This window comes from Bradyrhizobium sp. 147 (genome assembly GCF_023073935.1).
Lineage (GTDB): Bacteria > Pseudomonadota > Alphaproteobacteria > Rhizobiales > Xanthobacteraceae > Bradyrhizobium.
Genome location: NZ_JADPKL010000087.1, coordinates 1 through 55,354, shown reverse-complemented (window position 1 = coordinate 55,354; position 55,354 = coordinate 1). Strand labels below are relative to the sequence as shown.

Annotated in this window: 55 protein-coding genes and 6 pseudogenes; 33 read left to right on the top strand and 28 right to left on the bottom strand. The window is 63.1% G+C overall.

All coding sequences use genetic code 11. The features are described from left to right. Nucleotides 1-205: 205 nt before the first annotated feature. Both IVA87_RS20050 and IVA87_RS20045 read left to right on the top strand, forming a co-directional pair. Nucleotides 206-649, top strand: a complete 444-nt coding sequence (locus IVA87_RS20050) for a DUF1810 domain-containing protein (RefSeq protein WP_247297258.1) — start codon at nt 206-208, stop codon at nt 647-649. Between the two features lie 93 nt (nt 650-742). Beyond that, nucleotides 743-2,824 (top strand): methyl-accepting chemotaxis protein, encoded by a 2,082-nt coding sequence (locus IVA87_RS20045; protein WP_247334683.1) that lies wholly within the window; start codon nt 743-745, stop codon nt 2,822-2,824. Nucleotides 2,825-2,830: 6 nt separating this feature from the next. Here the strand turns inward: IVA87_RS20045 and IVA87_RS20040 are convergent, their stop codons facing one another. The 3 genes from IVA87_RS20040 to IVA87_RS20030 all read right to left on the bottom strand — a co-directional run bounded on the left by IVA87_RS20040 (nt 2,831) and on the right by IVA87_RS20030 (nt 4,108). Next, nucleotides 2,831-3,421 carry an NAD(P)H-dependent oxidoreductase gene (locus IVA87_RS20040; protein ID WP_247297262.1) on the bottom strand — a complete coding sequence of 197 codons (591 nt, stop codon included), beginning with the start codon at nt 3,419-3,421 and terminating at the stop codon, nt 2,831-2,833. A gap of 107 nt (nt 3,422-3,528) precedes the next feature. Then, nucleotides 3,529-3,687: a hypothetical protein gene (locus tag IVA87_RS20035; protein WP_247297264.1), complete on the bottom strand. Its 159-nt coding sequence runs from the start codon at nt 3,685-3,687 to the stop codon at nt 3,529-3,531. A 178-nt stretch (nt 3,688-3,865) separates the two neighbouring features. Next, nucleotides 3,866-4,108, bottom strand: coding sequence for a hypothetical protein (locus tag IVA87_RS20030; RefSeq protein ID WP_247297266.1), 243 nt, complete (start codon nt 4,106-4,108; stop codon nt 3,866-3,868). Between IVA87_RS20030 and IVA87_RS20025 the strand changes: the two genes are divergently transcribed. Continuing rightward, nucleotides 4,107-5,069: an alpha/beta hydrolase gene (locus IVA87_RS20025; RefSeq protein ID WP_247297268.1), complete on the top strand. Its 963-nt coding sequence runs from the start codon at nt 4,107-4,109 to the stop codon at nt 5,067-5,069. The two genes, IVA87_RS20030 and IVA87_RS20025, sit on opposite strands and share 2 nt — an antisense overlap. 5 nt (nt 5,070-5,074) lie before the next feature. Here IVA87_RS20025 and IVA87_RS20020 read toward each other — a convergent pair whose 3' ends face one another. Then, nucleotides 5,075-5,539 (bottom strand): cupin domain-containing protein, encoded by a 465-nt coding sequence (locus tag IVA87_RS20020; RefSeq protein ID WP_247297274.1) that lies wholly within the window; start codon nt 5,537-5,539, stop codon nt 5,075-5,077. Between the two features lie 200 nt (nt 5,540-5,739). On the opposite strand from IVA87_RS20020, the gene IVA87_RS20015 reads away from it, so the two are divergent. Then, nucleotides 5,740-5,988 carry a hypothetical protein gene (locus tag IVA87_RS20015; RefSeq protein WP_247277308.1) on the top strand — a complete coding sequence of 83 codons (249 nt, stop codon included), beginning with the start codon at nt 5,740-5,742 and terminating at the stop codon, nt 5,986-5,988. Between the two features lie 42 nt (nt 5,989-6,030). Here IVA87_RS20015 and IVA87_RS20010 read toward each other — a convergent pair whose 3' ends face one another. Further along, nucleotides 6,031-6,906, bottom strand: a complete 876-nt coding sequence (locus IVA87_RS20010; protein ID WP_247334678.1) for an MBL fold metallo-hydrolase — start codon at nt 6,904-6,906, stop codon at nt 6,031-6,033. Between the two features lie 142 nt (nt 6,907-7,048). Here IVA87_RS20010 and IVA87_RS20005 point away from each other — a divergent pair. Next, nucleotides 7,049-8,030 (top strand): annotated as a pseudogene (locus IVA87_RS20005) (glycerophosphodiester phosphodiesterase family protein). Here IVA87_RS20005 and IVA87_RS20000 read toward each other — a convergent pair. Then, nucleotides 8,027-9,649 (bottom strand): ABC-F family ATP-binding cassette domain-containing protein, encoded by a 1,623-nt coding sequence (locus tag IVA87_RS20000; RefSeq protein ID WP_247297277.1) that lies wholly within the window; start codon nt 9,647-9,649, stop codon nt 8,027-8,029. The pseudogene IVA87_RS20005 and the gene IVA87_RS20000 overlap by 4 nt on opposite strands. Before the next feature lie 380 nt (nt 9,650-10,029). Between IVA87_RS20000 and IVA87_RS19995 the strand changes: the two genes are divergently transcribed. Further along, nucleotides 10,030-10,548, top strand: a complete 519-nt coding sequence (locus tag IVA87_RS19995) for a DUF992 domain-containing protein (RefSeq protein WP_247297278.1) — start codon at nt 10,030-10,032, stop codon at nt 10,546-10,548. A 171-nt stretch (nt 10,549-10,719) separates the two neighbouring features. Here IVA87_RS19995 and IVA87_RS19990 read toward each other — a convergent pair whose 3' ends face one another. Further along, on the bottom strand, nt 10,720-11,661 hold the full coding sequence (locus IVA87_RS19990) for an alpha/beta hydrolase (protein WP_247334676.1): 942 nt from the start codon (nt 11,659-11,661) through the stop codon (nt 10,720-10,722). 237 nt (nt 11,662-11,898) lie between these two features. On the opposite strand from IVA87_RS19990, the gene IVA87_RS19985 reads away from it, so the two are divergent. After that, a complete protein-coding gene (locus IVA87_RS19985; protein WP_247297280.1) occupies nt 11,899-12,495 on the top strand; it encodes a phasin family protein in 597 nt (198 codons plus the stop codon). Between the two features lie 644 nt (nt 12,496-13,139). Further along, a complete protein-coding gene (locus tag IVA87_RS19980; RefSeq protein ID WP_247334673.1) occupies nt 13,140-13,829 on the top strand; it encodes a hypothetical protein in 690 nt (229 codons plus the stop codon). 620 nt (nt 13,830-14,449) lie between these two features. On the opposite strand, the gene IVA87_RS19975 is transcribed toward IVA87_RS19980, so the two are convergent. Beyond that, nucleotides 14,450-14,743 carry a hypothetical protein gene (locus IVA87_RS19975; RefSeq protein ID WP_247334670.1) on the bottom strand — a complete coding sequence of 98 codons (294 nt, stop codon included), beginning with the start codon at nt 14,741-14,743 and terminating at the stop codon, nt 14,450-14,452. A 282-nt stretch (nt 14,744-15,025) separates the two neighbouring features. After that, entirely contained in the window at nt 15,026-15,364 is a 339-nt protein-coding gene (locus IVA87_RS19970) for a hypothetical protein (protein WP_247334667.1), read from the bottom strand. A 513-nt stretch (nt 15,365-15,877) separates the two neighbouring features. On the opposite strand from IVA87_RS19970, the gene IVA87_RS19965 reads away from it, so the two are divergent. Both IVA87_RS19965 and IVA87_RS19960 read left to right on the top strand, forming a co-directional pair. Then, on the top strand, nt 15,878-16,120 hold the full coding sequence (locus IVA87_RS19965) for a hypothetical protein (protein WP_051056887.1): 243 nt from the start codon (nt 15,878-15,880) through the stop codon (nt 16,118-16,120). An 806-nt stretch (nt 16,121-16,926) separates the two neighbouring features. Further along, nucleotides 16,927-17,409: an SgcJ/EcaC family oxidoreductase gene (locus IVA87_RS19960; RefSeq protein ID WP_247303505.1), complete on the top strand. Its 483-nt coding sequence runs from the start codon at nt 16,927-16,929 to the stop codon at nt 17,407-17,409. A gap of 126 nt (nt 17,410-17,535) precedes the next feature. Here the strand turns inward: IVA87_RS19960 and IVA87_RS19955 are convergent, their stop codons facing one another. The 6 genes from IVA87_RS19955 to IVA87_RS19930 all read right to left on the bottom strand — a co-directional run bounded on the left by IVA87_RS19955 (nt 17,536) and on the right by IVA87_RS19930 (nt 22,321). Beyond that, on the bottom strand, nt 17,536-18,240 hold the full coding sequence (locus tag IVA87_RS19955) for a GrlR family regulatory protein (RefSeq protein WP_247334665.1): 705 nt from the start codon (nt 18,238-18,240) through the stop codon (nt 17,536-17,538). Between the two features lie 257 nt (nt 18,241-18,497). Next, the gene (locus tag IVA87_RS19950; RefSeq protein WP_007609497.1) at nt 18,498-18,647 is read right to left on the bottom strand and encodes a hypothetical protein; all 150 of its coding nucleotides are present in this window, start codon (nt 18,645-18,647) and stop codon (nt 18,498-18,500) included. Nucleotides 18,648-18,831: 184 nt separating this feature from the next. Next, the gene (locus tag IVA87_RS19945; RefSeq protein ID WP_247303510.1) at nt 18,832-19,653 is read right to left on the bottom strand and encodes a tetratricopeptide repeat protein; all 822 of its coding nucleotides are present in this window, start codon (nt 19,651-19,653) and stop codon (nt 18,832-18,834) included. A 32-nt stretch (nt 19,654-19,685) separates the two neighbouring features. Further along, complete coding sequence (locus IVA87_RS19940) at nt 19,686-20,372, bottom strand: substrate-binding domain-containing protein (RefSeq protein ID WP_247303512.1); 687 nt, start codon at nt 20,370-20,372, stop codon at nt 19,686-19,688. A gap of 18 nt (nt 20,373-20,390) precedes the next feature. Next, nucleotides 20,391-21,092, bottom strand: coding sequence for a GrlR family regulatory protein (locus IVA87_RS19935; RefSeq protein WP_247303514.1), 702 nt, complete (start codon nt 21,090-21,092; stop codon nt 20,391-20,393). Between the two features lie 194 nt (nt 21,093-21,286). Next, the gene (locus IVA87_RS19930) at nt 21,287-22,321 is read right to left on the bottom strand and encodes a glutamine synthetase beta-grasp domain-containing protein (RefSeq protein WP_247334663.1); all 1,035 of its coding nucleotides are present in this window, start codon (nt 22,319-22,321) and stop codon (nt 21,287-21,289) included. Between the two features lie 380 nt (nt 22,322-22,701). Here IVA87_RS19930 and IVA87_RS19925 point away from each other — a divergent pair, with 380 nt between their 5' ends. The 6 genes and pseudogenes from IVA87_RS19925 to IVA87_RS19900 all read left to right on the top strand — a co-directional run bounded on the left by IVA87_RS19925 (nt 22,702) and on the right by IVA87_RS19900 (nt 25,979). Continuing rightward, complete coding sequence (locus IVA87_RS19925) at nt 22,702-22,845, top strand: hypothetical protein (protein WP_247303519.1); 144 nt, start codon at nt 22,702-22,704, stop codon at nt 22,843-22,845. 16 nt (nt 22,846-22,861) lie between these two features. Continuing rightward, complete coding sequence (locus tag IVA87_RS19920; protein WP_247303565.1) at nt 22,862-23,065, top strand: DUF2735 domain-containing protein; 204 nt, start codon at nt 22,862-22,864, stop codon at nt 23,063-23,065. 278 nt (nt 23,066-23,343) lie between these two features. Continuing rightward, nucleotides 23,344-24,087 (top strand): tyrosine-protein phosphatase, encoded by a 744-nt coding sequence (locus IVA87_RS19915; RefSeq protein ID WP_247303521.1) that lies wholly within the window; start codon nt 23,344-23,346, stop codon nt 24,085-24,087. 22 nt (nt 24,088-24,109) lie between these two features. Continuing rightward, a pseudogene (locus IVA87_RS19910) lies at nt 24,110-24,789 on the top strand (SDR family oxidoreductase). A 112-nt stretch (nt 24,790-24,901) separates the two neighbouring features. Beyond that, the gene (locus IVA87_RS19905) at nt 24,902-25,588 is read left to right on the top strand and encodes a DUF2161 family putative PD-(D/E)XK-type phosphodiesterase (RefSeq protein ID WP_247303524.1); all 687 of its coding nucleotides are present in this window, start codon (nt 24,902-24,904) and stop codon (nt 25,586-25,588) included. Nucleotides 25,589-25,673: 85 nt separating this feature from the next. After that, nucleotides 25,674-25,979, top strand: coding sequence for a hypothetical protein (locus tag IVA87_RS19900; RefSeq protein ID WP_015686575.1), 306 nt, complete (start codon nt 25,674-25,676; stop codon nt 25,977-25,979). Nucleotides 25,980-26,039: 60 nt separating this feature from the next. On the opposite strand, the gene IVA87_RS19895 is transcribed toward IVA87_RS19900, so the two are convergent. Together IVA87_RS19895 and IVA87_RS19890 are read right to left on the bottom strand one after the other, a co-directional pair. Then, entirely contained in the window at nt 26,040-26,645 is a 606-nt protein-coding gene (locus IVA87_RS19895) for a GNAT family N-acetyltransferase (RefSeq protein ID WP_247303525.1), read from the bottom strand. A gap of 150 nt (nt 26,646-26,795) precedes the next feature. Then, the gene (locus IVA87_RS19890; RefSeq protein WP_247303527.1) at nt 26,796-27,197 is read right to left on the bottom strand and encodes a PaaI family thioesterase; all 402 of its coding nucleotides are present in this window, start codon (nt 27,195-27,197) and stop codon (nt 26,796-26,798) included. Between the two features lie 118 nt (nt 27,198-27,315). On the opposite strand from IVA87_RS19890, the gene IVA87_RS19885 reads away from it, so the two are divergent. Continuing rightward, nucleotides 27,316-28,098, top strand: coding sequence for a cobalamin-binding protein (locus IVA87_RS19885; RefSeq protein WP_247303529.1), 783 nt, complete (start codon nt 27,316-27,318; stop codon nt 28,096-28,098). A gap of 151 nt (nt 28,099-28,249) precedes the next feature. Here IVA87_RS19885 and kynU read toward each other — a convergent pair whose 3' ends face one another. From kynU to IVA87_RS19860, 5 genes are all read right to left on the bottom strand, one after another. Then, on the bottom strand, nt 28,250-29,452 hold the full coding sequence (gene kynU, locus IVA87_RS19880) for a kynureninase (protein WP_247334661.1): 1,203 nt from the start codon (nt 29,450-29,452) through the stop codon (nt 28,250-28,252). An 8-nt stretch (nt 29,453-29,460) separates the two neighbouring features. Further along, on the bottom strand, nt 29,461-30,300 hold the full coding sequence (kynA, locus tag IVA87_RS19875; protein ID WP_247303531.1) for a tryptophan 2,3-dioxygenase: 840 nt from the start codon (nt 30,298-30,300) through the stop codon (nt 29,461-29,463). 34 nt (nt 30,301-30,334) lie between these two features. Continuing rightward, the gene (locus IVA87_RS19870; RefSeq protein ID WP_247303533.1) at nt 30,335-31,144 is read right to left on the bottom strand and encodes an alpha/beta hydrolase; all 810 of its coding nucleotides are present in this window, start codon (nt 31,142-31,144) and stop codon (nt 30,335-30,337) included. Nucleotides 31,145-31,423: 279 nt separating this feature from the next. Beyond that, nucleotides 31,424-32,701, bottom strand: coding sequence for an ArgE/DapE family deacylase (locus IVA87_RS19865; protein ID WP_247303535.1), 1,278 nt, complete (start codon nt 32,699-32,701; stop codon nt 31,424-31,426). Nucleotides 32,702-32,755: 54 nt separating this feature from the next. Then, on the bottom strand, nt 32,756-33,481 hold the full coding sequence (locus tag IVA87_RS19860; protein WP_247303536.1) for a pyridoxamine 5'-phosphate oxidase family protein: 726 nt from the start codon (nt 33,479-33,481) through the stop codon (nt 32,756-32,758). A 72-nt stretch (nt 33,482-33,553) separates the two neighbouring features. Between IVA87_RS19860 and IVA87_RS19855 the strand changes: the two genes are divergently transcribed. Further along, nucleotides 33,554-35,020, top strand: coding sequence for a PLP-dependent aminotransferase family protein (locus IVA87_RS19855; protein ID WP_247334660.1), 1,467 nt, complete (start codon nt 33,554-33,556; stop codon nt 35,018-35,020). Nucleotides 35,021-35,086: 66 nt separating this feature from the next. After that, on the top strand, nt 35,087-35,332 hold the full coding sequence (locus IVA87_RS19850) for a DUF6719 family protein (protein ID WP_247281560.1): 246 nt from the start codon (nt 35,087-35,089) through the stop codon (nt 35,330-35,332). A gap of 8 nt (nt 35,333-35,340) precedes the next feature. On the opposite strand, the gene IVA87_RS19845 is transcribed toward IVA87_RS19850, so the two are convergent. From IVA87_RS19845 to IVA87_RS19835, 3 genes are read right to left on the bottom strand one after another with little or no spacing between them, the layout of a single operon-like run. Beyond that, complete coding sequence (locus tag IVA87_RS19845) at nt 35,341-35,703, bottom strand: hypothetical protein (RefSeq protein ID WP_247303540.1); 363 nt, start codon at nt 35,701-35,703, stop codon at nt 35,341-35,343. 34 nt (nt 35,704-35,737) lie between these two features. Next, nucleotides 35,738-36,046 carry a hypothetical protein gene (locus IVA87_RS19840; protein ID WP_247334659.1) on the bottom strand — a complete coding sequence of 103 codons (309 nt, stop codon included), beginning with the start codon at nt 36,044-36,046 and terminating at the stop codon, nt 35,738-35,740. A gap of 59 nt (nt 36,047-36,105) precedes the next feature. Beyond that, on the bottom strand, nt 36,106-36,654 hold the full coding sequence (locus tag IVA87_RS19835; RefSeq protein ID WP_247303542.1) for a CreA family protein: 549 nt from the start codon (nt 36,652-36,654) through the stop codon (nt 36,106-36,108). Nucleotides 36,655-36,862: 208 nt separating this feature from the next. On the opposite strand from IVA87_RS19835, the gene IVA87_RS19830 reads away from it, so the two are divergent. The 6 genes from IVA87_RS19830 (at nt 36,863) to IVA87_RS19805 (ending at nt 42,166) form a co-directional block, all read left to right on the top strand. Next, entirely contained in the window at nt 36,863-38,467 is a 1,605-nt protein-coding gene (locus IVA87_RS19830) for a L,D-transpeptidase (protein WP_247334658.1), read from the top strand. Between the two features lie 164 nt (nt 38,468-38,631). Further along, complete coding sequence (locus tag IVA87_RS19825) at nt 38,632-39,198, top strand: glutathione peroxidase (RefSeq protein ID WP_247303546.1); 567 nt, start codon at nt 38,632-38,634, stop codon at nt 39,196-39,198. A gap of 162 nt (nt 39,199-39,360) precedes the next feature. Beyond that, nucleotides 39,361-40,377 carry a polysaccharide deacetylase family protein gene (locus IVA87_RS19820; protein WP_247334657.1) on the top strand — a complete coding sequence of 339 codons (1,017 nt, stop codon included), beginning with the start codon at nt 39,361-39,363 and terminating at the stop codon, nt 40,375-40,377. Between the two features lie 7 nt (nt 40,378-40,384). After that, nucleotides 40,385-40,936, top strand: coding sequence for a dihydrofolate reductase (locus tag IVA87_RS19815; protein WP_247303550.1), 552 nt, complete (start codon nt 40,385-40,387; stop codon nt 40,934-40,936). A gap of 390 nt (nt 40,937-41,326) precedes the next feature. Beyond that, nucleotides 41,327-41,872, top strand: a complete 546-nt coding sequence (locus IVA87_RS19810; protein WP_247303552.1) for a hypothetical protein — start codon at nt 41,327-41,329, stop codon at nt 41,870-41,872. A 39-nt stretch (nt 41,873-41,911) separates the two neighbouring features. Beyond that, on the top strand, nt 41,912-42,166 hold the full coding sequence (locus IVA87_RS19805; RefSeq protein ID WP_247303554.1) for a hypothetical protein: 255 nt from the start codon (nt 41,912-41,914) through the stop codon (nt 42,164-42,166). A 167-nt stretch (nt 42,167-42,333) separates the two neighbouring features. Here the strand turns inward: IVA87_RS19805 and IVA87_RS19800 are convergent, their stop codons facing one another. The 3 genes from IVA87_RS19800 to aspS form a co-directional block, all read right to left on the bottom strand. Then, a complete protein-coding gene (locus IVA87_RS19800; protein ID WP_247281570.1) occupies nt 42,334-42,786 on the bottom strand; it encodes a DoxX family membrane protein in 453 nt (150 codons plus the stop codon). A 174-nt stretch (nt 42,787-42,960) separates the two neighbouring features. Then, nucleotides 42,961-45,270: an NADP-dependent malic enzyme gene (locus tag IVA87_RS19795; RefSeq protein ID WP_247303556.1), complete on the bottom strand. Its 2,310-nt coding sequence runs from the start codon at nt 45,268-45,270 to the stop codon at nt 42,961-42,963. Between the two features lie 260 nt (nt 45,271-45,530). Beyond that, on the bottom strand, nt 45,531-47,303 hold the full coding sequence (gene aspS / locus IVA87_RS19790; protein ID WP_247334656.1) for an aspartate--tRNA ligase: 1,773 nt from the start codon (nt 47,301-47,303) through the stop codon (nt 45,531-45,533). A 196-nt stretch (nt 47,304-47,499) separates the two neighbouring features. On the opposite strand from aspS, the gene IVA87_RS19785 reads away from it, so the two are divergent. The 8 genes and pseudogenes from IVA87_RS19785 to IVA87_RS19750 form a co-directional block, all read left to right on the top strand. Beyond that, the gene (locus tag IVA87_RS19785; RefSeq protein ID WP_247303567.1) at nt 47,500-48,972 is read left to right on the top strand and encodes a protein adenylyltransferase SelO; all 1,473 of its coding nucleotides are present in this window, start codon (nt 47,500-47,502) and stop codon (nt 48,970-48,972) included. A gap of 199 nt (nt 48,973-49,171) precedes the next feature. Next, a pseudogene (locus IVA87_RS19780) lies at nt 49,172-49,618 on the top strand (metallophosphoesterase); the annotation flags it as partial. Between the two features lie 49 nt (nt 49,619-49,667). Further along, nucleotides 49,668-50,021: a hypothetical protein gene (locus tag IVA87_RS19775; protein ID WP_247303570.1), complete on the top strand. Its 354-nt coding sequence runs from the start codon at nt 49,668-49,670 to the stop codon at nt 50,019-50,021. 1 nt (nt 50,022) lies between these two features. Further along, nucleotides 50,023-50,972, top strand: a pseudogene (locus IVA87_RS19770) (sugar ABC transporter permease). Further along, a pseudogene (locus tag IVA87_RS19765) lies at nt 50,969-51,837 on the top strand (carbohydrate ABC transporter permease). The pseudogenes IVA87_RS19770 and IVA87_RS19765 overlap by 4 nt, the downstream one beginning before the upstream one ends. A gap of 11 nt (nt 51,838-51,848) precedes the next feature. Then, nucleotides 51,849-53,183 carry an ABC transporter substrate-binding protein gene (locus tag IVA87_RS19760; RefSeq protein ID WP_247334653.1) on the top strand — a complete coding sequence of 445 codons (1,335 nt, stop codon included), beginning with the start codon at nt 51,849-51,851 and terminating at the stop codon, nt 53,181-53,183. A 415-nt stretch (nt 53,184-53,598) separates the two neighbouring features. Next, nucleotides 53,599-54,747: a ribonuclease D gene (rnd, locus tag IVA87_RS19755; RefSeq protein WP_247334652.1), complete on the top strand. Its 1,149-nt coding sequence runs from the start codon at nt 53,599-53,601 to the stop codon at nt 54,745-54,747. 169 nt (nt 54,748-54,916) lie between these two features. Continuing rightward, a pseudogene (locus IVA87_RS19750) lies at nt 54,917-55,354 on the top strand (IS110 family transposase); the annotation flags it as partial.

The following is a 55,354-nucleotide window of genomic DNA, read 5'->3' as shown; positions in this document are numbered from 1 at the left end:
TCGGCTCGCCCGACACGGCGGCGCGACAACAGCCTCCCGGCATGTGCTGCGTCGGAAACCATCAGATCCCCAAATCGACCCCGGGGGTGCCCAACCCCCACCCGGAGACTCTATACCAGCTACCACATTGGGAGCCAAAAGTTAGGCATAATCGCGGCCGGCAAGGGCTGGCAACGGGTCCGGCAAGGCTTTCCCAAGGTATCCAATGACCGATCCTTTCGATCTCGAGCGCTTTATCCGGGCCCAGGACCCGGTCTATCGCGACGTGCAGGGCGAGCTGGCCCGGGGCCGGAAGCAGACTCACTGGATGTGGTTCATCTTCCCGCAGGTCGCCGGCCTCGGCGTCAGCGCCATGTCGCAGCGCTACGCGATCGGCTCCCGCGCGGAGGCCCAGGCCTATCTCGCCCATCCCGTCCTCGGGGCGCGCCTGATCGAATGTACCAGGCTCGTGCTCGCCGTTCAGGGGCGGACCATCAACGCGATCCTGGGCGCGCCGGATGATACGAAATTCCGCTCGTCGATGACGCTGTTCGGTGCGGTTTCCAATGAGCCTATTTTCGGCGAGGCCCTCGCCCGCTACTTCGCCGGCGAACGCGATCGCGCCACGCTGGAGATCCTGGCGAAGCTCGACGGACGGGCATCCGGCTGAGTTGACGCGAGCGGCAGCGTAAACCCGAGATTAATACCGGCTGCCTATCTTCCGAGCAAAATAATTCTCCCCGCGCCAATTGCCGGACAGATCATGAAAATCGGTACGCTCCTGACCACCGCCATCGTCTCGCTCTCGACCGTCGGCGGCGGCCTCGCCGTCTACGTCGCCGTGACCAAATACCAGATGATGGAGCGGATCGGCGAGGCGCAAGGCCGCCTGGCGATCGTCCGAGCGGCCAGCGACATCCCGCGCTATCTCAACCCGGAGCGCGGCTTTTCCACCAACATTCTCTACGGCCCCGCCACGATCGACCCTGCGCTGCTTGCCGAACAGGACAAGCTGCGCAAGCAGACCGACGGTGCTCGCGACAGGATGAACGCGCTGCGCAAAGAGCTGCCCGGCTCCTTCGAGGACGGCAGCACCATCGGCAGCAACATCGACGGCATCAATGCGAAATTCACGGCGCTGCGCGAGGCCATCGATAAGGCGCTCGCAGGGCCGGCAGAGGCCCGCAAGGACGCGGCCAAGAAGATCGTCGCCGACAATGCCGTGCTCAACAGCGGCGTGACCGCGCTGCTCAACGAGCAGGTCCGCCGCATGGCGATTCTCAACGGCGACGCCTACCGGCAGGCCAGCTACGCCAACATCGCGATGACGCTGCGTGACATCGGCGGCTTCAATTCCAGCCTGCACAAGAATCTCGTCGGCGGCAAGAAACCGGCGACCGACGCCGAGAAGGCCGAGATCAGCCGCTCGCAGGGCCGCAACGATCAGATCGTGATGACGCTACAGGAACTGCGCGGCAATCCGGCGACTCCAAGGAACGTCGCCGCTGCGCTGGAGAAGTTCAACGCGGTCTATGTCGAGGAGTTCGGCCGCGAGCTCAAGCTGGTGAAGGACGGCGCGGTCAGCGGCAAGTACGAACACGACGTGGACACCTATTACGCCGCCACGCAGCGCGGCCTCGGCACCATCATCGACGTTCGCGACGCCTTCTATGATAACGCCGAGCAGATCCTTGCCGGCGCCTCCTCGGCCGCACGCACCAGCTTCACCTTCGCCCTCGTCGGCCTCCTTGCCGTGCTGGTCGCCAGCGTCGGCCTCATTGTGGTGGTTCGCCGCCGCGTCTGCGCCCCGATCGTCAGCCTGACGAGGCGGATGTCGCGGCTTGCCGATGGCGAGGTTGCCGACGGCATCCCCGGTGCCGAGCGCTCCGACGAGATCGGCGCGATGGCCGCGGCGGTTCAGGTGTTCAAGGACAACATGATCCGGGCCGACCGGCTCGCCGCCGAGAAGCAGGCCGAGAACGACGGCAAGATGCGCCGTGCCCAGGCGCTTGACGACCTCACCCGCGCCTTCGAGGCCAAGGTCACCGAGCTGGTCGGCGGCCTGTCCCGGGCCTCCGCGACGATGGAAAGCACGGCACAGTCGATGACCTCGACCGCGGCCCAGACCAACAGCCAGGCCGCAATCGTCGCCGCCGCCTCCGAACAGACCTCGACCAACGTGCAGACGGTTGCCAGCGCCACCGAGGAGCTGACCTCGTCGATCGCTGAGATCGGCCGTCAGGTCGCGCAATCCACCGAGATCGCCGCCCGCGCCGTCGACAATGCCCGCCGCACCGGCGATACCGCGCGCACGCTCGCCGAGGGCGCGCAGAAGATCGGCGACGTCGTCACGCTGATCCAGAGCATCGCCGAGCAGACCAACCTGCTGGCGCTGAACGCGACCATCGAGGCCGCCCGCGCCGGCGATGCCGGCCGCGGCTTTGCGGTGGTTGCTTCCGAAGTGAAGTCGCTGGCCGGCCAGACTGCCAAGGCCACCACCGAAATCTCCGAGCAGATCACCGCGATCCAGAGCGCGAGCGACGAGACCGTTGCCGCGATCCGCAACGTCGCCGACGTCATCGCCGAGATCGACCAGATTGGCGCTGCGATTGCCGCCGCGATCGAGGAGCAGGGCTCGGCCACCAAGGAGATCGCCCGCAGCGTCCAGGAGGCCGCCCGCGGCACCCAGGAAGTCAACAGCAACATCTCCGGCGTGCAACGCGCCGCGGATGACTCGGGAGCCGCCGCCCGGGAGGTGCTAGGCGCCGCCGAGCAGCTCTCGACCCAGTCGCGCGATCTCGCCGGACAGTTCGACCGCTTCCTTGGCGAGGTCAGGGCGGCGTAAGACGTCTCAATAAGGCGGCGCCTTGCGCGCCCGCTGCGCCTTGGCCGCCTCGATCCACCACGCAAGATCGTCGGCAAAGCGCGGGAACGAGCGTTCCAGCGCCTTGCCGCCGTCGCCGATCGGCTCTCCGTCGTCCGACAGCGTCTGCGCGATCGGGCCGACGCCGATCGTGCTCGACACCACCACCATGCCCATCTCCGACAGCGTGCCGTGCCAGGCGGTCGCGGCGCGCGCGCCCGAGAGCCGGCCGGCCGAGTAGCTCGCGATCGCAGCCGGACGCCAGAACCATTCTTCGAGGAAATGGTCGGTGAGGTTTTTCAGGCCGGGCTGGATGCCCCAATTGTATTCGCCGGTGACAAAGACAAAACCGTCGGCGCCGCGGATCTGTCCGGCCAGCCTTTCCAGCGCCTCCGGCGCGGTGCCTTTGGGATATTCCTTGTACATGCGGTCCAGCATCGGCAGGCCGATCGTCTTGGCGTCGATGAATTCGACCTCCTGGCCGCGACCGCGCAGACGATTGATGACGAAGTTCGCAAGGCGGATGCCCATGCGGTCGGAACGATAGGAACCGTAGAGGACGAGGATGCGATTGCTCATGATGGGCCGCATCCTAGCATGTCGCTGAGGCGCGGAGCGATTCTCTTTGTCGCGGCGCTTGAGTGTCGCGATACTTGAGCGTCGCGATGCTCGAGCGTCGCGGCGCTTCAGTGCGTCGCGCGATATCTGGCGCGGTGCGGAATGGACCGGCAGGCCAGGCCGTCGGCCAGCAGCTTCATGTCCTCGTGCTTGCCACTGCGGATCAGCCGGCCGAGCTCCTCGGGTGTGAAAGGAAGACTTGGATCGTCATCGATCGGGCGCCGCATTCGCGGACCAAATAAACGTCGAACCAGGCTAGCCAGCCGCCGCATGTCAATTCCCTCGCGCCAGCAACAAACCTCTTAGTCTGCATATTGTTCCTCCCGCACCTTCGAGATTGCAAGAGGCCGCTAACGACTCCGCGCCAAAAAAATTCCGCCGGAGAATAATCTCCTTCACGTCGTGCTATTCGGCAAAACCCACGTAGCGCACGAACTCGTCGTTATGTTCGCGGTCCGAGCGAACTGCATTCGCGGCAAAGCTGTCGTCGGGATAGCTCAGCGCAACGCAGGTCATGATCACCTCGTCCTCCGGAATCTCCCTGCCCGTTCGACCGGTGTTGCGGCAGAGCGCCGGTTGCCGATGCGGCGCGCAAAATCTATGCTGACCCGCAAGCAAGACCAAGAACCCCGCGAGGAGATACGCCATGGCCGCGCCGCTAGATCCCGTCATCGCCCAGATCATTCCGCTCATGCCGATGCGCGATCCCGCCACGATGACGCCACAGAGCGCCCGCGACTCCTTGCGCGCACTGGCTGCCTCGCGTGCGGCCATCCCGCCACCGCGCGTTGATAGCGTGCGGGATATCAAGGTGAAAGGCGGCGCTGGCCCGCTCGACGCACGCGTCTATCGGATCGGCTCGACACCTGCACCCACGGTGGTGTTCTTCCATGGCGGCGGCTGGGTTGCGGGCGATCTCGAAACCCACGACCGGCAGGCGCGCAACCTCGCGATCGAGACCGGCGCGGTCGTCGTCTCCGTCGACTATCGCCGTCCGCCCGAGACGCGCTTTCCCGGCGCCTTCGAGGATGCCTTCGCCGCCGTCAGTGACATCTTCAACCGCGTCGCGGAATTTGGCGGCGATGCGAAGCGCGTCGGCGTGGCCGGCGACAGCGCCGGCGGCAATCTCGCGGCGACCACCGCGATCGCTTGCCGCGATGCCGGCATCAAGCTTGCCGCGCAATTGTTGGTCTATCCCGTAACCGACGTCCTCGGTGCTTATGCCGATGCGCGCGAGAACGCGCGCTATCCCTCGCGCGCCGAGAATGCCGATGGTTATTTCCTGACGCGTGCCACGATGGAATGGTTTTGCGGCCATTATCTCGCCGATCCCCGCCTTGCTTCGGACTGGAGGGTCTCACCCCTGCGCGCGGCATCTCTCGCCGGTGTCGCACCCGCGGTCGTGACCACCGCCTGGTTCGATCCCCTGCGCGACGAGGGCGCGGCCTATGCGCGGGCACTGGAGGCGGCCGGCGTCCGCGTCAAGCACCATGAGGGTCCCGGCCTGATCCATGGCTATTTCGGCATGGGCGATGCCTCGGACGTCGCGCGCGCCGAGGCGCAGCGTGCACGCGCCGACTTCAAGGCCCTGCTCATGCGCGGCGTCTGACAGCGCTAGATGCTCCGCGCCCGCTGCTCGCCAGTGTGCCCCCAGGTTTCGTCCCAATCCTGGCCGGCAGCGTCGACGACGCGGCCGTCGGCTTCGAAGAACTTGTTCGGCACCTGGAAGATCGCCAGGATCAGGGCGCCCTCCGGGCACCAGGCGGCGTGCCGGCTGCCTGCCTCGCGCCAGATGAATTCGCCGGCTTTGCAGGCGATCCCCTTGGCCGGCCCCTCCTTGTCGACGAGCGCGCCTTCGATGACGTAGCTCTGCTCGATGCCGACATGCTCATGATCGGGCAGCACCGATCCCGGGGCAAAGCGCATCAAGGCGGTCATCAGACCGCTGCTGCGGTCGAACAGCAGCGTCTTGGCTTCGCAGCCCGGAAAGCGTGTCTTTTGCCAATCCATGTCTTGGGGACGAACCAGATGAGAATGCCGATCCGCGGCTGCCTGGTCTTCGGGGCTCACGGCGTCCATCACGATGCTCCCTCTCTCTCAACTGTTCGAAGCTAGCAGGATCGCCCCGCCCGGTCAGCGAGCAGTGCAACAAGTGGGGGCGTTTGCCGATCGCGCCCGAAAAATTGGCAGGCCGACCGGACGGCGCCCGCTCATCCTGCTTGATTGCGCCATGATTCCCGGCTCCAATCTTCCCGCCATTCTGGTTTAGGGAGACACCCATGATGAAGCGGATTTTGCTCGCAGCGGTCGTTGCCACCTTTGCAGCGGGTTCGGCCTTCGCCGAGGACACCTGCGAGAGCAAGGCGGTCGGCAAGGACGGCAAACCGCTGGCCGGCGCCGCCAAGACCTCGTTCCTGAAAAAGTGCAAGGCCGACGCCTGTGCACCCAAGGCCGTCGGCTCCGACGGCAAGCCGCTCGCCGGTGCCGCCAAGAACAGTTTTATGAAGAAGTGCGAGGTCGGCGCGTAACCGCGCGCTGCCTCTCCTCCTTCGCCCCTCTGAATCAGAGCTTCACCCCCGCTTGAAGCGATAATCAAACGCGCCGTCCAGCGGCTTGATCCATCCCGCCGTCGGCGCCGGAAAATGCACCGGCAGAATCAGCGTGTCGGTGTCCGCAACCGACGCGAAGAATTTTCGCCGCGACACTGCCGACTGCTTCGGATCCCAGTCCGGCTTCGCCGACCATTCCGGCTCGCGGCACTGGATCTGGTGATGCATGAGGTCGCCCGCGACCACCGCGCGCTGGCCCTTGGAGACAATGTTCACGCAGCAATGGCAGGGCGAATGCCCAGGCGTCGGCGTCAGCGTCACAGTGTCATCGAGCGCGTAGTCATCATCCACCAGCAGCGCCTGCCCGGCCTCGACGATCGGCAGGCAATTGTCGCGAAACACGGTGCCGGGCGGGTTGCTGCCCTTGGCATGCTCGGCCTCCCAGGCCGCATACTCGCCCTTGTGAAAGACGTATTTCGCGTTCGGAAAGGTCGGCACCCAGCGCCCGTCGCGCAAGGTCGTATTCCAGCCGGTGTGGTCGATGTGCAGATGCGTGCAGAAGACGTAGTCGATCTGCTCGAAGCCGATGCCGAGCGCGAACAGTTCGTTGCGCCAGCGCTCCTTGCCCGGAAAATCGAACGGCGGCGGATGGCCCTTGTCCTCGCCGGTGCAGGTGTCGACCAGAATGGTGTAGCGCGGCGTGCGCACCACGAACGTCTGGTAGGTGATCACCATCATGCCGCGCTCGGCGTCGAACACTTCGGGCTCCATGGTCGGCAGATGGCGCTTGAACACGCCCTCGTCATAAGCCGGGAAAAAGTCCTGCGGCCGCGGCCACGGCCCTTCCCGCTCGATCACCGCATCGATGGTGATGTCGCCGATCCGGAGTTGCTTCATGGTTGTTTCGCTCCCCTTTTTGAGAAAGCGTAACGCACGAACTCGATGCCTTCAACCCGGCTGCGCATAGGTCTCCCATGCCTGGATCGCCGCAAATCAACCCCAAACCCCGCGGATCATGATCACGGAATAGGAATACCTCGTGGGCAGGAAACTGAAATTCGCGACGGCGGCCATGATTGCCGTCGCTGCTAGCCTCTACATCAACAACACCAGTCTTCTGGCGCCCCATCGCGACGGCAAGCCGGTATTGCTTGCCCATCGTGGCATGGCGCAACGCTTCGACGAGCGCGACCTGAAGAGCGACACCTGCACCGCCGCGCGAATGTTGCGGACGACGCACGACTATCTGGAAAACACGCTGCGCTCGATGCGCGCGAGCTTCGAGGACGGTGCCGATGTCGTCGAACTCGACGTGCACCCGACCACCGACGGCGAATTCGCCGTATTCCATGATTGGACGCTCGACTGCCGCACCGATGGCCACGGCGTCACGCGCGAGCAGAGCATGGCGAGGCTGAAAACGCTCGATGTCGGCTACGGCTACACCGCCGACGGCGGCAAGACATTCCCGTTTCGCGGCAAGGCGTCGGAATGATGCCAACGCTCTACGATGTGTTTGCCGCCTTCCCCGACCGGCAGTTCCTCATCAACGTGAAGAGCCGCGACGCAAGTGAAGGCGAGAAACTTGCCACCGTACTGAACGCGCTGCCGGCCGAGCGCCGCCGAACGATCATGGTCTATGGCGGCGACGAGCCGATCGACGCGATCCGGCGCCTCAGCCCCGACGTCCGCACGATTTCACGCGCCGCCATCCGAACCTGTCTGATCCGCTATATCGGTTATGGCTGGACCGGCCTGGTGCCTGCGGCTTGCCGCAACGCCATGGTGCTGGTGCCGATCAACGCTGCACCTTGGCTATGGGGCTGGCCCGATCGCTTCCTTGCACGGATGAACGAGGTCAACAGCGCGGTATTCGTGCTCGGTCCCTACAGCAGCGGCGAGTTCTCCACCGGCATCGATACGCCGGAAAGTTCGCGCGGCTGCCGCAAGGCTATTCCGGCGGCATCTGGACCAACGAGATCGAGACAATCGCCAAGCTCGCGGGCAAGAGCAAAGATTAGCTCCGCAATCCCGGGGCCTCCTGCCCGGTGCGTGCGACGTATTCCGTGTAGCCACCGCCATATTGGTGGATGCCCTCCGGCGTCAGCTCCAGCACGCGGTTGGATAGCGTCGCCAAAAAATGCCGGTCGTGCGAAACGAACAGCATGGTGCCTTCGAAATCCGACAGCGCCGTGATCAGCATCTCCTTAGTGGCGAGGTCGAGATGGTTGGTCGGCTCGTCCAGCACCAAAAAGTTCGGCGGATCGAACAGCATCTTGGCCATCACCAGGCGCGCCTTCTCGCCGCCGGACAACACCCGGCAGCGCTTCTCGACGTCATCGCCGGAGAAGCCGAAGCAGCCGGCGAGCGCGCGCAAGGAGCCCTGCCCCGCGGTTGGAAACGCGTCCTCCAGCGACTGGAACACGGTGCGCTCGCCGTCGAGCAAATCCATCGCATGCTGGGCGAAATAGCCCATCTTGACGCTGCCCCCGAGCGCCACCGTGCCTTTGTCCGGCTCGCTCGCGCCGGCAACCAGCTTGAGCAGCGTCGACTTGCCGGCGCCGTTGACGCCCATCACGCACCACCGCTCGCGGCGGCGGATCATGAAATCGAGACCATCATAGATGCGCTTGTTGCCATAGCCCTTGTGCACGTTCTTGAGCGCAACGACGTCCTCGCCCGAGCGCGGCGCCGGCGGGAAGTCGAACGCAACGCTCTGGCGGCGGCGCGGCGGCTCGACGCGTTCGATCTTGTCGAGCTTCTTGACCCGGCTCTGCACCTGGGCGGCATGCGAGGCGCGCGCCTTGAAGCGCTCGATGAACTTGATCTCCTTGGCGAGCATGGCCTGCTGGCGTTCGAACTGCGCCTGCTGCTGCTTCTCGTTCTGCGCCCGCTGTTGCTCGTAGAATTCGTAATCGCCGGCGTAGGTGGTGAGCAAGCCGGAATCGATCTCGATCACCTTGGAGATCACGCGGTTGATGAACTCGCGGTCATGCGAGGTCATCAGCAGCGTGCCTTCGTAATCGTGCAGGAATGTTTCCAGCCAGATCAGGCTTTCCAGATCGAGATGGTTGCTCGGCTCGTCGAGCAGCATCACGTCGGGACGCATCAAAAGGATGCGCGCCAGCGCCACGCGCATCTTCCAGCCACCGGAGAGCTTGCCGACGTCACCATCCATCATCTCCTGGCTGAAGCCGAGGCCGGAGAGCGCCTCGCGGGCGCGACCGTCGAGCGCATAGCCGTCGAGCTCCTCGAAGCGGTGCTGCACCTCGCCATAGCGGGCGATGATCTCGTCCATCGCGTCGGCCTTGTCAGGATCGGCCATCGCAGCCTCGAGCTCGCGCAGCTCGGCCGCGACCTCGCTGACGGGACCTGCGCCATTCATGACTTCGGCCACGGCGCTGCGGCCGCTCATCTCGCCGACATCCTGGCTGAAATAGCCGATGGTAATGCCGCGATCGGTCGAGACCTGGCCCTCATCGGGCAGTTCCTCGCCGGCAATCATGCGGAACAAGGTGGTCTTACCGGCGCCGTTCGGACCGACGAGGCCGATCTTCTCGCCTTTGTTGAGAGCGGCGGAGGCTTCGATGAACAGGATCTGGTGGCCGGCTTGCTTGCTGACGTTGTCGAGGCGGATCATGCTTGTCTTTGGGGGAATTTTTGCGTTGCAGCGTCATAGGCCATGCCGGCCGCCAGGGGAAGCCCGGCGGGGCTCGAATCCTGGCGCGTCGGCTAAGGCGCGTCCATCTCATTCGCCGCCGCTGCAAATCACTTGGCGATTTTGTGTCCACCTTGGAGACACCTCGGCACCCGAAATAATCGTCCTCGGTGCTGGTCGCATGAGCGTCAGAACGGAGCCACACGTCGCGTCCGGCGCTGGTTCGACAGATCAGAGATTTGTCCTGTGATTTTGTCCTGTGATATTGAGATTCGCTTTCCCGACACCAGGAACATCGCAGGGCCGGCGCGTATTGAAGGACCATCAGAATACGCTCGACGGAGGCCCTCATGATTGGGACAATGCTGAACGAAACAAGGCTGACCAATTTGGCGACAGCGTGCGCGGCCCTGGCCCTCGTGCTCGCCACGGTTCCGGCAACGGCGCAGGAGGCCGGACGACCGAGAGTCGGCACACTCACGTGCAACATATCGCCCGGAGTCGGCATGATTGTTGCCGGACAACGGCAGTTGAGCTGCATCTATGCATCGGCGAGAGGCAGGGCGCGCGAGGCTTATGAAGGCACCGTCAGCACGCTTGGTCTCGATATAGGGGCCACGTCCGGCGGTCAGCTCGTTTGGGCCGTTTATGCACCGACCGCGGTTCGCCACGCCGCGTTGGCCGGAACCTATGCGGGCGCGACCGCCGGCGGCACTGTTGGCGCCGGAGTTGGTGCCAACCTCCTTGTGGGCGGGTCGGATCGCACGATCGCCTTGCAACCGGTATCCGTTCAGGCGCAAACAGGTGTGAACATCGCGGCAGGCATATCGCGAATGGAATTGCGGCCGGCCGCTGCGCCAGTGCGCCGCAGGGTGCAGTGACGCCGTCGCAGGCGAGTTGAAGCAGCAGTGGCGCCTTATCGGTGAGTCCGGGTCTGCCATGGCCACCGGTGCTCTCAGGACGTCACTGCTGGCTCATCGCAAAGATGCCGGAAAGTTCGCTTCGCGCAAGCAGAGTGCTCTCCTTCCGGCGAGGTCCCACAAGCCACCAGCTTAGGAATTTGCCATTGAATTGACGGCTTGCACAATGGCGGCGGGATCTGCGTACGTGACCATATGCCCGGCATTCGGAATGAGGTGAAGATCGGACCGAAGCAGCGCCTGATGTAAATCTTGCGCTTGTTTGTGTTCGATCACCTGGTCCTCTGTTCCATGGAATATTTGCACTTGATGGGCCATGGTCGAATAATAGGATTGGAATTGTGTCGCAGTTGGAATGAGGAGTGCACTTTCCTCCGCAGCCGCCCTCAACTGTGTGGGTCTGAGAACGAGAGACGCTGGAAATTCATTCTTGAACGTCTGCGGGACAGAACGGGGCGCGAAGATCTTACGGAGAGCTCCCGGCAAGACGGCCCACGAAATGATCGGCGCGACAGTGTAACTGACCAAGTCGCCCAGGACCGGTATGGCTGGACCGGACATCAGCCACACGTCCAACCGGACGGTCGGGAAGTAATACCCGGACGCAAGCACAAGACCCCGGATCGGATAATCCTTCCGCACGCCGAGAGCGATAGCGACAAAGGCGCCCCAAGAATGGCCCAGCACCACAGGATCACGGATCCCGAGTTGATTGAGCGCCTTCACCAATAGAGCTGCTTGAGCTGCTGCGGTCCATATTCGGAGCCGCGGCCGCTGACTATAACCAAAGCCCGGACGGTCGAAGCACACCACGCGATTGCTGCGAGCAAGAAGATCGACCAGGCCACTGATCGTGAAGTCCTGAATCATGGATCCGTTGCCATGGAGCAGCACAACACAAGGAGCCGCGGGATCGCCCCGATCGATATAGTGGAGTACCACGCCGTCGCACTCGAGGAACTTGCCGATTGGTGGATTCCTCCACGCGGCCAGTTTGGAGAAGCCGACGTTGCCGATGATGAGAAGTGCTAATAACAAGGCGACGATGAGCCATACGGTTTCGGCGGTGGTCATTATAGAGCCTTGATGATCGATGGGTCAGAACACGAGACCCGCAGTGCCGAGCAGATCAACCAATCCATCAAATAATTGGAAGTTGAAGCGCTCGTTCCTGCGCGCAACGGCGGAGGATTGATTAAAACTTGCTCGCCCCGGAACGGTCCAGAAATGCCCACGTTTGCTCGCGTAGGATCGCACCTGTGACGGAGAGCATAGGATCCGACCTCACCAACAACAACGATGGAGCAACAAATGGCCAATCCACGCCAGGAGGAAAAGTCTACCCAAAGCCCCGAGGACACAATCCGCCGCGCCGCCGAGAGGACCGCGGAGCAGACCAGACGGATCGGCTTAGCTACCGCTGAGGCCGGCGAGGAGGTGGCCCAAGCCAGCAGCCACCTGCTGCGACAAAATGCCGAGATGCTGCAAAACACTTGGCGCTTCGGCGTCGACATGGCCACCGCGATGATGGGCCGTTCGACTGATCAGCTTGGTCGCACGTTCGGTTTGACGGGCAATGAAGCGCAGCGGGCAACGGAACGCTCGGTCCGCAACGCCGAAGCAATCATGTACTCGACGACCGCAGTCGCCAAAGGAATGAATGGCGTCTCACGCGAGTACTTTGATTTCGTCCGACAGCAGATCGAAAGGACTATGGACCGCATGAATGACCTCTGGCGCTGCCGAACTCCTCACGACTTGGCGGCCGTGCAGACTGATCTGATGCGCGACACGATCAGTAGCGCCTTGGATACCAGCCGCCGGATGGCGGACATGTCTCTGAAGGTGGCTGACGACGCCGGAAACCATATAACCCAGACTATCGAACGCATGCGGCAGGCTGCCTAGCACGCCGGCATAATCATGGCGCACGTGCGCGGCTGAACCTCAGCCGCTCATGTGCCTTGCTGGAACTGCGGCCTCACCGCTCCAGATTCCTCAACGCACTGCATCAGCGCGGAGTAGACGACCACGTCAGCGGCTAAATCGCCGCTAGTCGCCTTTGAATCCGTTGCTCGGTCAAACTGCCTCCGAGCGGCCAGACGAACCACGTCGCTCCTAGCACTTTGCCGCGGACTTGTGAGCCGTAGTCTAGGAGGATGTCCGATTTGGGAGCACGCGCCGCTGTCCAGGCACCGCAGCCCGCATCCCGTTGACCGTCAACAGCCGATATCGCAATAGCCTCAGTTTAGTTCGGCTTGGGGCCGTAAGCTGCCATTGAAGCCGAAGGCACATTGACTCGATCCTGACCGGCTTTCTTCCCGATGTCCTAAAGTCTATCTTGGTTGAAAGGCACGAGGGGCAGCGAAATGCTACCAGCACCCATCACTTATTGCTTCTACCGTTGTCGCGGGCTCTGCCTTCACACTTGGGTCGTCGCGACTTTCGCAATCATGATGGCCTCCGCTCCACTGCAGGCTTCAACAGCACCAAGAACCTCAGCGTGCGGATACCTCACTGGTCTAATTGATAAGGCACCGCCATCAGGGCCGTTGTTCCTGCCCAGCTATCCGACCGTCGAAACGGGGCCTCTGCATGGCGCCGCCTACCTCTATGACAATGCGGTAGCCGCCATCGCATTGGTCGGTTGCGGTGAGCAAGACAAAGCGTATCGGATTGGCTCGGCGATTCTCTGGGCCATCGATAACGACCGCACCTGGCATGATGGACGGCTCAGGAACGCTTACGCCGCGGGTTTGGTGGCGAATGGGCCCGTAAAACTTCCAGGTTGGTGGGACAATACTCAGAACAAATGGCTAGAGGATCGATATCAGGTGGGCAGCGATGTTGGTAACATGGCATGGGCCATGTTGGCGTTGCTGTCGATTGATGTGAACACCGGCTCTCGATTCCGCGATGGTGCCGCACGGCTTGGCGCCTGGGTCGCGCAATGGGCCGATACGCGCGGTACTGGCGGTTTCACGGGCGGTACGTTTGGGCACGAGCCGACGCCGGAAGTGCGGACATGGAAATCGACTGAACATAATACTGACCTCGCTGCCGCGTTTGGCCTTCTTGCCATCCGTACAGGCGATTCGCGCTGGCGCGATAAGGCGATGGTTGCTGAGTACTTCGTAAATACGATGTGGGATCCGGGGTGCGCCTGTTTCGCCGCAGGACTGCTGAAGACGGTGTCACGCATAATCCGATTTTGGCTCTGGATGCCCAGATCTGGCCTTTAACAGCGCTTCACGGAGCGGCCGGGAAATTTGCATCGGCAATAACTACCGCCGAACAGCGAATGAGTGTTGGCGGAGGCTTCTCTTACGGTGAAGACCGGGACGGTGTGTGGACCGAAGGGACGGGCCAAATGGCTCTCTTGATGAAATTGCTCGGCAGGACTGAGAGGGCAGAATCGTTGATCGCTATCATCGAATCCCAGAGGTCGCCCGATGGTGGGTTCTATGCGACGACTGTCCGCGCGTTACCGACGGGGTTCGTGTTGGACACCGACCCGACCAAGCCACGACATTATTTCCGATTGTCACATCTTGGCGCAGCTTCGTGGGCTGCCCTCGCGGGATGTGGGTTCAATCCCTTACGATGACGAAAGGACTTCCCTAGCTGAGCCGCAGTGCTTCTCGTCTCGGCCGTTTTGGTCTGTTTTGATTTCGATATGTCCGCAAACGGTCAAAGACGGCCTTGGCCAGCTTGCATGATCCTGTTCGGGTCACCTTCAGGAAGCAGACCTCGCGGCGCTCTGAGCTAAGGGCCCGGACACCAACAGGACGATGTCAAAGACATGACAGCTTGTCGTTGTCATAGTCCGGCGCGTTTTAGCCTTGCATTGATCCCCGCTACTTCAATCCATCCCGCCAATGACGCCAAGAAACGAACCGCCGAAGAAAGAGGCAACAAGCATCATGAGATAGGTCGTCGCGGTGGGAGCAAGTTCTGGCTCGTGTTGAAAATGATGAAATCCGAGCAGCCCCAGCAGACAAAACCCCGCGCAGATTGTCGGCCAAAACGCCCGCCGCCGTGCTGCGAGCCGCTGGGCCGGGCTAGCCCACTGAGGCTGTGATAGATTTCTGGACCGACGACGCGATACCGCGGCACTCACGACTACCACGACCAGACAGGCAGTGAGGAAGTACATCAGACATGTCCTCAACGCCAACCGTGGGCATCTTTGAAGACCATAGGCTGAGCCTATAGCGTGAATTAATTGCCACAACCCTAAAGCGATCGAGAAAAACGTCAGGCGCGTCGGATTGCTATAGCTGGCGAACTATGAAACAAGCCGTGTGTAGACTTCTTGACGCGCCGCTTTGGCCAATCTCTGCCGTGGGATCACCGCCCGGCAATGGTCTGTCGTCCCTCCGGTACCCGACATTCAGCTCTCGTTGCCGAACGTCAGCCTCGGGCCAAATGCAGACGCTTAACGTTTGCTGGCAAAGAGCTTGCGCTGCGCGAGATTTACGTAGGAATCGGGCCAGTCGACCTCTCTCTTGGATGCCGGAAGATATCGCTTCCGGTCCGCGTACTCGTAGTACAGCGTTCCGTGGATACCTTGCGCTTCGCGCTTCAAAATAGGGCGCTCCCATACGGGCGACAATATTCGCAAAGCCTGCTCTTCCCCTACGCGTTCGGTAAAGTCCTCGACCAACTCTATGTCTTGGCCCGCGCCGGAAAAGATGGCAGCGAACTCATCATCAGTCGCTTGAAACAAGCTGAACGTCGCGTTCACCGCGCGATCTATGATCTGAATGTTCTTCAAGCTCCGCTCCCCGGAATCCGCAACCATAGGCTCTCTAGTACCGATCTCCCAAAGTCCGCAATGGGTCAGAAGCACCCGTCAACGCAACCATCGTACAACGTCCGGTTTCCCGCAGACAGCCGACATGGGGCGGCCCTTTCGTTGTTCAACTGAGGGCCAACAGCGGAAGTCGCGCACATTCGATCAGCGTTGCCGCAGATAAGTCCTTGGCTCCGATTTCATTTCGGCAGCCCGGGGCAATGTGCCAGCATGCCGGTTGATGGAAACGCTGTTCGGGGATGAAAAAAAGGAGCTTCCGATTTCGGCGCAGCGGAGTTGATATCCCACGGGATCACCACGTGGTGCCCTGACCTTCCGCCGCCACTGTGGGGCCAAGTCGCTCGGGCGGTGGTCGCATGGTGGTCGGCGCACGAGACGGAAAGTTCCACTCCGGCGGCCTGCCTGTGACTGCGCCCGTACAGGCAAATCGCGGAGCGACGCTCCGACGTCGGCTTTTCGGGGAGCACAAGCATCATGGATGAAATCCTGCGTTGGGTGGCGACAGTCGGCACGATCGGCGCCGGGCTGATCCTAGCTGCCCGGGCGCGGCCACTCATTACCGGCTGGGCCTTCGTCGTGCTGAGCGGTGCATCGGTGATCTGGATCGTCGTCGGCTATCTAACAGCGGAATATGCGCTGATGGTGCAAAACGTGGTGGTGACACTTATCAACGTGTTCGGCGTCTACCGATGGCTGATCTGGAAAGGAAATGTGTGAAAACGGTCTGCCTGCGCGCTCTGCCGCCCTCGCGCGCACAGGTCAAGCTTAGCTCGGCGGCCTCTGTCCGGTCTACCTCGCACAGCCGACACGGCGACGGCTCACCCGGTGTTTCGGCTCGGGGCCACAAGCGGAGCTCATATGAGTGTCAACCTGATGGCAACCATAGGCAAGAGAGTATGCGAGTACAAACAGGTTGACAATCATAGATTGCCACCCCGTCTCGCGATAAGCTTGCCTCTAAAAAGGGATCTCAATGAGCAGCAGTCGCATCGCTGCGCTACTTCTGATGACAATCGCTTTGCTGGTGGTCGCAATGATGCTCGAGTCCTATTGGGATTGTCGCCTTCAGAAACGGCGATCCATGACAGAATGCATGCCCGGCCGCCCAGGACCGACAGGACTTTATTGACTAGACGGATTAGACCAGCGTGAATGCATTGACGGATGGTAGTCTCCACAACAGACCTGCACGTCTCGGCCAAAGTTTGATCGTCGCAGATGACCGCCCGCAATGGATGATGACATCGACGATAGTGGATGGCGATTAGCCAGTTCTGGCTTCCTCAGAGAAGAGTGACGCCGCTCGGGCCGGTGCAGCGCAAGCCTGCTTTGGGTCAAAAGCGCCGGTCGAGGCAAGCATGGCGCGGCGTCCGGTTTACCGCCCATAGCCGACATTACAACAGGATCAGCATGGCTCGGCTAAGGCCCAACACGGATGCCGAACAGGTTGCCGACTTGGCTGCGCCAAATTGCAGGTTACGATTGAACGCTTTTCAAGCCACCAAATGCTCGGAGGTTGCCCAATGACACGACAACTTGCTTTTTTGATGCTTTCAACAATTTTGGTCTCGGCTTCTGTAAATGCTCAGGACGGGCAGCGAGAAGCGGCCATTCGCGCAATCGTCTCAGATCAATCAGCCTCATGGAATGCTGGTAACGCCGCAGAGTTTTGCCAATCGGCCGCTCCTGATATCTCAGCGTTCAATACGTCGGGAGCGGACATGTCCGGCAAAGCGCGTTTTTGCCAACGGCAACAGCAAATTTTGACTGGCATTTTCAAAGGCACCACGAAGAAGCAAACAATTCGGCGGCTACGCTTCATCACGGACGACGTGGCAATTGTAGACATTGATAATGAAATACATGGTCTGATGACCACACCAAGCGGTGCGCCAGTGACAGGCGATGGTGTAAGTAAGACACTCTTGATGGAAGTCTTTGTTAAACGGGACGGTCGCTGGTTGATGGAGGCATTTCACAACGTCGACGTTGCGGCACCAAAATAAGCGCGGCGGTTGGTCACAAACAGACTGATTTTTCCGCCTTGGGTCACTTGCTGACATCGCTGGGAACGACACGTAAAGCTCGCTTCACCCGAGCAAACGGACATCCGATATTTGTGAGTAGACCCCCTACGCGCGCCGCATCAGCTTCAGCGAGGCGGCAAGGCGCAGGCTGCGCTTGCCGGCGAGCGCGATGCCTTCGAGCTCGCCGCTGTCTTCCGTGCAGGTCCCCGAGAAGCCGATCCCCACCTCCAGGCCGCCAAACACGGGATTGTCGTCTTTCGCCGGCGTATGCTCCTGGTTCAGCATCTCGCCCTTCCAGCGGCCATCCGCCGAGGAGTAGGAGCCGAGATAGTAGAAGAACGCATCGCCTCCGAGGATACGCCCGTCCATCAGCAGCATCACGCCGGAGAGGCCGGCCTCGACGCCGTCGAGCGCGCGAAGGTGAATGGAGTACAGCCCGTTGACGATACCGCCGGGACCGACGGTGCCGCGCGGCGGCAGCGCCCCATCATCGAGCGGCGCGAGGTTGGCCCAGAACACGCTGCCCGGCATCGGATCGGCCTTGCCCTCGAACAGGATCGTCGATCCCTCCGTCCTGCCGCGGACCTTGATCGCGGCGATATCAGCGCCCATCAGCGGCTTGTCATTGGGATCGTCGTTGTGGCGCTCGGTGATGACATTGGCTTCGATCGCGCCATCCCTGACGTCATAGGTCCCAAGATGCGCAAAGGCGGAATTGCCGCCCAGCAGCTTGCCGTCATGCATGCACATGATGCTGCGGCCGAAGGCACCGTTGATGCCGTATTCAACCTTGTAGAGCCCGTTGAGCAACGTCTTGAACCCAAAAACCGAAAAAGATTTACAGGCTAGCTAGCATCGTCGCCGCATTGAAGTCATCGGCTTTTCCGCGCAGGCCCGTCCGCGACCGACCGCCGTCATGATGCCATTATGCACCTGTTTTGCCCGACGGAGCAAGTCGCCTTCGGAGTAGCCGAAATTCCACAAGCTTTTCAACCCCATCGCTACTGTGCATGGGGTTGTTTTCGCATGTTTTGTCTTGCCGGCTCCTGGACGGCATTCGCCGGCCATCAATGCCGCTTGAAGTATTGCACCTCGCGCTCGTGCTTCTCGGCCGCCGCGCGGCTCTTGAAGGTGCCGAGATTACGCCGCTTGCCGGTCTTCGGGTTCACCTTGCGCGAATAGAGGCGATATTCACCGGATGCCAGTTTGCGGATCATGGTTGCATCTCCCAGTCTGCCCATGGCAACGACCGGCGCATGGTCCAGTTCCCGGGCACCCGGCTGTCTCGAGACCGCCTGTCACGACGCCCGCAACGATCTCGCCGACCACTTGAATGAGCCGAGCCCCCTAATCACATCGCGGTCCGCCGGAGCGCTCGAATCTTCCGAAGGGAGAGGCAAATTAGAAGCACAGTGTGGTGACGAGCTTGCCCTGCTTGTCCTTGATCGCATAGGGACAGCGCAGCCGCTCCAGCGCCTTCTTGGCGTCATCGTCGCCGAGGGCTGCGGCGCGTTCGTAATAGGCCTTTGCGGCGTCGTTGTCCTTCGGCCCGCCGCGGCCTTCCTGGGCGAAGGCGCCCATTCGCTCCAGCGCGCCGGGATGATTTTGCGCGGCCGCCTTCTCGAACATTGCGCGCGCAGCGACATCGTCCCTCTCCCCGCCATTGCCGCTCGCCAGCATCAGACCGAGTTGGTACTGCGCCTCCGCATTGCTTTCGGCGGCCTTGCCCAGCAGCGCACGCGCCCGCGCAGGATCGGCGGGCGCGCCGCCACTTGCGCCGCCGAGCGCGGCGAGATTGCTGACGCCGCGAGGATTGCCGGCCTGCGCCGCCCTCTCGAACAGTTTGCGCGCTTGTGCTTCGTCCTTCGCGACGCCAGAGCCTGTCCCGTAGGCGACGCCGAGTTCGACCATCGCTGCGCTCGATCCCTTGTCGGCGGCCTTGCGCAAGGCAGTGATCGCCTCGCTCGTCTGCCCGTTGGCCGCATAGGCGCGGCCGAGCGCGAACATGGCGCGGCGCGAGGAGGATGCGGCCTGCTTGCAGAACTTGATGGCCGTCCCGACGTCGGAGGAAGCGATCTCCGTCACGCCCTTCACGTCGGCCGGCTTGTCGGGATCACTGGGATCGGCCGCCACCCGGTCGCACAGCACGAGATCGGCCGACTGCGCCTGTGCCGCCAGCGGCACGGCGAGCGTCAGGAGAGTTGCGAGGAGATAAGCGCGCATGGCCACTACGTTGCGTCCCCGCGCCGGCACATTCAAGGCTCCAGCCCCGATTGGCGGAGGACAGGAACGGCCTCGGGCGATGCCAGATAGCGCAGCAGCCTATCGGCAGCTTCGGCATGTGTCGCATTCGTCATGCGGCCGGCGGAGAACACCGCCGGCGTCTGCAAATCATGAGGGATCGGGCCGACCACCTCGATGCCGCCAACCTGCTTCAGTTCGCTGATCTGCTGCACGGCGAGATCGGCCTCGCCACTGACGAGCCGCTCCGCTGTAAAGCCCTGCTGCACGATAATGGCTTTGGCGTTGATCTCCGGCGCGATGCCCAGCCGCTGGATCAACTGCGCAAAGTAGATTCCGCTGGCGCCAAGCCGCGAGTAGGCGACGCACTGCGCCGCAAGCAGCGTCTTGCGCAGCGCGGCTTCGGTCGCGATATCGGGATGCCTCTGTCCTGCGCGGACGGCGATGCCGACATAGGAACGCGCGAGGTCAGCCGCGCTATCGGCGACCACGCGGCCCTCAGCGATCGCTGCGTCGAGCCCCTCGCGGGTGAGGATGACGAGATCGGCGGCCTCGCCGTCGCGGAGCCGCTTCAGCAGCGCCTGGGTCGGCGCGAAGTCGGCGTCGATGCGGACGCCCGTCGCAGTCTCATACGCAGACGACAGGCTGCGCATCGCGCCCATCAGGCCCAGCGTCGAGAGCAGGCGAACGAAATTGTCCATGTGCTTATCCCGTGGCGCTCAGGCGCGGTGCATCAGCTTGAGCGCGGCGGTCAGGCGCAGGCTGCGCTTGCCGGCGAGCGCCGTTGCCTCCAGCACCGCCTCTTCCGCATGGTAGCGGCCGGAGAAACCAATGCCGACTTCGTGGCCGCCGAAGATCGGATCGTCCTTGGCCTGCGTGTGTTCCTGATTGAGGATCTGGCCCTTCCAGCGGCCGTTCGCGGCGGTGTAGCTGCCGAGATAATAGAACGCCGCATCGCCGCCGAGGATGCGACCCTTGTTGAGTAGCATCACGCCGGTGAGGCCGCCATCGAGACCGTCGAGCATGCGCAGATGCATCGAATAAAGACCATCGATGATGCCGGCTTCGCCGACGCCGCCGGCGACCGGCACCTCGTCTGCGGTGATCGGCGTCATGACCGACTGGAAGGGTACGCCCGGGAGCTCTTTCAGCTCGCCCTTGAAGCGATAGAGATTGCCGTCGGCCCAGCCCTTCGCGATCAGGGTCGCATCGTCGGTGCCGGCCATGGCGCGATAGTTCGGATCGGGGTTGTGGCGGACGGTCTTGATGACGACGTCGACGCCGCCATCGGTCTTGTCGTAGGTGCCGATATGGGCGAAGGCCGAATTGCCGCCGAGCATCTTGCCATTGCCCGCGTGCATCACGCTCCGGCCGACCGCGTCGCCGAGCTGAAATCTCACCTTGTAGAAGCCTTCAAACACCAGCCGTGTCCCCGGCTCTGCGCATCCGGGCGCACTCTCCCGCATTCCAACGCGATCGACAAGCTTGACGCAGGAAGCGGCCGGCAGGCCACAGGAGAGCTGTCATCAAAAATGCAGAAATCCGCCGGAGCCCTGCAGCTCCGGCGGATTTGAGACCAACCCGGGCCAGCCCCCTAGCCCGGGGCGGAAGGATCTTAGGCCGCGGCCTTCTTGTTGGTCGGCACGGATGAGATCGTCTTCAGGATCTGTGAAGCGATCTGGTAGGGGTCGCCTTGCGAATTCGGACGACGGTCTTCCAGATAGCCCTTGTAGCCGTTGTTGACGAAGGAGTGCGGAACGCGGATCGAGGCGCCGCGGTCGGCCACGCCGTAGCTGAACTTGTTCCAGGGCGCGGTCTCGTGCTTGCCGGTCAGACGCTTGTCGTTGTCCGGGCCGTAAACGGCGATGTGGTCCATCAGGTTCTTCTCGAACGCCGCCATTAGCGCCTCGAAATACTCCTTGCCGCCGACTTCGCGCATATAGGCGGTCGAGAAGTTGGCGTGCATGCCCGAGCCGTTCCAGTCGGTGTCGCCGAGCGGCTTGCAGTGGAACTCGATGTCGATGCCGTACTTCTCGGTGAGACGCAGCATCAGGTAGCGGGCCATCCACATCTGGTCGGCAGCGGTCTTGGAGCCCTTGCCGAAGATCTGGAATTCCCACTGGCCCTTGGCGACTTCCGCGTTGATGCCTTCATGGTTGATTCCGGCAGCGAGGCAGAGGTCGAGATGCTCTTCGACGATCTTGCGGGCGACGTCGCCAACGTTCGAGTAGCCGACGCCGGTGTAATACGGACCCTGCGGGGCCGGATAGCCCGAGGACGGGAAGCCGAGCGGACGACCGTCCTTGTAGAAAAAGTACTCCTGCTCGAAGCCGAACCAGGCGCCGGGATCGTCGAGGATGGTGGCGCGCTTGTTGGATGGATGGGGGGTCTTGCCATCGGGCATCATGACTTCGCACATCACGAGCACGCCGTTGGTGCGCGCGGCGTCCGGGAAGACGGCGACCGGCTTCAGCACGCAATCGGAGCTATGACCTTCGGCCTGCTGGGTCGAGGAGCCATCGAAGCCCCAGAGCGGAAGCTGCTCGAGCGTCGGGAACGACGCGAATTCCTTGATCTGAGTTTTGCCGCGCAAATTCGGAGTCGGCGTATATCCGTCGAGCCAGATGTACTCGAGCTTGTACTTGGTCATTGAGCCTCTCTGTAGATGATGCGAAAGGTTGGGGGCCCTGGGGGTCCCCGCACGTTTGTACCCGGCCACCATCGGCCGGCCCCTTACAAGCATTTTACGTGCCAAAAGGCCGCACTGCGGCGTATTTTCCAGCGCGGTCGGCGCCGGCTTGGAGCTGACAGACCGGCCCCAACAATCTGCGTCATAGCCGCGCACCTTAGCGTGAAGCTGCACCGCAAAAATCCCGGCAAAAGCGCCCGATTCTGAAGCAGGCGCCACAATGCTGAACGCTGCCGATGAAACGCGCATCAAGGCCCAGCAACTTTCGTAAAGTCCTACCCCACTGCCTAGCAACCTTTGGAATAGCCCAGCCGTTGGTCAGCGACGCCGTGCCTTAGGAGATGCAGCAGACCATCTGCCTAGAAATTGGGCGGCAACTGATTTCCTTTTCAGCACTTTCCAATTCGGGGGGCGCCGCCGATATGGAGATTTCAGTAACCACAATCGAACGAGTCGGGCGCACCATGGAGGCCAAGGCGCTTTGACCAAGGAGAAATCGCAATGATGAACAATGGTCTGAGTCACGGAACTGCGAAGATCTACCAATTCCCTGCCGGGGGCCGCGCAGCTCTTGGGGGACGCCGCTATGGCGAGACCCGTCTTCCCGCGGATCATGCTTCGCTTCCCACCAACGTCTCGATATGCAGCGACAGTTGGTATCACCAGGACGCGGTGGACGAAGCCAAGCCGAAATGGGATCGCTGACGATACCGTCGCGCTCTCGCAAACGCCGGCGGCAGTTCAAAAATGGGTCGAAGCCACGGTGTTTCGGCCCTTTTTGATTCCTGCAGATACAAGGCCGTTCAGATCACCGCGCAGGCCGTGACCGGCCGCTTCAGATGTCTGATCGTCATGGCCCCGGTCCTGGCCGACAGCATGGCGATGGCCAAAACAATGGCCTTGTGTCGGCCCATGATCGGCCTCTGTAGTATCCTCAAGGCCGCCGCAGCGCGTCCGGTGGAACCACAACCCAAGCTGATCTCATGTCCGACTCCCCTGCCCGCCACCTCGCCCTGCAAGGCGCCAGCAATTTTCGCGATCTCGGCGGCTATCCGACCACCGACGGCCGCATCACGCGCTGGCGGCAGATCTTCCGCTCCAACCATCTCGGCGACCTCACTGCAGCCGACATCGAGATCGTCCGAGCGCTGGGGGTGCGAAGCGCCTTCGATTTCCGTGGGCTGGAGGAGCGCGCGGCCGGCGTCTGCGTCGTGAACGAGATCACCGTGCACTCACTGCCGATCGAGCCGACCGTCGTCGCTGCGCTGCGCGCCGAACTCGCTCGGGGCACGCTGACGGCACCGGTCGCGCTGGAGATCATGCGCGAATCCTATCGCAACTACGTTCGTCACAACACGCACAGCTTTCGCAACCTGTTCGGCCATCTCCTGGAAGATCGCGCGCCGCTCGTGATTCATTGCACGGCGGGCAAGGACCGCACCGGGTTTGCCAGCGCGCTGATCCTGCATGCCCTCGGCGTACCCGATGACGTCATTGCCGAGGACTACCTGCTCACCAACCAGCACTACAAGCGCGATGCGACAGCTGCGATCGATCTGCCTGAGGACGTACGCAATGCCATCGGCAGCGTCGAAGCCTCTTACCTTGCTGCAGCGTTCGAAGCCGTCGGCCAGGAATATGGCGATATCGAAACCTATTTGCGCGACGGGCTCAAACTCGGCGCGGCCGAACGGACTGCACTGAAGGCGCGTTATCTGCAATCGTAGGCGGCGTGCCGGGAGAACGATGATGCAAGGCAGGGTTCTGATCGTGACTGGCGCGCGCGGCGCGCTCGGCAAGGTCGTTGCGGAGATTGCGCAGTCGCGCGGCGCGCGCACGGCCCGGATCGATCACGCGGCTTCACAAGGCTCCGCAACGCCTGAAAGCATCGAGATCGGCGGCGTCGACCTGACCGATGCGACACAGGCGAAGACGGCGATCGAGGCGGCGGCAAAGCACTTCGGCAAGCTCGATGCGCTGATCAACATCGCCGGCGGCTTCGCCTTCGAGACCGTCGGCGACGGCGATGTTGCGACCTGGCAACGCATGCATGCGCTGAATGTCCTGACCACGCTCAACACCTCGCGCGCGGCGCTGCCGCATCTCGCCGCCTCCAAGGCCGGCCGCATCGTCAACATCGGGGCGATGGGTGCGCTCCAGGCAGGCTCCGGCATGGCCCCTATGCGGCCTCGAAAGCAGGCGTGCATCGCCTCACCGAGGCACTCGCCAATGAGTTGAAAGGCAGGGTCACCGTGAATGCGGTGTTGCCGTCGATCATCGACACCAATGCCAACCGCGCCGACATGCCGAAAGCCGACTTCTCCAAATGGGTGACGCCGCAGGAGCTCGCCGAAGTCATCCTGTTTCTCGCCAGCGACGCCGCGAGCGGCGTCACCGGCGCGCTGATTCCGGTGGCTGGGCGGGTGTAGGCGGATCGCGTTCCGAGGCTCTGCCAGATGGCAATGATTCAATCGGAGCCGAGAAGGCTCTAAACTGCCTGCAAGTGATTCTCCGATCGGACGTCACACACGGAACTTGTCTTTGGAAACCGCGCTCTATCTGCCCGTCAAACGCTTCCTCGAAGAGCTCGGCTTCACCGTGAAGGGGGAGATCGGCGGCTGCGATCTCGTGGGCCTCAGCGCCGGCGATCCACCTGTCGTGGTGATCGGCGAGCTCAAGCTCGCCTTCAATCTCGAGCTGATCCTTCAGGCGGTCGACCGCGCGCCGGCCGGCGACGAGATCTGGATCGCCGGCAAAATGTCGGCCCGCGGCAAAGGGCGCGAGAGCGATGCGCGCTACCGCAACCTGTGCCGCCGGCTCGGCTTCGGCATGCTCGGGGTCACCGATCGCGGCCAGGTCGAGGTGCTGGTGAAGCCGCCGACGGCGGCGCCGCGCCGCGAGCCGAAAGTGCGCTCGCGCCTTGTCGCCGAACATCAGCGCCGGCAGGGCGATCCCGTGCTCGGCGGCAGCACTCGTGCCCCGATCATGACGGCCTACCGGCAGCAGGCGCTGGCCTGCGCCTCCGCCCTCGCCGAAGGCCCCCGGCGAGTGAGCGAGTTGCGCGAACGCTGTCCCGATGCCGGCAAGATCTTGCTTAACAATGTGTATGGCTGGTTCGCACGTGCTGAACGGGGAATCTACGGGCTCACCGAAGCTGGGCACGCGGCGCTGAAACGCTGGCCACAGCAAGGGATTGAACTCGGTGCAGGTATCGCGTCACCGCCCTGACGTGCATAGCTGAGATGCCACACCGATTCCATATTGCAATGCAACATTCGCGGCACTAGGTATCCCGGCATCAAACGAGGCCGTTATGAGCGCAGACTGGAACACCAAATATGGCACGCGGCGCGTGCGTCACGATCCGCCCACCCTGGACGAGGCGATCTTCGCCGCCGTCGGCATCACCGACGACCAGGAGCAGCAGGCCGAGATCGCAGCAGCGCTGATGGGCATGCCGCTCGATGTCGTGCAGGCCGAGGTCAAGAAGCAGGCCCGCACCAACAGCCGCATCACCGCAACCCGCGTGATCGCCGGTGAACAGGGCGCGCAACGTTCCGTGGTGGTCGAGCGCCGCGTCGTCCGCCGTTTCGGCAACGACAAGCGCACCGGCACCTGAGCGCTCGTTTCCTACCCAGACTGTGAAAAGCGGACCGGCCTTGCCGGTCCGCTTTCTGTCTTATGCGGCGCGACTGCCGTACATGCTGGAGATGATCTTCCAGCAGGTCGAGTTGAAGCTGAGCAAGGCCCGGCCGGCTGTGAAGGGCGAAGCCGCGAGATCGGCAAGCTCGGCCTCGGTTGTCTTCGTGAGGTCGATCGTCCCAGTCGATTCGCCGTGGCGGAAAGCCAGATGCGCACCGAACTTCCTGGCGAGCGCCCGCATGGCGTGGTTCTCGGCGCCGGTGGTGATGCGCAGGCGCTTATAGCCCTTCCAGCGCGCTTCCGCGATCAGACGGCGGAACAGTACGGTGCCGACGCCCTGACGGCGCGCGGAAGCCTCCACGCTGAAGGCGACCTCAGGCAGCGAATCATCCTCCGGCGGATGCAGCTCGGCCGCACCGCGGACCATGCCATCGACAATGTAGGCGACGATCACGGTGCCGTCGTCGGCGCAGCGGGCGGCATAACGCTCGATGAAGCTGTCGTCGAGAAAACCGTTGAAACGGTCGTGCCGGCTTGCGGGATCCAGTCTCAGCAGATGGTCGCGCAGGAGCGGCAATTCTTCCTGCTGGATCAAGGTCCGCACATAGCCCGGAGCGGTGCGGACGGTCTCTTCAAGTACCACGTCAAAACTCCTCTTGGTGTCCCTCGAGGAGGCGTTCGAATCCCTAGGCCGCCTATATTGTGCATCGCAACAAGCTTTTCAAGATGCGAAACTGCCCAAGTAAGTGGCACCGGATGCGACTATTTCGTTAACAAAATCAAGGCCCCCCATTCATAGGAGGATGAGCTGCGTCTGGGTCACGATGGCCACAAGCTTGCCGTCCTCGGTTTCCAGCCGGGTGGTCCAGACCTGGGTCCGCCGGCCTCGGTGGACCGGGGTGGCGGTCGCGATCACCGTGGTTCCCTCCCTGGCCCCACCGATGAAGTTGGTCTTGCTTTCCAGCGTCGTGGTGCCTTTGGCGTCGTCCGGCAGGTTGATCACGGTCGCAGCCGCACCGACGGAATCCGCCAGCGCCATCACCGCGCCGCCATGAATGGTGTGATGAAGCGTGCAGAGGTCGGGCCTGACCGTCATCCGCGCCACCACGCGGTCCTTGTCGGCCTCGACGAACTCGACGCCTTTGAGCTCGGCGAACGGCATCTTCATGACTTTAAGTTTCTCGAGCGGCGTCATCGGATCTCCTTCCAATTCCTTGTTGTCTCAACGTGAATTGCTTCGTGCGGCAAAGCAATGACGTCCAAGGTAATGGGCGGGCTGACATCGGCGCCGACATTGTGCATAGGCTGCTCGCATGCGCCACTTCCCCCCGCACCGCATCGTCTGCCTGACCGAGGAGACGGTCGAAACACTCTACCTGCTCGGCGAGCAGGACCGCATCGTCGGCGTCTCCGGACATGCCGGGCGCCCGCCCCAGGTGCGACGGGAGAAGCCACGGGTGTCGGCGTTCGTCTCGGCCGACATCCCAAAGATCCTGGCGCTGGAGCCAGAGCTGGTGCTGGCCTTCTCCGATCTGCAGGCCGGCATCGTCGCAGATCTCGTCCGCGCCGGTGTCGACGTCCACGTCTTCAACCAGCGTGACGTCGCCGGAATCTTGGCGATGGTCCGCACGCTTGGTGCGCTTGTCGGTGCGGCCGAGCGCGCGGAGAACCTCGCGCAAGGTTTTGAGCGACGCCTCGCCGCGATCGCGGCAACGCCCCGGCCCTCGGCGCGGCCGAGAGTCTATTTCGAGGAGTGGGACGATCCGCTGATCTCGGGCATCGGTTGGGTCTCCGAGCTGATCGAAATCGCCGGCGGCGCGGATGTGTTCCCGGAGCTGCGATCGCGGCAGGCGGCGAAGGACCGCATCGTATCGGCGGAGATGGTGCGCGAGGCAGCGCCCGATGTGATCCTCGCCTCGTGGTGCGGCAAGAAGGTCGTCCCTGCCCGTATCCGCGCGCGCGACGGCTGGGGTGAGATTCCGGCGCTGCGCAACAGCCGCATCGTAGAAATCAAGTCGCCGATCATCTTGCAGCCGGGACCGGCAGCGCTGACGGATGGGCTCGATGCGATCGTGATGGCATTGTGGGGGACGTGATCCCTCCGCCGTCATTGCGAGCCAACGGGTCCGCGCGCAGCGCGGCCCGATGACAGGCTCCGCGAAGCAATTCAGGCTGCCTCTGTGGAAGGATTCTGGAATGCTTCGTCGCAAGGGCTCCTCGCGATGACGCCTGTGGAGGCGCCTTTCCTCACGTCACCGCATTGACGACCTGATATTCCGGCCGGCGCCACACTTCGCCTACGATCACCTCCTCGATGATCTCGGCGGCTCGGACGATCTCGTCCTCTCCGACATAAAGCGGCGTGATCCCGAACCTCATGATATCTGGTGCGCGGAAATCACCGATGACGCCTCGGGCAATCAGCGCCTGCATGGCGGCGTAGCCGCCGTCGAAGACAAAGGAGATTTGCGAGCCGCGGCGCTCGTGCGCGCGCGGGGTCACCAATTTCAGAGATGGGCAGCGACGCTCAACTTCGGCGATCAGGAGATCACCGAGCGCCAGCGAACGCGCACGGACCTCACGGATGTCAATCCGATCCCAGATGTCGAGTGAGGCCTCCAACGCCGCCATCGCCAGCACCGGCGGCGTTCCGACACGCATGCGCTCGACGCCGCCGGCCGCCGCATAGGCAAGCTCGAACCCAAACGGTTTGGCATGGCCCATCCATCCCGACAGAGCGGCGCGGACATTGTCGGCGTGGCGCGGCGCAACGTAGAGGAAGGCCGGCGCGCCGGGACCGGCGTTGAGATATTTGTAAGTGCAGCCCGCGGCAAAATCCGCGCCGCAGCCGGAGAGATCGACCGGCAGCGCGCCGGCGGAATGGGCGAGATCCCAGACGGTGACGACGCCGAGCGCACGCGCTTTCGCAGTGAGCTTCGCCATGTCGTGGCGGCGGCCGGTGCGGTAGTCGACCTCGGTGATGTAGAGGACGGCGACCTCCTCCGACAGCGCGGCCTCGATCTCCTCCGGCGCCACCAGACGTAATCGATGGCCGCGCCCAAGCGTTTCGATCAGGCCTTCGGCCATGTAGAGGTCGGTCGGGAAATTGCCGGTGTCCGACAGGATCACCTTGCGCGACGCGTTCATATCGAGCGCAGCCGCGAGTGCCTGGTAGACCTTGAGCGAGAGCGTGTCTCCGACCATCACGGAGCCAGCCTCGGCGCCGATCAGTCGCGCAATGCGATCGCCGACATGACGCGGTTGGGCATACCAGCCTGCGGTGTTCCAGGCACGGATCAGCTCATTGCCCCATTCGGCCGTGATGACGCGATTGACGCGCTCGGCAACGCCGAGCGGCAGCGCGCCGAGCGAATTGCCGTCAAGATAGATCACACCGTCGGGCAGATGGAACAAAGCCTTGGTGTCGTCGTAGACGCGTAGCTTGGTCATGGCCATCTCTACAAAATCGTACGCACGCGCCAGAGCTCGGGGAATAGCTCGATCTCCAGCATCCGTTTGAGATAGCTGACGCCGCCGGTACCACCGGTGCCGCGCTTGAAGCCGATCACGCGCTCGACCGTTGTCACGTGGTTGAAGCGCCAGCGGCGGAAATAGTCCTCGAAATCGACCAGCTTCTCGGCAAGCTCATAAAGCATCCAGTGCGTCTCCGGCGCCTCGTAGACGATACGCCAGGCCTGGAGTACGCCTTCATTGAAGCTGTGGGTTTCGCGGACGTCGCGGGCCAGCACGGCCGCAGGCATCTTGAGCCCACTACGGTCGGCAAGCCGCAGCACCTCGTCATAGAGGCTTGGGGTCGCGAGCTCGGCTTCGAGCAGCTTCGTCGTTTCCGCATCGTGCGCGTGCGGCTTGAGCATGGCGTGGTTGCGGTTGCCGAGCAGGAATTCGATCAGCCTGTATTGACGTGACTGGAAGCCCGAGGACTGCCCGAGCTGCGAGCGGAAGCGCGTATACTCGCTCGGCGTCATCGTCCGCAGCACGTCCCAGGCGCCATTGAGCTGCTCGAAGATGCGCGACACCCGCGCCAGCATCTTCATCGCGGGCTGCACCTCATCCCCGGCGATGGCGCGGCGGGCGGCGCTGAGCTCGTGGATGGCAAGGCGCATCCACAGCTCCGTGGTCTGATGCTGGATGATGAACAGCATCTCGTCATGGGCTTCCGAGAGCGGATGCTGCGCGCCGAGAATCGCATCCAGCGCCAGGTAGTCGCCGTAGGACATGCGCCGGGCGAAATCCGTCTCCGCGCCTTCGCTTGCAGGATCGTAATCGCTGGACGTCATGATAAGTCCTCTCGATCCATCTTCCCTCGCCTCGTCAGTCGAGGCCGATCAGACGCGCGGTGATCGGCGACGACGGATCCTTAAGCCCGTCGATCACGGTAAAATGGTTGAGCCCGGGATCGATGACGAGGTGCGTCGGCACGTCGAAACCGGTCCAGACGTTGGCCATCAGGTCGGATTGGCGGATGAATTCAGGGCGCTCGTTACCGCCGACCCAGGCCGTCACAGGCGACTGCCCCCGCGGCAGATGCAGCGCCGCGCTCTCGAGCGTCGCCTCCTGCATGGTCATGCGCAGCGTCTCGTTCATCCTTGTCTTCAAAAGCGGCCGCAGATCGTGCAGGCCGCTGATCGAGAGCGTGCCGGCAATACGATCGTAGACGGCGGGCTCGAGCCGGCTGTCGTCGCACAGCATGCGCGTGACGAGATGGCCGCCGGCGGAATGGCCGGCGAGCCGGATCGGCCCTGGCACCAGCGAGGCCGCCTTTGCGACCGCGGCGGTGATCTCGGCAGTGATGTCGGAGATGCGTGCGGCCGGTGTCAGCGTGTAGCTCGGCAGCGCCACGGCCCAGCCATGATGCCTTGCGCCTTCGGCAAGATCGGTCCAGGCTGATTTATCAAAGCGCATCCAGTAGCCGCCATGCACGAACACGACGAGGCCCTTGCTGTCGCCGTCGGGCAGGATCAGGTCGAGGCGCTGCCGCTCACCGGCGCCGTAGGCGACGTCGGGACGAAAATCCCTCAATCCCGCACGGTAAGCCGCCGCCCGCTCCGCCCACAGCGCCGGCATTTTGTCCGAGCCGGGGATATGGGTCGAATTGGCATAAGCATCATCCCAATCGCGCATCGTAATTTCCTCGGCGGATTTAAGGCCCCTGCAACGGACCCCAGTCTGCCACCGGCAAGGCCGCCATCCTAGCCTTTATTTTAAGCTTAAAGGATTGATCCGCGCCCGTGTCTCGGACAGCGGACCGCATCGGCAAGGTATGTCCTTTGCCCTGAGGAGCCGCCGTCACATTAAGTGACTGCGAGCGCAGCGAAGCGAATCCAGAATCGCTCCGCGGCGGCAGTCTGGATTGCTCCGTCGCTTCGCTCCTCGCTGACGGCAGAGAGGGCAAGCGGTTGCTTACGCCTTCTCCACTCCGCACCACTCCGCGATGAACAGCGCCATCGCCTTGGTGGACTTCTTCAGCGACTCCAGCTCGACAAACTCGTTGAAGCCGTGCATCTCGCCGCCGCTCGCGCCGAAGCACAGGCTCGGGATGCCATGATTGAGGCCGTAGAAGCGGGTATCGGTAAGTGCAGTGAAGACGAGGTCCTCGACTGCGCCACCGTAGACCTTATTGAAGGCCTTGCCGAACGCGGCCTCGGGTGCGGCAGCGTCAGTCAGTTCATACCCCTCCGACAGGAAGCCCGACCATTCGATCTCCGGCGGGTTGTTGGCGAGGAAGCGGTGGTTGCGCGCAGCGGCCGCGACGCATGCCAAAATCTCCTTCTGGTGCTCGGCGATCGACCAGCCCGGCAACACGGCAATCCGGCAGTCGACGTCGCACCAGGCCGGCACGCTAGAGGCCCAATCGCCGCCCTTGATGATGCCGGGATTGAAATTGATTGGATGGTTGAGCGTCCTGAAGTGACGGTCGGCTTTGGCGCGCTCGTTCCATTCGATCTCGAGTTTTTGTAGGGCCTGGATCAAATGATAGGCCGCCATGATTGCGTTCGCGCCGGAACCGGCGAAGGCAACGTGGGTCGGATGGCCCTTCACGCGCAGGCGAAACCAGATCACGCCAACCTGAGAGCGCACCATCTTGCCGCCGGTCGGCTCCGGGATGAAGCAGGCATTGGCGCGGTAGCCGCGCTGAAGCGTCGAGAGCGCGCCGACGCCCGTGCTCTCCTCCTCGATCACGGACTGGAAGTGGATCCGCGCCGTAGGCTTCAAGCCCGCGGCTTTGATCGCATCCAGCGCGTAGAGCGCACCGATCGTGCCCGACTTCATGTCGCAGGCACCCCGGCCGAACATCTTGCCGTCCTTGATGACGGGCGAGAACGGCGGCGTATCCCACAATTCCAGCGGACCTGCCGGCACCACGTCGCAGTGCCCCTGGAGGATCAGCGATTTTCCAACGTTGGTTTGCGGACGGTAGGTGCCCACCACCGAACGCGCTTTCGAAAAATCATGCTCGATCGGGCCAAAACCGCGCAGATCCTTGAGATCGTCGACATTGATGTGCCAGTCGTCGACCTCATAGCCGCGTTCGCGCAGGAGATCGCCGATCATGTCCTGGCACGGTCCCTCCGCTCCGCGGGTCGAGGGGATCGCGACGAAATCGCGGGTGGTCGCAAGCTGGACTTCGAAGCCGGCGTCGACGGCGTCAAGAATCCTCTGCTGCGTCTCGGCGTTCATCAGGCAACTCCAATCGGGCGTTCAGATCATCGATGGAGCGCAAGCTAGCCGATTTCAGCCGTTCGGGTACTGTACAAAATAAGCATCCCGCAATGCATCTTCGAGCAGCCGGCCTTCGAAGTAGCCATTCAACGTCGCAGGCCGGCTGACGCCGTCGAGCAAACGCGGACACGGCTCGGGCGCGCCGAGCACCGTGCGCACCGGGATGCGCTCGGCATAGATCGGGAGTTCGTAGTCCTCATCGTCATCGGCCACGCCCTTGGCACGGATCTTGGCCGAGGCCTCCTCGATCGCCATCGCGATGAAGGAGGTCGCCCTGGTCTCCTGCGCGGTGCTCTGACGCAGGCCCGCGGTGCGGCCCGGGAAGAAGCGGTCGACCATCGCGATCACGGCGCGCTCCTTCTCCTCGCGGTCGGTGACGAGATAGGCGGTGCCGAACGCCATCACCGCGCGGTAATCGGCGGAGTGATTGAAGCCGCAGCGCGCCAGCACGAGACTGTCGAGATGGGCTACCGTCAGGCAGACGCGCTCGCCCCTGGTCTGATTGCGCAGCATGCGGCTGGCGCTGCTCCCATGCCAGTACAGCTTCGTTCCTTCGCGCCAGAAGAAGGTCGGCGTGCAATAGGGCTGACCGTCGATCACATAGGACACGTGGCAGAGCATCGAGGAATCCAGGATGCGGTGAACGGTCGCGTGATCGTAGAAGCCGCGGTCATGACGGCGCTTCACCTGGTTGCGCGCTGATGTCGGATAGGAGTTTGAGTTTTCAACCTGGCTCACGGCCACACCTCGGAGATTGGAACAATTCGGAGAGTTGTAGCCGTGGATTTGGTCTGCGATAGTGCCAATTCCATGCGAAAATTTCCGACCAATTCTCCCTCGCCGGCCAAGGCCGAGCTGCCGCTCGACCTTACCGGTCCGCACATCACGGCCAGGGCCTCCGCGGCGCACCGGCTCTACCAGGCGCTGTGCGAGACGATCGTCTCCGGTCTCGTCAGGCCTGGCGAGCCATTGCCGCCCTCACGGGCACTGGCGCAGCAGACCGGCTTGCGCCGCAACGCCGTCGTCACTGCCTATGAGCGGCTGATCGCCGACGGTTTTGCCGAGGCAACCGTCGGCTCCGGCACCTTCGTCGCCGCGCGCATCCCTGCACGAGCAGCCGAGGCGAACAAACCCAAGGCGGTTGTCGAAGCGCCGCAGCATGGCGCGTTCGCGCTCGGCTGCACCCATATCGACGAGCGCGCCGTGCAGCGCTTCCGCGCCTTCGTGGGCCGGCGCATGCGCGCATTCGGATCCGAGCATCTGCATTATGGCGATCCCCGCGGCAGTCGCGAGCTGCGTGCGGCAATCGCCGATCACCTGTTATCGACGCGAGGGCTGCGCTGCGATCCCGATCAGATCATGCTCACGTCCGGCACGCTGCATGCGCTGCGCATCGTGCTGAGCGCGATCCTTAGGACGGGCGACCAGGTCTGGTGCGAGGACCCCGGCTATCCGATCGCGCGCCGGACGATCGGACATTGCGGATATCGCACCGTACCCATTCCGGTCGACGCGCACGGGCTGCACGTCGCCAAAGGTCGTTCGGCGGCGCCGTCTGCGCGCGCGGCCTATGTCACGCCGTCGCACCAGTTTCCGCTGGGCGTCCAGATGTCGATGCCACGGCGGCTCGAACTGCTGCACTGGGCAAAGCAGGCCGGCGCCTTCGTGTTGGAGGACGATTACGACAGCGAGTTCCGCTATGACGGCGCGCCGCTGATGTCGCTCGCCGGGATCGATCACCTCCAGCGCGTGATCTACCTGGGCACCTTCGCCAAGACCTTGTTTCCGGGCCTGCGCATCGGCTATTGCGCGCTGCCCGAGCGCCTGATCGCGGACGTGACGGCTGCACGGGCTGCGCTCGACCGCTTTCCCGGCACGCTGATGGAAGGCGCGGTGGCCGACATGCTCAATTCCGGCGCCTTCGCCGCGAACCTGAAGCGGGTGCGAAAGCTCTATCGCGAGGCGCGTGATGCGCTGGCGGAGACATTGGAAGCGAAATCGGACAGGACGCTATCGGTGCCGGTGCCGTCGCAAGGGTTGCATCTTGTCGCACGGTTCGATCCCTCGGTCGATCCGTCGCGCGCGGCCGAGGCCAAGCGGGCCGCCGGCGCGGAAGGCTGGCTCCTGGCCGACACCTATTCGCTCGCGCGTCCCCTGCCCGGTTTCGTGCTTGGATTTTCAGGGCATACGGTTCCGCAACTGGTGGCCTCTGCCGAACGGCTGGCGCGCGAGTCGCGCGCTATCTTGTGCGCGAGGAGCTCAGCCCGGCAGGCGTAACGAAGCTTCGCCTATCAGAATCGCCTCCAGCTCCCTAGATTGCGGCATCGACGCCGGACTTCAATCATGCTGCTACACCGCGCGACCTGCCTTTCGCTCCTGATGTCCCTCGCGCTCGCCTCCACGGCGCGCGCAACAATGGTCGGCCGCGAACAGGACATCGTGGACCTCAAGCTCGGCCAGCGCGTGCAAGTGGATGACGGAACTTGCCCCGCCGGACAGGTCAAGGAAGTGCGCGGCGCGAGGATGACCGACAAAGGCGTTTCACGGACCAGCACCTGCGTGCCACGATACGGTCCGAAAACCAAATAATCTGAACGTCACTTCGCCGGATCGAACATGCACTGCAAGGTCGGCTTGGCGATTTTGGTGAAGGTCGGGCCGATTTCGCCCTGCTTGGACGTCGGCACCCAGTCGGTCTCGATCGTCGGCACGCCGGTCTCGCTGATGCCGCGCAGCAGCGCCTCACGCAAGTCGCGGTCCTCGACGACGGCAGCGGCATGGTCGTGCAGGCAACCGCAGACCTCCTCCGGGTGCTCCCAGCGCCCGAGCATGCGCGGCGCACACTGACGCACGAATTCGGCACGGGCATCCGGCAGCCTGGAGGGAGCGCGCACCTGCGCCGCAGCGGCGCTGAGCGTCAGAACGGACATGAACGCTGCGGCGCAGAAACGAGCAATCATGATGGCCTTTGCCGGCAATTTTTCTTGTTGGCGATCAGAAGCGCGTGGCGACTACGATCGGCTGCGGTGCCGTGATCGTCAGCGACGAACCGGTGTACTGGAAGGTGCCGACACCGGGAACACTGCCATCCGGCGAGCCCGCGAACGAGGAACCGGCAAGCACGAAGCCGAAGGCAAGGATGAAGCTGAGCGCGCGCATGGTCTTGTCTCCGAATCGGTGGCCGCCGGTGCCGTCGTTGTGAAGCTGATAACCATGGGTGGTTTCGTGCGTGATGCGCCAAAAGCGGAAAATGGTTTCATCTTTCGTGAGAATTGTTTCGTCGTGTCCGGCACGACGAAACATTCGCCGGAAAATCCCAATCTTTTCAGGTGGGTCGCGCCATGGCCCAGACCTCGCAGTCGTCAGTGAGTGAAGAACTCGCCGCACTTCTGGACGCTTGCGTCCGCTGGTCCCCACGGCATGATCGGCACGGTCGAGGTCGAGTTCTTCGGTGAACCCTCGATTAGTTTGTCCGAATAGACCATGTAGACCAGCACGTTGCGCTTGGCGTCACAGCCGCGCACGATCTGCATCTTCTTGAAGAATAGCGAGCGGCGCTGGCGGAACATGTCGTCGCCCTGCTCCATCTTGTTCTTGAACTTGATCGGGCCGACCTGGCGACAGGCCAGCGAGATGTCCGAGACCTCCTCGGCAAGGCCGAGCCAGCCCTTGAAGCCGCCCTTCTCCGGCACGGTGAAGTGACAGGCGACGCCCTCGACCTCGGGGTCGTCGAGGCCGTACGTCGCGAGCTTGTCGTTCGGGCTCATCCATTTGAATACGGTCGAGCGGCGGAAGATCAGATCCGGCTCGTCGGCAGCAAGGGCGGGCGCCGCGCAAACCGTCAGAGCCAGGAGGAATAAAGCGAGGCCCTTCAAACGGATGCCGAAAAGACCGTCGAAACGAGATGACATGAAGTTCTCCGGTAACAAGTCCCCGCAATGTAGGCATCAGGCGGCCGGTCAGGAAGACGAGCGGCCAGTTGGCACGGCCGCCGTTTACCGCTCTGTGAGGCTTTTTTGCTACGCGTTGAACAAAAGTAGCTGACGGCAGAACCACCTTAAGGGTGAACGCGTATCCCTTTTGCGAGACTAACGATTGATTTGGGTTGTGGATTCGAGGATGAACAGCGTGAACGGGTCCGGTTTTGCTGCCAAGCCAACGCGGATTTGGCGGATCGCCATTTTGACGGCGGCGGGTGCGATCGGGACGGCAAGCCAGGCTGACGCAGCGTTTTATTATTGGACGGATTATTCTGATGGGTCCTATTACGCCCGACAGGATCGGCTTCCCGAAATACCGCGCCAGAAGCCGCCGAAGCGCGGCACGGCGGGCAAGAAGGAGATCGTCGCTGAGAAGGAAGCCGGCACCAAGCCGCAAGGACCGCTCGTCATCGTCGTCTCGATCGACCGGCAGAAGGTGACGGTCTACGACAGCAAGGGCGTGTTCGCGGAATCTCCGGTATCGACGGGCATGAAGGGCCATTCGACGCCGATGGGTGTGTTCAGCGTCATCCAGAAGCACAAATTCCACCATTCCAACATCTACAGCGGCGCCCCGATGCCGTACATGCAGCGGATCACCTGGTCTGGCGTCGCCATGCATGCCGGCGTGCTGCCGGGCTATCCGGCCTCGCATGGCTGCATCCGCATGCCAATGGCGTTCGCGGTGAAGATGTGGAACTGGACCAGGATGGGCGCGCGTGTGATCGTCGCGCCCGGCCAGATGTCGCCGCAAAGCTTTTCGCATCCGCTGCTCGCCTCGGTGCGCGTAGCGCCGCAACCCGCCGCCAGCCTCGCGCCGCAGATCAACGCCAGCGACAAAGCCGATAAGGGCGCGGCGCAAACCAAAGTCAGCGAAGCCAGGCCGGCCGAGACGAAGACCGCGAGTGCAGACAGCGTGCTCGAGCTGCGCGCGTCCGTCGGCCACACCGTGATGTCGGATGTGACTACCGGCAATGCGCCCGCCCGCGAGGAAGCGGCTGCGCCGGCCGACAAGATCACGACCAAGACCGCCGAGGCATCTGACGCGGCCAAGCCGCAGTCCGAAGAAACCGCCAAGCCCGCGAACATGGACGCAAAGCCCATTGAGGCCGCAGAAGCGCCCAAGGCTTCGACAGTGAGCGACGACAAGCTCGGCGCTGCCAAGACCGAAGCTGCCGATTCCCGGAAGAAGCCTGATGCTCCGGCACTCGCCACCTCGGCGGACGCGGACAAGGACGAGACCCGCGTTGCCGATCCGGCACCTGCGGCGAAGCCGGATGCGCCGCGGCGGGCCGGCCAGATCGCCGTTTTTATCAGCCGCAAGGATTCCAAGCTCTACGTGCGACAGAACTTCGCGCCGTTGTTCGAGGTGCCCGTCGTGATCGCCCCGAGCGACCGGCCGCTCGGCACGCACGTCTTCACAGCCGAAGTCGATAAGACCGATTCCAACGCGCTGCATTGGTCGGTGGTGTCGCTGCCGATCTCCGTCCGCGCCGCTGCGCGCGATGACGACGGACGCGTGTCACGCCGCCAGCGTGGCGCTGCCGTGATCCCCGTTGCCGCAAGGCCGGTGGTCACGCCGGACAGCCCGACTGAGGCCCTCGACCGCATCTCAATTCCGGCCGACACCATGGCGAAGATCAACGAGATGCTGACATCAGGTGGCTCGATCATCGTCTCCGACCAGGGCATCAACCAGGGCGAGACCGGCGAAGGCACCGACTTCATCGTCCGCCTTTACTAGCGCCTTCATTAGCGAGAGCGTTTTGAGCGAAGTGGAGACCGCTTCGCGCAAAGCAAACGCGTCAAACGTCTAGTGCTTCGCCGCGACCGATAACACGGGTGTTGACGAGTGAGATTGCAGCGGCGGAGTAACATGCACCCCTGATCATTTCGGGGGACGGCGTCATGATGAACCGCAGGACCATGCTCGGCGCGCTTGCAGGCGCACTCGTGCCAATGACGCGCGCGTTTGCCGACGGCGGCATGAGCCGGATCTCGGCCTATGCCTTCTCCTTCCCCGCATTGTCCGGCGAGAACATCCGCCTTGCCGCGTACACCGGCAAGCCGCTGCTGGTGGTGAACACCGCTTCGCTCTGCGGCTATACCCCGCAATATGCAGGCCTTCAGGAGCTCTGGGACGAGTTTCGCGAGCGCGGGCTCACCGTGATCGGCGTGCCCTCCAACGATTTCGGTGGCCAGGAGCCCGGCGGCGCCAGCGAAATCTCCGAGACGGCCCACCACCAATACGGCGTTTCCTTCCCGATCACAGCCAAGTCCGTCGTGATCGGATCGAAAGCGCACCCCTTCTACAAATGGGCCGCCGACGCGCGGCCGCGAGAAGTTCCGAAGTGGAACTTCCACAAATATCTGACCGGCCGTGACGGCTATATCGCCGAGGTCTTTGCGTCCGCCGTCGCGCCGACCGATACGCGGGTCAAAATGGCCATTGCCAAGGCGCTGGCCGACACTTGATGCCAGTTGCGCCCCATCCCGTTGGGCACAATTGTGGCGGGGCATCAAACAGCCGTTGCAATGGCGAGGGCCCACCCTCTAGGCTAGGATCGTTTGGGGCGGGACGGTTTTGCCGCGGAAAAGGCGCGGCGGAACAACGGGATCAATCTCGAGGACAACACCATGCGTGTGGCGGCAGGACTGATTTTGGCAAGCGCGATGTCTCTAGGCATGACCGGCGCGGCGTGGTCGCAGACCGCCGCAAAACCGGCGGCCACCACCCAAGCAGCACCGGCGATACCGGCCGCTTCCGCGCCGGCGGCTGCGCCGGCACCCGCTCCCGCAGTAGCTGCCGCGCCAGCGGGCTTCGTTAACCCGCCACCGAAACAGGCGCCGCAGCCGCCGCGTGCAGCCTGCAGCACGCCGGGCGCGCTCGGTGTCGCCCGCACCGTCGAGATCGACACCACCGGCGGCCCCGGCTTCGGCTTCGAGCATTTCAAGGAGCTCGACTTCCTGCGCGACCACGAGGTGGTGCTGACCTTCGACGACGGCCCCTGGCCCAAGAACACGCCCGCCGTGCTGAAGGCACTCGCCGACGAGTGCACCACCGGCATCTTCTTCTCCATCGGCAAGCACGCGACCTACGAGCCGGAGATCCTGAAGCAGGTCTATGCGGCCGGCCATACCGTGGGCAGCCACACCTGGTCGCATGCCAACCTCAACAACAAGAAGCTCAACGAAGCGCAGCGCAAGGAAGAGATCGAGAAGGGCCTCTCCGCGGTGAAATGGGCGCTCGGCGGCATCTCGCCTTCGCCTTTCTTCCGCTTCCCTGCGCTCCAGCATCCGCCGGAGATGGTCACCTATCTCGGCAACCGCAACATCGGAATTTTCTCCTGCGACATCGATTCGTTCGACTTCAAAGCCTCCAAGCCTGAGAAGGTGGTCGAGACCGTGATGAAAAAGCTCGACACCAAGGGCAAGGGCATCATCCTGATGCACGACTTCCAGAAGCACACCGCCGAAGCTTTGCCCGAGCTGCTCAAGCGCCTGAAAGCCGGCGGCTACAAGGTTGTGGCGATGCGCTCAAAATTCCCGGCCTCGACGCTGCCCGAATATGACCAGGAGCTGCTCAAGGACGTCAAGCTGCCGACGGTGAGCCAGCGCCCGGTCAATTCCGTGGTGACGACCGTTTCCGAATAGACGGCAATTGTCTTTCCGGTTTGAAGGCTACGTCATCGTCTCCGCGGACGGCATGCTCGCCGACGCCGCGCATGTGATGCCGGACAGCCTGAAGTTCGAGGGCGACAAGCTGTTCTTCGAGCAGGCGCTCGATCGCGCGGCGCTGATCGTGCACGGCCGCAACTCGCACGAGCACCAGCCGAACTCGCCCAAGCGCAAGCGACTGATCCTGACCCGCAAGATCAGGGCACTAACCGCCGATCCTGAAATGCCGAACGCGACATTGTGGAATCCTGGTCACGCCAGCTTCGCGGAAGCTTGCGCCTTCGCCGACGTCGCTTCCGGCACGGTCGCGATCATCGGCGGCCCGATGGTGTTCGACATGTTCATGGACCGCTACGACACGTTCTGGCTGTCGGAAGCGCCGCATGTCCGACTGCCCGGCGGCGAAGGCTGTTTTAGCAGCGTGCCCCAGCGGACGCCGCACGAGGTGCTCGCCTCGCACGGAATGAAGCCCAGCGCGCCGTATCTGCTCGATGCGGCACATGATGTCACCGTCACGCCGTGGCGGCGGGGATAGCTCAAGATCAAGGTGCGCATCGCCGCTGTGAGCCAGGCCTGCCCTCAGGGAACAACAATCGCCGCGGCCCGTGCCCGTCATCGCGCCCGCTCCTGCGTCTCTGGCGATGGCTCAATGTGCCAAGAGTTTCAACAATCCGGAAATCGGCTTGCGCGGCAGATTCGCGTGCGCGAGTGTTGGAGTCTGAGAGAGCAGCGCCGAATGGCGACGGTGCGGCGGAGTTACGACGTTCCTCATCCCGAGCCTGTTTAATGCGGCGTGAACCGGCGAGGCCAAAGCTCCTTCCCACACGAGCGAAAAATTAGAACTTCTCTGTTATGCAGATCGCATATGGCGACTTCATTCCGCTCTCTGGCGATACCCCGGCCCTTCATTAAGGACAAAGAGATCATGAGTTCGATTTTTTCTCCCCTCTCCTGCCGGAAGTTTCTCGGCGCCATCGCGCTCCTGGTGTCGCTGACCTTTCTGTCAGTGATGTCGCCGTCATCGGCCTACGCGATCGATCTGCCGACCGACGACGAGCAGGACGTGCTGGTCCGCACGACGCTGATGACCTTCAACGATGCCAACATCACTGGCAACTACTCGGTCCTGCTTGCCAAGGGCTCGAGGCAGTTCCAGGAACAAATGACGGCCGAGAAACTGGGGGCCGCGTTCGAATCCTTCCGCAGCAAGAAGCTGTTCTTCGAGGGGATCGTCACCGACGACTACGAATCACAGCAGAAGGCCAAGCTCGATTCGGAAGGTGCGCTCGTCCTCGCCGGCGAGTTCAAGAACGACGAGGTCCGGGTCAAGTACAAGCTGCGTTTTGCCCAGAACGACAATGCCTGGAAGGTCATCGGCATCGACGTCGATGCCAAGAAACACCGACAAGAAACACTGACAAGAAACACTGACAAGAAACCCCTGACAAGAAGCCGAGACGGGAAATCCTGAGCGGCGATCCGGCGCGGCTGCCAAGAGGAGGCTGCTTCGATGTCGACGAGCGATACTCCATCGACGTCCAAATCCTTTTGGCGCCGTGGCCTCGCCGGCTTTCTCGACTTCCTGACGGTGTTCTTCGTCGGCGGCTACTCCATCGGGGCCGCCACTGGCGAAACGACGACGGACGGTTTCAGCCTGCACGGCGCATCCGCTCTTGTGCTGTTTGCCCTGATCACCCTGTACTTCTATCTTGGCTGGAAGGTGCTGGGTGGCACGCTCTGGCAGCGCATCCTTGGGGCGCGTTAGGACATAGTCTGGAAAAGTGCGAAGCGGTTTTCCGAAAAGATCATGCTTAAACGACAAGCTAAAGCGCGGTGATGATTCATCCCAATCTCATCACGCTTTTAGGGTGCGGGTTGGCGTCAGCATAATCCACCCTACAGCACCGCGCGGAGCGGCGGTCATACCCTGCCCTACACGTCCCCGTAGGCCGCTTCGGCCGGACGTGTGGTTCGGCCGTAGCCGATGATCATGCACAGTGCGCCGATGATCGACAGGTTCTTCAGCGCGTCGATCACCACCTTGGCGTTGTCGGGCGGCGCCTGGTTCCAGAAGTCATCGAACAGCACGGTCGCAACCGCGATGTAGATGATCAGCAGCATCGCGAAGAATCGCGCGCCAAAATTCAGCGCAATCATCAGCCCGGCGATGACCTCAAGTCCTCCGACCGCGATCGCCAAAAGTTGCGGCGTGGTCATGGCGGTCGCGGTCTCGACCTGCTTGGCGTAAGGCGCAATCATATCGGGCACCATGATCTTGGTGGCGATGAAGTCCGCCGTCGCCTGGATGGCGAACAGCTTGGACGCGCCCGTGTAGATGAACAGTACGGCGAACAGGATCCGCCCGAAAGTCACGAACGCTGGCATGATCGGCCTCTTGGCAAGAGCGCTAAGCACGGGATGCGCGAGGGATTATGAAGAGTCCGCTTGAGGTTTTCAAACAGGGAAATGGAGAACCGCGACGAATTCAAATAAGCCGCGCGACCGGTGCCCCTCCTCCCCTGTCGGAGAAGGATGTGCATCTTTCGCGCAGATCGACCCTTACGTAAACAACGTTGGCTGCTGCCTCGCCGCGCGCTCCTGCGCTTCCACCACCGCGACCGCGGTCATGTTGAGGATGCCACGTGCGGTCACCGACGGCGTGAGGATATGCGCCGGCCGTGCCGGGCCGATCAGGATCGGGCCGACCGGGAGCGCGTCCGCCAGCGACTTGATCATCTGGTAGGCGACGTTGGCGGTATCCAGGCTTGGCATGATCAGGATGTTAGCCTCGCCCTCGAGCTTGGAGTGCGGAAGTACCATTTTCCGCGCAGCCGCTGAAAGCGCGGTGTCGCCCTGCATCTCGCCATCGGCCTCGATCTCGGGATGCTTCTCCTTGAGAAGCTGGGTCGCCCGGCGCATCTTGCGCGAGGAATCGGTATCGTAACTGCCGAAATCCGAATGCGAGACGAAGGCGATCTTCGGCTTGATGTTGAAACGCTGTACGTGGACCGCCGCGAGCGAAGCGATCTCGGCAAGCTCTTCCGCGCTCGGATTTGGGCGCACCTGCGTATCCGCGATGAAAAATGCGCCCTTGCTGGTGATCAGCAGTGCCAGCGCGGCGTAGTCGCTGACGCCGGCTGAGAAGCCGATGATCTCGCGGACATGGCGCAGATGACTCATATAGCGACCTTCGACGCCGCAGAGCATGGCGTCGGCCTCCCCGCGCACCACCGCAAGTGCCGCGATCACCGTGTTGTTGGTGCGCACCACCGTGCGCGCCGCGTCGGGTGTCACACCGCGGCGGCCTGCGACCTCGACATAAGACTGCACATAGGAACGGTAGCGCGGATCGTCCTCGGGATTGATGAGGTCGAAATCCTTGCCGGCCTTGATCAACAGGCCGAACCGCTTGATGCGCGCCTCCACCACCGAGGGGCGGCCGACCAGGATCGGCCGCGCCAGCTTCTCCTCCAGCACCACCTGGGTGGCGCGCAGCACACGCTCGTCCTCGCCTTCGGCGTAGATCACGCGCACCGGCTGAGTCTTGGCCTTGGCGAACATCGGCTTCATGACGAGGCCGGAGCGGAAGGCGAAGCGCTCGAGCAGCGCGGTGTATTCATCGAAATTGGTGATGGGCCGCGTTGCGACGCCCGATTGCATCGCCGCCTTCGCCACCGCCGGCGCGATGCGCAAGATCAACCGCGGATCGAACGGGCTCGGGATCAGCGAGCCCGGGCCAAAACCCTGCGTCTCGCCCGTGTCAAAACCCTGCGCGACTGCATCCGACGGCGCCTCGCGCGCGAGCTGCGCAATCGCCTCGACGGCCGCGTGCTTCATCTCCTCGTTGATGGCGCTGGCACCGACGTCGAGCGCGCCACGGAAGATGAAGGGAAAGCACAGGACGTTGTTGACCTGGTTCGGATAATCGGAGCGGCCGGTGCAAATCATGGCGTCAGGGCGCACCTTGCGCGCCTCCTCCGGCATGATCTCCGGCACGGGATTGGCGAGCGCCATGATCAACGGCTTGTTGGCCATCGCCTCGGCCATCTCCGGCTTGAGCACGCCGGGCGCGGACAGGCCGATGAAGATGTCCGCGCCGCCGATGACGTCGGCAAGCGTTCGCTTGTCGGTCTTCTGCGCATAGACGGCCTTCCAGCGGTCCATCGAGGTGTTGCGGCCCTCGTGCACCAGGCCGTCGATGTCGCAGACCCAGATGTTCTTGCGCTGCGCGCCCATCGACACCAGGAGATTCAGCGTCGCGATTGCCGCGGCCCCTGCTCCCGAGGCCACGATCTTGACGTCGGACAGTTTCTTGCCGTTCAACCTGAGGCCGTTGGTGATGGCGGCAGCGACGATGATGGCGGTGCCGTGCTGGTCGTCGTGGAAGACCGGGATCTTCATGCGCTCCTTCAAGCGCGTTTCGATCTCGAAGCATTCCGGTCCGCGGATGTCTTCCAGATTGATGCCGCCGAAGGTTGGCTCGAGCGCCGCCACGGTCTCGACCACGCGGTCGATGGTATCGGCGGCGATCTCGATGTCGAACACGTCGATGCCGGCGAATTTCTTGAACAGGACCGCCTTGCCCTCCATCACCGGCTTGGAGGCCAGGGGGCCGATATTGCCGAGGCCGAGCACGGCGGTGCCGTTCGAGACCACGGCGACCAAATTGGCGCGGGTGGTGAGCGAGGCGGCCTCGGCGGGATTCTTGGCGATTTCGGTGCAGGCGGCGGCGACGCCCGGAGAATAGGCCAGCGCGAGATCGCGCTGGTTGGCAAGCGGCTTGCTCGCCTGGATCTCGAGCTTTCCGGGCCGCGGCAGACGGTGATAGGCGAGCGCCGCCTGGTGGAGATCATCAGAATAGGACGACATGCGGTGTCTCGCCTCGCGTTACCGGCCTCAAACCAAATTGTCCCGACCGGCCGCCTCGGGCGGTATTCCGGGTCGTGGAAACCGGATGAAGCACGGCCGGCGCCTCAGTGGCAACATCCGATTGCAACCTTACTCTTTCGCCCGACGAATCGCCGGCTACGCCGCCATCGGCGTTCTCTATGCAAGGCTCCAAGACAAGGCTCCAACACGCGGATGCCCGGGACAAGCCCGGGCACCCGAAGTTGTAGACGTCGATCGACTCACTTCTGCGGCAGGTTTACCCGGATGTGCAGCTCGCGCAGCTGCTTGGTGGTGGCCTCCGACGGCGCGCCCATCAGGAGGTCCATGGCCTGCTGGTTCATCGGGAACAGCGAGATCTCGCGCAAATTCGTGGTGCCACAGAGCAGCATCACGATGCGGTCGACGCCCGCGGCCATGCCGCCATGCGGGGGCGCGCCGTACTGGAAGGCCCGGTACATGCCGCCGAAGCGGTCGACGACTTCCTGCTCGCCGTAGCCGGCGATCTCGAACGCCTTCACCATTGCTTCCGGCACGTGGTTGCGGATGCCGCCCGAGGCGATCTCGTAGCCGTTGCAGGTGATGTCGTACTGGAACGCCTTGATGGTCAGCGGGTCCTGGTCCTTCAGCGCGTCGAGGCCGCCCTGCGGCATCGAGAACGGGTTGTGCGAGAAGTCGACCTTCTTGTCGTCCTCGTTGTACTCGTACATCGGGAAGTCGACGATCCAGGCGAGCTCGAACCGCTCCTTGTCCGTGAGGTTCAACTCCTCGCCAACCTTGTTGCGGGCAAGACCCGAAAACTTCCAGAACTTGTCGGGATCACCGGCGACGAAGAAGGCGGCATCGCCTTCCTTCACGCCGAGCTGCGCGCGGATCGCGGCGGTGCGTTCGGGACCGATGTTGTTCGCGAGAGGACCGGCGCCCTCGCCGCCCTCACGCCACATGATGTAGCCGAGGCCGGGCTGGCCTTCGCCTTGCGCCCAGGAATTCATGCGATCGCAAAACGCGCGGCTGCCGCCGCCCGGCGCCGGGATCGCCCAGACCTGGCACTTGCGGTCCTCGAGCATGCGCGCAAAGACCTTGAAGCCGGAGCCGCGGAAATGTTCGGAGACGTCCTGCATCTCGATGGGGTTGCGCAGGTCCGGCTTGTCGCTGCCGTATTTGCGCAAGGCTTCGGCGAACGGAATCCTGCGCCAGCCCTTGGTCACCGGCTTGCCCTTGGCAAATTCCTCGAACACGCCGGTGATGACCGGCTCCATCGCAGCGAACACGTCGTCCTGCGTGACGAAGCTCATCTCGACGTCGAGCTGGTAGAACTCGCCGGGCAGACGGTCGGCACGCGGGTCCTCATCGCGGAAGCAGGGCGCAATCTGGAAGTAACGGTCGAAGCCGCTCATCATCAGCAGCTGCTTGTACTGCTGCGGCGCCTGCGGCAGCGCGTAGAATTTTCCCGGATGAATGCGCGAGGGCACCAGGAAGTCGCGCGCGCCTTCCGGCGAGGATGCGGTCAGGATCGGGGTGTTGAATTCGAAGAAGCCCTGCTCCTTCATGCGACGTCGCATGGAGTCAATGATCGACACGCGCGTCATGATGTTCTGGTGCAGCTTCTCGCGGCGCAGATCGAGGAAGCGGTACTTCAGGCGGATGTCTTCAGGATATTCCTGGTCGCCGAACACCGGCAGCGGCAAGTCGCCGGCCGGACCCAGCACCTCGATCTCGCTGACGTAAACTTCGATCTTGCCGGTCGGCAGATCGTCATTGTCGGTACCTTCGGGGCGCCGGCGGGCCTTGCCGTCCATCCGCACCACAAATTCCGAACGCAGCTTCTCGGCCAGCGAGAATGCCGGCGAGTCCGGGTCGACCACACACTGGGTCAGACCGTAATGGTCGCGCAGATCGATGAACAGCACGCCGCCATGGTCGCGAACGCGATGGACCCAGCCCGAGAGGCGAACCGTTTCGCCGATGTTGCTCTCGCGGAGCGCGCCGCATGTATGTGACCGGTAGCGATGCATGGTCGTCCCAAATTCAATGTCGGAGGAAGCGAATCGAACGGCCTGTAACTGCCGGTCCGAAGTTGCGGCAGGGTTTACCCGACGAGGCCCAAAGCGGCAACCAAGGGAACGGCCTGATTCGGACCAGATGCGCCCATTTTTGGCTTATCTGGGGTCCAACCTTTGCCATCAGGCGTTCCAGCCCTATCTTGAGGTCATGACGGTTCATTTCCCCTTCCAGAACTCCTATTCGGCGCTGCCGGACAGCTTCTTCGCCCGCGTCGCGCCGACCCCAGTGGCGGCGCCCCGGCTGATCAAGCTGAACCGGCCGCTGGCGGTCCAGCTCGGGCTCGACCCGGATATGCTGGAGACCCCGGAAGGCGCCGAAATCCTGGCCGGCAAGACGGTTCCCGTGGGCGCCGATCCCATCGCTATGGCCTATGCCGGCCACCAGTTCGGGCATTTCGTACCCCAACTCGGCGACGGCCGCGCCATCCTGCTCGGCGAGGTCATCGACAAAGACGGCATCCGCCGGGACATCCAGCTCAAGGGAAGCGGCCCAACCCCGTTCTCCCGCCGCGGCGACGGCCGTGCCGCGCTCGGGCCGGTCTTGCGCGAATACATCGTGAGCGAGGCGATGTTCACGCTCGGCATTCCGACCACGCGCTCGCTCGCCGCGGTCGTCACCGGCGAGCATGTGATCCGCGAGACCGCCCTGCCCGGCGCGGTGCTGACGCGCGTCGCCTCCAGCCACATCCGCGTCGGCACCTTCCAGTTCTTTGCCGTCCGCCGCGACACCGAGGCCATCCGCCGGCTCGCCGACCACGTCATCACCCGTCATTACCCGGATTTGCTTCGAGCGGAGCGGCCCTATCACGCGCTGCTCGCAGCCGTCGTTGCGCGGCAGGCTGAGCTCATCGCGCGCTGGCTCCTGGTCGGCTTCATCCATGGCGTGATGAACACCGACAACACGTCCATTTCCGGCGAGACCATCGACTACGGCCCCTGCGCCTTCATGGATGCCTACAATCCCGCGCAGGTGTTTTCCTCGATCGACGAGATGGGCCGCTACGCCTACGCCAACCAGCCGCGCATTGGCTTGTGGAATCTGACCCGGCTCGCCGAATGCCTGCTGCCGCTGTTCTCAGACGAGCAGGAAAAGGCGGTCGCCGAAGCTCAGGACATTCTCGGCGCCTTCGCCGAGACGTTCAGTGCGGCCTATCAGGCCGGCCTGCGCAGGAAGATCGGCCTGTTCACGGAGCGCGACGGCGACGAGGCGCTGATCCAGGACCTGCTCGATGCCATGGCGAAGAACCAGGCGGACTTCACCCTCACCTTCCGCAAGCTCGGCGATGCCGCAGGCGACGCAGGCGCAGACGTGCGCGCGCAGTTCATGGAGCCCGCGGCGTTTGACGAATGGGCCGGACGCTGGCGCGAGCGCATCGCGCTCGAGCCGCAGAGCGCGGCCGAGCGGCAAGCCACCATGCACGCCGTGAACCCGATGTTCATCCCGCGCAACCACCGCGTCGAAGCCGTGATCCAGGCCGCCGTCAACAATGACGATTACGCCCCGTTCGAGGAATTGGTGAAGGTGCTGGCCAGGCCCTACGAGGACCAGCCGGAGTATGCAGATTATGCCGATCCGCCGCTGCCGGACCAGCGGGTGCTGCAGACGTTCTGCGGGACGTGAAGCGGTTCGGCCGCGCACCACCATCTCTGATTGATGCATTGCATGGGTTGCGCCTTGCGCTGGTCGGCGCCTGACTCGCGGGCGTTGTGGACACGTCCCATTCGTGGAACCGCTGTCATCAAACTGAAACACACGCGCTCTAACGGGCTGCAGGGTTGTCTTGTCGGAGGCGCCCGTCCTCCAATCACAAAAGCGCGCCATGCCCTTCAAATTCATCCACCTCACCGACACGCACCTGGCGAACCCCGGCTTGAAGCTTTACGGCCTCGATCCGCGCGCGCGGCTGGATGCGGCGATTGCGGACATCAACGCCCATCAGTCCGACGCGGCGTTTGCGGTCGTGACCGGCGATCTCACCCATTGGGGCGAGCTTGAATCCTACGCCAATTTCGCCGAGGCGATGGCGGCGCTGAAGATTCCCTACATCGCGATGGTCGGCAATCATGACAAGCGCGTCATCTGCCTCGACGCGCTGAAGGCCGCGCCGCGCGATCCCAACGGCTTCGTGCAGGGCACACGCACCACCGAGCACGGCCTGTTCGTCTTCCTCGACACGCTGGACGAGACCAGCCATGCCGGCGAGATGTGCGCAAAGCGCCTCGGCTGGCTGGCGAACACGCTCGCGGCCGCGCCCGACGACCAGGAATTCGTCGTGTTCATGCACCATCCACCCTTTCCCGGTCGGCGTGCTCGCAATGGACGAGATCGCGCTGAAGCAGAGCGCCGAATTCGCCGAGGTGATAGCGCCTTACCGTTCGCGCATCCGCCACCTCTTCTTCGGACATGTGCACCGGCCGATCTTCGGCAGCTACGGCAAGACTCCCTTCTCCACGCTGCGCGGCACCAACCACCAGGTCTGGTTCGAGCTGAATGCCAACGCGCCGCATCTGGCGAGCCACGAGCCGCCGGCCTACGGCGTGGTGCTGATCGACGATGAGAACCTGGTCGTGCACAGCCACGACTTCCTCGACCAAAGCCCACGCTTCCCCTTCGCCGCGCCAGCGGGAATCGGCGACCGCGACTATGCGCTCAATTTCCCGGCGCGGTGACATGAGCCTCGCTGGACCCGCGGCTCTCCCGGTCGCGACCTCGGCAGCACCGCGCCTGCACGTCCTGACGCGTTTCACCGCCGGCTTCACGGCGTCGCTGCCGGCCTATCTGCTGCTGCTGCCCTCGCTGGTCTTCCTCGCGCTGTTCACGTATGGCGCGATGGGCCGCGTGTTTATCGATGCGCTCTATCAGCGCACGACGCCGAAAGCGCCCGTCCGCTTCGTCGGCATCGACAATATCAGCGCAGTGCTTGCCGACCCCGCCTTCACCGGCGCGGTCGTCAACAATCTCATTTATGCCCTCGGCACAGCGATCCCGAGCATCGGCCTCGCGCTGTTGTTCGCGCTCGCGCTGGCGCGCACCAGCGCGGTGACCAGCGCGCTGCGCGCCGCGCTGTTCCTGCCGGTGCTGATCCCGATGGTCGCGGCCTCCGCGCTGTTCCTGTTCATCTTCCTGCCCAATGTCGGCCTGCTCGATTACTACATCGGTCGGCTGCTTCCGGTGCTGCCGAACTGGCTCGGCGATCCCGACATCGCGCTATCCGCGATCATGGTGATCACGATCTGGAAGAACGCCGGCTATTACATGCTGTTCTTCCTCGCGGCTTGCAGGCGGTGCCGGAGGACGTCATGGAGGCCGCCCATCTCGACGGCGCCGGTCCGATCCAGCGCCTGCGCTACATCATCCTGCCCGAGCTCAAGCCCACCTTCCTGTTCGTCACCGTGATCGCGACGCTGAATGCGGTGACGCAAGTCGACCACGTCTTCGTCCTGACCCAGGGTGGCCCGTCCAACTCGACCAATCTCGTGCTGTTCTACATCTATCAGCAGGCCGTCGAGCATTATGACGTCGGCAAGGCATCGGCGGCGACGCTGCTGACGCTGGCGGCGTTGATGGGCCTCACCGCGCTTTCGTTCCGGACGCTGGCGAACCGCGAGAGCGGCCCATGAATTTGATCGACCGTCTGTTCAGGGATGCTCCGCTCGCCACCCGCCGCGAGATTACGCCAAAGCTCGGTTTCGTACTGACCGTGCTGCTCGCACTGGTCTGGCTGATCCCGTTCGTCTGGATGGGCGTGGCGACCTTGCGCCCGGCTTCCGATTGCATCAACCTGATGGCCGAACTGATGCCGAGCCTGAAGCCGACGCTCGACAACATCAGGGATGCCTGGGAGATCGGCGACTTCCCGCGCTACACCCTCAACACCACCATTATCTGCACCGGGATCCTGCTGGTGCAGTTCGTCACGATCACGCTGGCGGGCTTTGCTTTTGCGCGCCTCGCCTTCGCCGGCAAGACGCTGATCTTCTACCTGTTCCTGATGCAGCTGATGCTGGTGCCGGTGCTGCTGATCGTGCCCAATTTAAGCCTGATCGCGCAGCTCGGCCTCTACGACACGCTCACTGGCGTGATGATGCCTTTCTTTGCCTCCGCCTTCGGCACCTTCCTGATGCGGCAAGCGTTCGAGGCCATTCCAACCGAGCTGGAGGATGCCGCCCTGATCGACGGCGCCGGCCTATTCCAGCGCATCCGCCACATCTACGTGCCGCTGTCGCTGCCGAGCTTCTCGGCCTTCGCCATCATCTCTGTGACCAGCCACTGGAACGACTTCCTGTGGCCGCTGATGGTGATCAACTCGCCGGACAAGCGGCCGCTCACGATCGGGCTCTCCGTCTTCACCAAGACGGCCGAGGGCACGCAGGCCTGGGCACCATCGCCGCGGGAACGCTGATGGTGATCGCACCACTGCTCGTGACCTTCCTGATCTTCCAGAAGCGCTTCATCAGCTCTTTCGTCACCTCAGGCATCAAATAGGAGATTTTCCGATGCTGTTCTCCCGCAGGCTCATGCTCGGCCTTGCCATCGCAGGCACGATGGCCGGCGCCCTCGCTTTTCCAGCCATCGCCGGCGAAGGCCCGACCGAGATCGATTTGTTCTTCCCCGTCCCGGTCGACGGCAAGCTCGCCCGCGACATGGGGACCTTGATCAAGGAGTTCAACGAGACCCACCCCGAGGTCAAGGCGACCGCGGTCTACACCGGTTCCTACGATGACACGCTGATCAAGACGCGCGCCGCGATCAAGGCCGGCAAGCCGCCGTCAGCCGTGATCATGTCGGCCAACTTCCTGCTCGACATGCAGATCGAGAACGAGCTTACCAATCTCGATCCTCTGATCGCCGCTGACGGCACCACCAAGGAAAAGTTCTTGGGCCAGTTCTTCCCGGCGCTGCAAGGCAATGCGGTGATCAACCGCTCGGTCTACGGCGTGCCTTTCCACAACTCGACGCCGCTGCTCTACATCAATGCCGATCAGGCCAAGGAGGCCGGCCTCGATCCGAACAAGCCGCCGCAGACCTGGGCCGAGCTTACCGAATGGGCCAAGAAGCTCACCAAGCGCGAGGGTGACAAGGTCATGCGCTGGGGCATCGCGATCCCATGCGCCTATGATTATTGCGGCTGGATGATGGAAACGCTCACGATGTCCAACGGCGGGCGCTACTACAACGAGGAGTTCGGCGGCGAGGTCTATTACGACACGCCTTCGATGCTCCGTGCGCTCACCTGGTGGAACGACCTTATTTATAAGCACAAGGTGCATGCGCCCGGCGCGACGCCCGGTCCGGCCGTCAGCACCTCCTTCATCTCCGGCAATGCCGCGATGATGATGCTCTCGACGGGGTCGCTGACCTATGTCCGCGACAACGCCAAGTTCAGCTACAAGGTCGCCTTCATTCCTCGCAACGTCCGCAATGCCGTGCCGATCGGCGGCGCATCGCTGATCATTCCGGCAGGACTCGAAGCCGACAAGCAGAAGGCCGCCTGGACGCTGATCAAGTGGATGACTTCGCCCGAGAAGAGCGGTTGGTGGAGCCGCGCCACCGGCTATTTCGCGCCCAATATGGCCGCCTACAAGACGCCCGAAATGGTGGACTTCCTGAACAAGAACCCGGACGCCAGGACCGCCGTCGAACAGCTCGACGTCGCAAAGCCGTGGTTTGCGACCTACAAGACCGTGCCGGTGCGCAAGAACCTCGAGGACGAGGTGATGCTAGTCCTCAACGGCAAGAAGCAGCCGAAGGACGCCCTCGCCGCCGCTCAGAGAGCCGCCGACGAGACGCTCAAGCCGTACAACGCTGAGACGTCGCTGAAACTGCCGTAAGGCCGGCAACTCATCGCACGAACAAACTTCGGCGCGCCGTCACGCGGGGCGCCGAATGCGTTTCGACGGGCCCCGCCCGTTAACCCCTCGTCCACCATCCGGCCCGCCCCGCGGCCGGTAACCACGAGAATTAACAGACCCTCAATTCGCCCCGGACAAGTTTAGCAATGCTTCTGAGGGGTTTTCACCGTGGACCTGTTGGTTTTCGAGTTCCTGGGACTGGCTCTGGTCGCCATGTGCGTGCTTGTGGTGGCACTGCCGTGTGCCCGGAAATCCTCGCAGCGGGTCCGCTACGAATAGGATTTTTGTCGGAAAAGGCGATTCCGGCCCAAATGCAAGGCTCGAATTCGCATCGAGCCCCTTGACATCACTGCACTTTCGGCAGAACGGCTGATGGTCTCGTCATGGGCCGTTCATGGATTTGATTACCACCACCGCTGACCTTGCGGCTGCCTGCAGCCGGCTGGCCAAGCACCCCGTCATCACTGTCGATACCGAGTTCCTGCGCGAAACCACCTATTACCCGCTGTTGTGCGTGGTGCAGATGGCGAGCGCCGAGGAAGCTGTCGTCATCGACGCTCTGGCCGAGGGCATCGACCTCAAGCCGTTCTTCGAGCTGATGGGCAACGAGGCCGTGCTGAAGGTCTTCCACGCCGCTCGCCAGGACATCGAAATCATCTGGCACCAGGCCGGCATCATTCCCCACCCGGTGTTCGACACCCAGGTCGCGGCCATGGTGCTCGGCTATGGCGACAGCATTGCGTACGACCAACTGGTCGAGAAGGTCACCGGGCACCGCCCGGACAAGACCCACCGCTTCACCGACTGGTCACGCCGGCCGCTCTCCAAGGAGCAGATGCACTACGCGGTCTCCGACGTCACCCACTTGCGCGACGTGTTCGCGGCGCTCGATGCCGACCTGAAGAAGCGCCGCCGCAGCGAATGGGTCTCCATCGAGATGGAGGTTTTGACCTCGCCCAGAACCTACGACTTCCACCCCGAGCGCGCCTGGGAGCGGCTGAAGACCCGGGTGCGCAAGCCGAAGGATCTCGCCGTGCTGATGGAGGTGGCGGCCTGGCGCGAGCAGGAGGCGCAGAGCCGCGACGTGCCGCGCGGCCGCGTGCTGCGCGATGAAGCGGTCAGCGACATCGCAACGCATGCGCCGACTACGCTTGAGAAGCTCGCCCATCTGCGCTCGGTGCCGAAGGGATTTGAGAAATCCAAATGGGGCGCGGACATCGTCGCCGCCGTCGAGCGCGGACTGGCGCGGGATTTCTCGACGCTGCCGAAGCTGGAGAAGCCGCGCAACAATTCCAATGGCGCGGCCATCGTCGAATTGTTGAAGGTGCTGCTGCGCATGACCGCGGAGCGCCATGCCGTCGCCAGCAAGGTGATTGCCACGGTCGACGATCTCGAAGAGATCGCAGCCAGTGACGAGGCCGACGTGCCGGCTTTGCGAGGCTGGCGCCGCGAGCTGTTCGGCGATGCCGCGCTGAAACTGAAGCGGGGCGAGCTGGCGCTCGCAATCGAAAAAGGCCGCGTGGTCGGGGTGCAGCGGGCGTAGGCCCGCGAAAGCCTGTGGCTGGCGCACTGCCAGCCGCATCGTCTGTGCGAGCCAACGGGTCCGCGCAAAGCGCGACCCGTTCACAGGCTCCGCGAAGATTCCATGGGGGTGGATAGCGACCAAGTCTGAGGCCAGACTGAGGTTGCATCCATTCAACCTGGAGACGACGATGTTGCTCGATCATCCTATCGACGGACCGGCCGCTATCCGCACGCAGTTTGGCGCAATTTTCGTGTCGTTGGAACTGAGTCGTTCGACATGGCTGGTGACCTCGCTCTCGCCGGGCAAGGGCGAGAAGATGTCGAAACACAGCGTGGAGGCCGGCGGTCTTGCGGAACTGCTGAAGCTGTTCGCGGAGCTGAAGCGCAAGGCGCAGGTGCGAATGGGCGAGAGCTATCCAATCATCACGATCCAGGAGGCGGGGTTGGACGGGTTCTGGCTTCACCGGGCCCTGCAGCAGGAAGGCATCGAGAGCCACGTGGTGGATCCGGCCTCCATCGCGACGCCGCGCCGGCGCCGGCGAGCCAAGACGGACAGGCTGGACGGCGAGACGTTGTTGCGGACGCTTCTGGCCTACAAGCGTGGCGAGCCTCGGGTCTGCGCCATG

Excerpts from the sequence above, each read along its gene's own strand:
- IVA87_RS20050 (WP_247297258.1), top strand. The coding sequence starts at position 206 with ATGACCGATCCTTTCGATCTCGAGCGCTTTATCCGGGCCCAGGACCCG.
- IVA87_RS20045 (WP_247334683.1), top strand. The coding sequence starts at position 743 with ATGAAAATCGGTACGCTCCTGACCACCGCCATCGTCTCGCTCTCGACC.
- IVA87_RS20040 (WP_247297262.1), bottom strand. The coding sequence starts at position 3,421 with ATGAGCAATCGCATCCTCGTCCTCTACGGTTCCTATCGTTCCGACCGC.
- IVA87_RS20035 (WP_247297264.1), bottom strand. The coding sequence starts at position 3,687 with ATGCGGCGCCCGATCGATGACGATCCAAGTCTTCCTTTCACACCCGAG.
- IVA87_RS20025 (WP_247297268.1), top strand. The coding sequence starts at position 4,107 with ATGGCCGCGCCGCTAGATCCCGTCATCGCCCAGATCATTCCGCTCATG.
- IVA87_RS20030 (WP_247297266.1), bottom strand. The coding sequence starts at position 4,108 with ATGGCGTATCTCCTCGCGGGGTTCTTGGTCTTGCTTGCGGGTCAGCAT.
- IVA87_RS20020 (WP_247297274.1), bottom strand. The coding sequence starts at position 5,539 with ATGGACGCCGTGAGCCCCGAAGACCAGGCAGCCGCGGATCGGCATTCT.
- IVA87_RS20015 (WP_247277308.1), top strand. The coding sequence starts at position 5,740 with ATGATGAAGCGGATTTTGCTCGCAGCGGTCGTTGCCACCTTTGCAGCG.
- IVA87_RS20010 (WP_247334678.1), bottom strand. The coding sequence starts at position 6,906 with ATGAAGCAACTCCGGATCGGCGACATCACCATCGATGCGGTGATCGAG.
- IVA87_RS20000 (WP_247297277.1), bottom strand. The coding sequence starts at position 9,649 with ATGATCCGCCTCGACAACGTCAGCAAGCAAGCCGGCCACCAGATCCTG.
- IVA87_RS19995 (WP_247297278.1), top strand. The coding sequence starts at position 10,030 with ATGCTGAACGAAACAAGGCTGACCAATTTGGCGACAGCGTGCGCGGCC.
- IVA87_RS19990 (WP_247334676.1), bottom strand. The coding sequence starts at position 11,661 with ATGACCACCGCCGAAACCGTATGGCTCATCGTCGCCTTGTTATTAGCA.
- IVA87_RS19985 (WP_247297280.1), top strand. The coding sequence starts at position 11,899 with ATGGCCAATCCACGCCAGGAGGAAAAGTCTACCCAAAGCCCCGAGGAC.
- IVA87_RS19975 (WP_247334670.1), bottom strand. The coding sequence starts at position 14,743 with ATGTACTTCCTCACTGCCTGTCTGGTCGTGGTAGTCGTGAGTGCCGCG.
- IVA87_RS19965 (WP_051056887.1), top strand. The coding sequence starts at position 15,878 with ATGGATGAAATCCTGCGTTGGGTGGCGACAGTCGGCACGATCGGCGCC.
- IVA87_RS19960 (WP_247303505.1), top strand. The coding sequence starts at position 16,927 with ATGACACGACAACTTGCTTTTTTGATGCTTTCAACAATTTTGGTCTCG.
- IVA87_RS19950 (WP_007609497.1), bottom strand. The coding sequence starts at position 18,647 with ATGATCCGCAAACTGGCATCCGGTGAATATCGCCTCTATTCGCGCAAG.
- IVA87_RS19945 (WP_247303510.1), bottom strand. The coding sequence starts at position 19,653 with ATGCGCGCTTATCTCCTCGCAACTCTCCTGACGCTCGCCGTGCCGCTG.
- IVA87_RS19940 (WP_247303512.1), bottom strand. The coding sequence starts at position 20,372 with ATGGACAATTTCGTTCGCCTGCTCTCGACGCTGGGCCTGATGGGCGCG.
- IVA87_RS19930 (WP_247334663.1), bottom strand. The coding sequence starts at position 22,321 with ATGACCAAGTACAAGCTCGAGTACATCTGGCTCGACGGATATACGCCG.
- IVA87_RS19925 (WP_247303519.1), top strand. The coding sequence starts at position 22,702 with ATGCAGCAGACCATCTGCCTAGAAATTGGGCGGCAACTGATTTCCTTT.
- IVA87_RS19920 (WP_247303565.1), top strand. The coding sequence starts at position 22,862 with ATGATGAACAATGGTCTGAGTCACGGAACTGCGAAGATCTACCAATTC.
- IVA87_RS19915 (WP_247303521.1), top strand. The coding sequence starts at position 23,344 with ATGTCCGACTCCCCTGCCCGCCACCTCGCCCTGCAAGGCGCCAGCAAT.
- IVA87_RS19900 (WP_015686575.1), top strand. The coding sequence starts at position 25,674 with ATGAGCGCAGACTGGAACACCAAATATGGCACGCGGCGCGTGCGTCAC.
- IVA87_RS19890 (WP_247303527.1), bottom strand. The coding sequence starts at position 27,197 with ATGACGCCGCTCGAGAAACTTAAAGTCATGAAGATGCCGTTCGCCGAG.
- IVA87_RS19885 (WP_247303529.1), top strand. The coding sequence starts at position 27,316 with ATGCGCCACTTCCCCCCGCACCGCATCGTCTGCCTGACCGAGGAGACG.
- kynU (WP_247334661.1), bottom strand. The coding sequence starts at position 29,452 with ATGACCAAGCTACGCGTCTACGACGACACCAAGGCTTTGTTCCATCTG.
- kynA (WP_247303531.1), bottom strand. The coding sequence starts at position 30,300 with ATGACGTCCAGCGATTACGATCCTGCAAGCGAAGGCGCGGAGACGGAT.
- IVA87_RS19870 (WP_247303533.1), bottom strand. The coding sequence starts at position 31,144 with ATGCGCGATTGGGATGATGCTTATGCCAATTCGACCCATATCCCCGGC.
- IVA87_RS19865 (WP_247303535.1), bottom strand. The coding sequence starts at position 32,701 with ATGAACGCCGAGACGCAGCAGAGGATTCTTGACGCCGTCGACGCCGGC.
- IVA87_RS19855 (WP_247334660.1), top strand. The coding sequence starts at position 33,554 with ATGCGAAAATTTCCGACCAATTCTCCCTCGCCGGCCAAGGCCGAGCTG.
- IVA87_RS19850 (WP_247281560.1), top strand. The coding sequence starts at position 35,087 with ATGCTGCTACACCGCGCGACCTGCCTTTCGCTCCTGATGTCCCTCGCG.
- IVA87_RS19845 (WP_247303540.1), bottom strand. The coding sequence starts at position 35,703 with ATGATTGCTCGTTTCTGCGCCGCAGCGTTCATGTCCGTTCTGACGCTC.
- IVA87_RS19840 (WP_247334659.1), bottom strand. The coding sequence starts at position 36,046 with ATGTTTCGTCGTGCCGGACACGACGAAACAATTCTCACGAAAGATGAA.
- IVA87_RS19835 (WP_247303542.1), bottom strand. The coding sequence starts at position 36,654 with ATGTCATCTCGTTTCGACGGTCTTTTCGGCATCCGTTTGAAGGGCCTC.
- IVA87_RS19830 (WP_247334658.1), top strand. The coding sequence starts at position 36,863 with ATGAACAGCGTGAACGGGTCCGGTTTTGCTGCCAAGCCAACGCGGATT.
- IVA87_RS19825 (WP_247303546.1), top strand. The coding sequence starts at position 38,632 with ATGATGAACCGCAGGACCATGCTCGGCGCGCTTGCAGGCGCACTCGTG.
- IVA87_RS19820 (WP_247334657.1), top strand. The coding sequence starts at position 39,361 with ATGCGTGTGGCGGCAGGACTGATTTTGGCAAGCGCGATGTCTCTAGGC.
- IVA87_RS19810 (WP_247303552.1), top strand. The coding sequence starts at position 41,327 with ATGAGTTCGATTTTTTCTCCCCTCTCCTGCCGGAAGTTTCTCGGCGCC.
- IVA87_RS19805 (WP_247303554.1), top strand. The coding sequence starts at position 41,912 with ATGTCGACGAGCGATACTCCATCGACGTCCAAATCCTTTTGGCGCCGT.
- IVA87_RS19800 (WP_247281570.1), bottom strand. The coding sequence starts at position 42,786 with ATGCCAGCGTTCGTGACTTTCGGGCGGATCCTGTTCGCCGTACTGTTC.
- IVA87_RS19795 (WP_247303556.1), bottom strand. The coding sequence starts at position 45,270 with ATGTCGTCCTATTCTGATGATCTCCACCAGGCGGCGCTCGCCTATCAC.
- aspS (WP_247334656.1), bottom strand. The coding sequence starts at position 47,303 with ATGCATCGCTACCGGTCACATACATGCGGCGCGCTCCGCGAGAGCAAC.
- IVA87_RS19785 (WP_247303567.1), top strand. The coding sequence starts at position 47,500 with ATGACGGTTCATTTCCCCTTCCAGAACTCCTATTCGGCGCTGCCGGAC.
- IVA87_RS19775 (WP_247303570.1), top strand. The coding sequence starts at position 49,668 with ATGGACGAGATCGCGCTGAAGCAGAGCGCCGAATTCGCCGAGGTGATA.
- IVA87_RS19760 (WP_247334653.1), top strand. The coding sequence starts at position 51,849 with ATGCTGTTCTCCCGCAGGCTCATGCTCGGCCTTGCCATCGCAGGCACG.
- rnd (WP_247334652.1), top strand. The coding sequence starts at position 53,599 with ATGGATTTGATTACCACCACCGCTGACCTTGCGGCTGCCTGCAGCCGG.